At 40.6% G+C, this 57,671-nt stretch carries 54 protein-coding genes (1 of these 54 running past the window's edge); 27 read left to right on the top strand and 27 right to left on the bottom strand.

The window, feature by feature from the left end:
- On the bottom strand, nt 1–168 hold the 5' portion of the coding sequence (locus tag VK159_RS22990; RefSeq protein WP_324232524.1) for a helix-turn-helix transcriptional regulator. 57 nt of this gene lie to the left of the window's left edge; the window shows 168 of its 225 coding nt (coding positions 1–168); the start codon lies at nt 166–168; the stop codon falls past the left edge of the window.
- Between the two features lie 100 nt (nt 169–268).
- Between VK159_RS22990 and VK159_RS22985 the strand changes: the two genes are divergently transcribed.
- Nucleotides 269–793, top strand: coding sequence for an RNA polymerase sigma factor (locus VK159_RS22985; protein ID WP_324232523.1), 525 nt, complete (start codon nt 269–271; stop codon nt 791–793).
- A gap of 266 nt (nt 794–1,059) precedes the next feature.
- Here the strand turns inward: VK159_RS22985 and VK159_RS22980 are convergent, their stop codons facing one another.
- From VK159_RS22980 to VK159_RS22955, 6 genes are all read right to left on the bottom strand, one after another.
- Nucleotides 1,060–1,578 (bottom strand): hypothetical protein, encoded by a 519-nt coding sequence (locus VK159_RS22980; RefSeq protein WP_324232522.1) that lies wholly within the window; start codon nt 1,576–1,578, stop codon nt 1,060–1,062.
- Between the two features lie 416 nt (nt 1,579–1,994).
- On the bottom strand, nt 1,995–2,840 hold the full coding sequence (locus VK159_RS22975) for a class I SAM-dependent methyltransferase (RefSeq protein WP_324232521.1): 846 nt from the start codon (nt 2,838–2,840) through the stop codon (nt 1,995–1,997).
- Nucleotides 2,841–2,891: 51 nt separating this feature from the next.
- A complete protein-coding gene (locus VK159_RS22970) occupies nt 2,892–3,164 on the bottom strand; it encodes a DUF4242 domain-containing protein (protein ID WP_324232520.1) in 273 nt (90 codons plus the stop codon).
- Nucleotides 3,165–3,302: 138 nt separating this feature from the next.
- The gene (locus VK159_RS22965; protein ID WP_324232519.1) at nt 3,303–3,947 is read right to left on the bottom strand and encodes a Crp/Fnr family transcriptional regulator; all 645 of its coding nucleotides are present in this window, start codon (nt 3,945–3,947) and stop codon (nt 3,303–3,305) included.
- A 274-nt stretch (nt 3,948–4,221) separates the two neighbouring features.
- Nucleotides 4,222–6,951, bottom strand: coding sequence for a T9SS type A sorting domain-containing protein (locus VK159_RS22960; RefSeq protein ID WP_324232518.1), 2,730 nt, complete (start codon nt 6,949–6,951; stop codon nt 4,222–4,224).
- A 960-nt stretch (nt 6,952–7,911) separates the two neighbouring features.
- Nucleotides 7,912–8,889 carry a YitT family protein gene (locus VK159_RS22955; protein ID WP_324232517.1) on the bottom strand — a complete coding sequence of 326 codons (978 nt, stop codon included), beginning with the start codon at nt 8,887–8,889 and terminating at the stop codon, nt 7,912–7,914.
- A gap of 936 nt (nt 8,890–9,825) precedes the next feature.
- Between VK159_RS22955 and VK159_RS22950 the strand changes: the two genes are divergently transcribed.
- Nucleotides 9,826–11,493 (top strand): hypothetical protein, encoded by a 1,668-nt coding sequence (locus VK159_RS22950; RefSeq protein WP_324232516.1) that lies wholly within the window; start codon nt 9,826–9,828, stop codon nt 11,491–11,493.
- A 292-nt stretch (nt 11,494–11,785) separates the two neighbouring features.
- Here VK159_RS22950 and VK159_RS22945 read toward each other — a convergent pair whose 3' ends face one another.
- Nucleotides 11,786–12,334, bottom strand: a complete 549-nt coding sequence (locus tag VK159_RS22945; RefSeq protein WP_324232515.1) for a cupin domain-containing protein — start codon at nt 12,332–12,334, stop codon at nt 11,786–11,788.
- A 442-nt stretch (nt 12,335–12,776) separates the two neighbouring features.
- On the opposite strand from VK159_RS22945, the gene VK159_RS22940 reads away from it, so the two are divergent.
- Nucleotides 12,777–14,612: a C1 family peptidase gene (locus VK159_RS22940; RefSeq protein ID WP_324232514.1), complete on the top strand. Its 1,836-nt coding sequence runs from the start codon at nt 12,777–12,779 to the stop codon at nt 14,610–14,612.
- Nucleotides 14,613–14,818: 206 nt separating this feature from the next.
- On the opposite strand, the gene VK159_RS22935 is transcribed toward VK159_RS22940, so the two are convergent.
- Nucleotides 14,819–15,847, bottom strand: a complete 1,029-nt coding sequence (locus tag VK159_RS22935; RefSeq protein ID WP_324232513.1) for a glycoside hydrolase family 43 protein — start codon at nt 15,845–15,847, stop codon at nt 14,819–14,821.
- Between the two features lie 424 nt (nt 15,848–16,271).
- On the opposite strand from VK159_RS22935, the gene pnuC reads away from it, so the two are divergent.
- The 5 genes from pnuC (at nt 16,272) to VK159_RS22910 (ending at nt 20,117) form a co-directional block, all read left to right on the top strand.
- Nucleotides 16,272–16,895 carry a nicotinamide riboside transporter PnuC gene (pnuC, locus tag VK159_RS22930; protein WP_324232512.1) on the top strand — a complete coding sequence of 208 codons (624 nt, stop codon included), beginning with the start codon at nt 16,272–16,274 and terminating at the stop codon, nt 16,893–16,895.
- Entirely contained in the window at nt 16,879–17,952 is a 1,074-nt protein-coding gene (locus VK159_RS22925) for an acyl-CoA dehydrogenase (RefSeq protein ID WP_324232511.1), read from the top strand. The genes pnuC and VK159_RS22925 overlap by 17 nt, the downstream gene beginning before the upstream one ends.
- Nucleotides 17,953–18,209: 257 nt before the next feature.
- Entirely contained in the window at nt 18,210–19,046 is an 837-nt protein-coding gene (locus VK159_RS22920; RefSeq protein WP_324232510.1) for an alpha/beta hydrolase, read from the top strand.
- A gap of 1 nt (nt 19,047) precedes the next feature.
- Nucleotides 19,048–19,533, top strand: coding sequence for an RNA polymerase sigma factor (locus VK159_RS22915; RefSeq protein WP_324232509.1), 486 nt, complete (start codon nt 19,048–19,050; stop codon nt 19,531–19,533).
- Nucleotides 19,530–20,117, top strand: coding sequence for a hypothetical protein (locus VK159_RS22910; protein WP_324232508.1), 588 nt, complete (start codon nt 19,530–19,532; stop codon nt 20,115–20,117). Before VK159_RS22915 ends, VK159_RS22910 begins: the two co-directional genes overlap by 4 nt.
- Before the next feature lie 145 nt (nt 20,118–20,262).
- Here VK159_RS22910 and VK159_RS22905 read toward each other — a convergent pair whose 3' ends face one another.
- Nucleotides 20,263–22,746, bottom strand: coding sequence for a cation-translocating P-type ATPase (locus VK159_RS22905; RefSeq protein WP_324232507.1), 2,484 nt, complete (start codon nt 22,744–22,746; stop codon nt 20,263–20,265).
- Nucleotides 22,747–22,848: 102 nt separating this feature from the next.
- Here VK159_RS22905 and VK159_RS22900 point away from each other — a divergent pair, with 102 nt between their 5' ends.
- Both VK159_RS22900 and VK159_RS22895 read left to right on the top strand, forming a co-directional pair.
- Entirely contained in the window at nt 22,849–23,886 is a 1,038-nt protein-coding gene (locus tag VK159_RS22900; protein WP_324232506.1) for a Gfo/Idh/MocA family oxidoreductase, read from the top strand.
- 303 nt (nt 23,887–24,189) lie between these two features.
- Entirely contained in the window at nt 24,190–24,771 is a 582-nt protein-coding gene (locus VK159_RS22895; protein ID WP_324232505.1) for a hypothetical protein, read from the top strand.
- Nucleotides 24,772–25,023: 252 nt separating this feature from the next.
- On the opposite strand, the gene VK159_RS22890 is transcribed toward VK159_RS22895, so the two are convergent.
- Nucleotides 25,024–25,470: a peptidylprolyl isomerase gene (locus VK159_RS22890; protein ID WP_324232504.1), complete on the bottom strand. Its 447-nt coding sequence runs from the start codon at nt 25,468–25,470 to the stop codon at nt 25,024–25,026.
- A 209-nt stretch (nt 25,471–25,679) separates the two neighbouring features.
- Here VK159_RS22890 and VK159_RS22885 point away from each other — a divergent pair, with 209 nt between their 5' ends.
- Both VK159_RS22885 and VK159_RS22880 read left to right on the top strand, forming a co-directional pair.
- On the top strand, nt 25,680–26,663 hold the full coding sequence (locus VK159_RS22885; RefSeq protein WP_324232503.1) for a hypothetical protein: 984 nt from the start codon (nt 25,680–25,682) through the stop codon (nt 26,661–26,663).
- Between the two features lie 101 nt (nt 26,664–26,764).
- Nucleotides 26,765–27,445 (top strand): GNAT family N-acetyltransferase, encoded by a 681-nt coding sequence (locus tag VK159_RS22880; RefSeq protein WP_324232502.1) that lies wholly within the window; start codon nt 26,765–26,767, stop codon nt 27,443–27,445.
- A gap of 94 nt (nt 27,446–27,539) precedes the next feature.
- Here the strand turns inward: VK159_RS22880 and VK159_RS22875 are convergent, their stop codons facing one another.
- The 4 genes from VK159_RS22875 to VK159_RS22860 form a co-directional block, all read right to left on the bottom strand.
- Nucleotides 27,540–28,418 carry a lytic transglycosylase domain-containing protein gene (locus VK159_RS22875; protein WP_324232501.1) on the bottom strand — a complete coding sequence of 293 codons (879 nt, stop codon included), beginning with the start codon at nt 28,416–28,418 and terminating at the stop codon, nt 27,540–27,542.
- A gap of 449 nt (nt 28,419–28,867) precedes the next feature.
- Nucleotides 28,868–29,404, bottom strand: a complete 537-nt coding sequence (locus tag VK159_RS22870) for a hypothetical protein (RefSeq protein ID WP_324232500.1) — start codon at nt 29,402–29,404, stop codon at nt 28,868–28,870.
- 76 nt (nt 29,405–29,480) lie between these two features.
- Nucleotides 29,481–30,338: a L,D-transpeptidase gene (locus VK159_RS22865; protein ID WP_324232499.1), complete on the bottom strand. Its 858-nt coding sequence runs from the start codon at nt 30,336–30,338 to the stop codon at nt 29,481–29,483.
- A gap of 83 nt (nt 30,339–30,421) precedes the next feature.
- Nucleotides 30,422–30,742: a carboxypeptidase-like regulatory domain-containing protein gene (locus tag VK159_RS22860; RefSeq protein WP_324232498.1), complete on the bottom strand. Its 321-nt coding sequence runs from the start codon at nt 30,740–30,742 to the stop codon at nt 30,422–30,424.
- Between the two features lie 328 nt (nt 30,743–31,070).
- Between VK159_RS22860 and VK159_RS22855 the strand changes: the two genes are divergently transcribed.
- Together VK159_RS22855 and VK159_RS22850 are read left to right on the top strand one after the other, a co-directional pair.
- Nucleotides 31,071–31,877: a M48 family metallopeptidase gene (locus VK159_RS22855; RefSeq protein WP_324232497.1), complete on the top strand. Its 807-nt coding sequence runs from the start codon at nt 31,071–31,073 to the stop codon at nt 31,875–31,877.
- Nucleotides 31,878–31,980: 103 nt separating this feature from the next.
- The gene (locus tag VK159_RS22850; RefSeq protein WP_324232496.1) at nt 31,981–32,166 is read left to right on the top strand and encodes a hypothetical protein; all 186 of its coding nucleotides are present in this window, start codon (nt 31,981–31,983) and stop codon (nt 32,164–32,166) included.
- A gap of 76 nt (nt 32,167–32,242) precedes the next feature.
- On the opposite strand, the gene VK159_RS22845 is transcribed toward VK159_RS22850, so the two are convergent.
- Both VK159_RS22845 and VK159_RS22840 read right to left on the bottom strand, forming a co-directional pair.
- Complete coding sequence (locus VK159_RS22845; protein ID WP_324232495.1) at nt 32,243–33,568, bottom strand: DUF418 domain-containing protein; 1,326 nt, start codon at nt 33,566–33,568, stop codon at nt 32,243–32,245.
- Between the two features lie 41 nt (nt 33,569–33,609).
- Nucleotides 33,610–35,061 (bottom strand): DUF418 domain-containing protein, encoded by a 1,452-nt coding sequence (locus VK159_RS22840; protein WP_324232494.1) that lies wholly within the window; start codon nt 35,059–35,061, stop codon nt 33,610–33,612.
- Between the two features lie 156 nt (nt 35,062–35,217).
- On the opposite strand from VK159_RS22840, the gene VK159_RS22835 reads away from it, so the two are divergent.
- Complete coding sequence (locus VK159_RS22835; RefSeq protein WP_324232493.1) at nt 35,218–35,712, top strand: DinB family protein; 495 nt, start codon at nt 35,218–35,220, stop codon at nt 35,710–35,712.
- 49 nt (nt 35,713–35,761) lie between these two features.
- Here the strand turns inward: VK159_RS22835 and yiaA are convergent, their stop codons facing one another.
- A complete protein-coding gene (gene yiaA, locus VK159_RS22830; protein ID WP_324232492.1) occupies nt 35,762–36,187 on the bottom strand; it encodes an inner membrane protein YiaA in 426 nt (141 codons plus the stop codon).
- Between the two features lie 82 nt (nt 36,188–36,269).
- Entirely contained in the window at nt 36,270–36,833 is a 564-nt protein-coding gene (locus VK159_RS22825; protein WP_324232491.1) for a Crp/Fnr family transcriptional regulator, read from the bottom strand.
- Nucleotides 36,834–36,928: 95 nt separating this feature from the next.
- Between VK159_RS22825 and VK159_RS22820 the strand changes: the two genes are divergently transcribed.
- Both VK159_RS22820 and VK159_RS22815 read left to right on the top strand, forming a co-directional pair.
- Nucleotides 36,929–37,282, top strand: coding sequence for a hypothetical protein (locus VK159_RS22820; protein WP_324232490.1), 354 nt, complete (start codon nt 36,929–36,931; stop codon nt 37,280–37,282).
- 178 nt (nt 37,283–37,460) lie between these two features.
- Nucleotides 37,461–38,837 (top strand): DUF418 domain-containing protein, encoded by a 1,377-nt coding sequence (locus tag VK159_RS22815; RefSeq protein ID WP_324232489.1) that lies wholly within the window; start codon nt 37,461–37,463, stop codon nt 38,835–38,837.
- A gap of 9 nt (nt 38,838–38,846) precedes the next feature.
- Here VK159_RS22815 and VK159_RS22810 read toward each other — a convergent pair whose 3' ends face one another.
- Both VK159_RS22810 and VK159_RS22805 read right to left on the bottom strand, forming a co-directional pair.
- Nucleotides 38,847–39,575 carry an EcsC family protein gene (locus VK159_RS22810; RefSeq protein WP_324232488.1) on the bottom strand — a complete coding sequence of 243 codons (729 nt, stop codon included), beginning with the start codon at nt 39,573–39,575 and terminating at the stop codon, nt 38,847–38,849.
- 62 nt (nt 39,576–39,637) lie between these two features.
- Nucleotides 39,638–40,171, bottom strand: coding sequence for a DsrE family protein (locus VK159_RS22805; protein ID WP_324232487.1), 534 nt, complete (start codon nt 40,169–40,171; stop codon nt 39,638–39,640).
- Nucleotides 40,172–40,341: 170 nt separating this feature from the next.
- Between VK159_RS22805 and VK159_RS22800 the strand changes: the two genes are divergently transcribed.
- Nucleotides 40,342–40,992, top strand: a complete 651-nt coding sequence (locus tag VK159_RS22800) for a Crp/Fnr family transcriptional regulator (RefSeq protein ID WP_324232486.1) — start codon at nt 40,342–40,344, stop codon at nt 40,990–40,992.
- Nucleotides 40,993–41,082: 90 nt separating this feature from the next.
- Here VK159_RS22800 and VK159_RS22795 read toward each other — a convergent pair whose 3' ends face one another.
- Nucleotides 41,083–42,327: a PQQ-dependent sugar dehydrogenase gene (locus tag VK159_RS22795; RefSeq protein ID WP_324232485.1), complete on the bottom strand. Its 1,245-nt coding sequence runs from the start codon at nt 42,325–42,327 to the stop codon at nt 41,083–41,085.
- Between the two features lie 127 nt (nt 42,328–42,454).
- On the opposite strand from VK159_RS22795, the gene VK159_RS22790 reads away from it, so the two are divergent.
- The 3 genes from VK159_RS22790 (at nt 42,455) to VK159_RS22780 (ending at nt 45,149) form a co-directional block, all read left to right on the top strand.
- Nucleotides 42,455–43,171, top strand: coding sequence for an SDR family oxidoreductase (locus tag VK159_RS22790; RefSeq protein WP_324232484.1), 717 nt, complete (start codon nt 42,455–42,457; stop codon nt 43,169–43,171).
- Between the two features lie 47 nt (nt 43,172–43,218).
- On the top strand, nt 43,219–44,493 hold the full coding sequence (locus tag VK159_RS22785) for an aminotransferase class V-fold PLP-dependent enzyme (RefSeq protein ID WP_324232483.1): 1,275 nt from the start codon (nt 43,219–43,221) through the stop codon (nt 44,491–44,493).
- Nucleotides 44,494–44,642: 149 nt separating this feature from the next.
- Complete coding sequence (locus VK159_RS22780; RefSeq protein ID WP_324232482.1) at nt 44,643–45,149, top strand: fasciclin domain-containing protein; 507 nt, start codon at nt 44,643–44,645, stop codon at nt 45,147–45,149.
- Nucleotides 45,150–45,225: 76 nt separating this feature from the next.
- On the opposite strand, the gene VK159_RS22775 is transcribed toward VK159_RS22780, so the two are convergent.
- The 3 genes from VK159_RS22775 to VK159_RS22765 all read right to left on the bottom strand — a co-directional run bounded on the left by VK159_RS22775 (nt 45,226) and on the right by VK159_RS22765 (nt 47,704).
- The gene (locus VK159_RS22775) at nt 45,226–45,837 is read right to left on the bottom strand and encodes a hypothetical protein (protein ID WP_324232481.1); all 612 of its coding nucleotides are present in this window, start codon (nt 45,835–45,837) and stop codon (nt 45,226–45,228) included.
- A gap of 268 nt (nt 45,838–46,105) precedes the next feature.
- Nucleotides 46,106–46,492, bottom strand: coding sequence for a DUF4242 domain-containing protein (locus VK159_RS22770; RefSeq protein WP_324232480.1), 387 nt, complete (start codon nt 46,490–46,492; stop codon nt 46,106–46,108).
- 111 nt (nt 46,493–46,603) lie between these two features.
- Nucleotides 46,604–47,704 carry a nickel-binding protein gene (locus VK159_RS22765; RefSeq protein WP_324232479.1) on the bottom strand — a complete coding sequence of 367 codons (1,101 nt, stop codon included), beginning with the start codon at nt 47,702–47,704 and terminating at the stop codon, nt 46,604–46,606.
- 125 nt (nt 47,705–47,829) lie between these two features.
- Between VK159_RS22765 and VK159_RS22760 the strand changes: the two genes are divergently transcribed.
- The gene (locus VK159_RS22760) at nt 47,830–48,612 is read left to right on the top strand and encodes an NIPSNAP family protein (RefSeq protein WP_324232478.1); all 783 of its coding nucleotides are present in this window, start codon (nt 47,830–47,832) and stop codon (nt 48,610–48,612) included.
- A gap of 43 nt (nt 48,613–48,655) precedes the next feature.
- Here VK159_RS22760 and VK159_RS22755 read toward each other — a convergent pair whose 3' ends face one another.
- A complete protein-coding gene (locus tag VK159_RS22755) occupies nt 48,656–49,114 on the bottom strand; it encodes a hypothetical protein (protein ID WP_324232477.1) in 459 nt (152 codons plus the stop codon).
- A gap of 242 nt (nt 49,115–49,356) precedes the next feature.
- Here VK159_RS22755 and VK159_RS22750 point away from each other — a divergent pair, with 242 nt between their 5' ends.
- A complete protein-coding gene (locus VK159_RS22750; protein ID WP_324232476.1) occupies nt 49,357–50,253 on the top strand; it encodes a hypothetical protein in 897 nt (298 codons plus the stop codon).
- Nucleotides 50,254–50,269: 16 nt separating this feature from the next.
- Here the strand turns inward: VK159_RS22750 and VK159_RS22745 are convergent, their stop codons facing one another.
- A complete protein-coding gene (locus VK159_RS22745; RefSeq protein WP_324232475.1) occupies nt 50,270–51,574 on the bottom strand; it encodes a hypothetical protein in 1,305 nt (434 codons plus the stop codon).
- A gap of 317 nt (nt 51,575–51,891) precedes the next feature.
- Here VK159_RS22745 and VK159_RS22740 point away from each other — a divergent pair, with 317 nt between their 5' ends.
- The 4 genes from VK159_RS22740 to VK159_RS22725 all read left to right on the top strand — a co-directional run bounded on the left by VK159_RS22740 (nt 51,892) and on the right by VK159_RS22725 (nt 57,570).
- The gene (locus VK159_RS22740; RefSeq protein ID WP_324232474.1) at nt 51,892–52,596 is read left to right on the top strand and encodes a hypothetical protein; all 705 of its coding nucleotides are present in this window, start codon (nt 51,892–51,894) and stop codon (nt 52,594–52,596) included.
- A gap of 241 nt (nt 52,597–52,837) precedes the next feature.
- Nucleotides 52,838–53,440, top strand: coding sequence for a hypothetical protein (locus VK159_RS22735; RefSeq protein ID WP_324232473.1), 603 nt, complete (start codon nt 52,838–52,840; stop codon nt 53,438–53,440).
- Between the two features lie 28 nt (nt 53,441–53,468).
- On the top strand, nt 53,469–54,098 hold the full coding sequence (locus tag VK159_RS22730; RefSeq protein WP_324232472.1) for a hypothetical protein: 630 nt from the start codon (nt 53,469–53,471) through the stop codon (nt 54,096–54,098).
- A 292-nt stretch (nt 54,099–54,390) separates the two neighbouring features.
- Nucleotides 54,391–57,570 carry a hypothetical protein gene (locus VK159_RS22725; RefSeq protein ID WP_324232471.1) on the top strand — a complete coding sequence of 1,060 codons (3,180 nt, stop codon included), beginning with the start codon at nt 54,391–54,393 and terminating at the stop codon, nt 57,568–57,570.
- The last annotated feature ends 101 nt before the right edge of the window (nt 57,571–57,671 follow it).

Genomic DNA, 57,671 nt, shown 5'->3' with positions numbered 1-57,671 from the left:
CATTGTAAGTGTAGGATTACTTTCTCCTTTTTCAATCCGATGAATCTGGCTAAAATCAACATCGGCAATATCTGCAAGCTTACGTAAACTTAATTTCTTCTCCTTCCGGATGCTTGCCAAATGCTTCCCGAACTTTTTTAAAAGCTTCTCATCCCTCGTACTGTTCATTGAGGAAAATTCAATGAATCAGAGAAAAATAATGTAGGATTGTATGCATACAAAGTAAAATACTTTTCTTACCTTAGTAATGATATTCATCAGCTTTCTAATGAAATATTACTATCTCCATAAAGAATTCTCACTCTCGCAAACAAATCTCACCATGGTTTTTAAAGAAAACCATAAGTCACTTTGTTTTTTTGCCAATCGGTATGTAAAAGATTCAAATGCAGCATTGGATATTATAGAAGAGAGTTTTCTAAAACTTTGGGCCAAAAGAGAACAATTTGGTTCAGAAGCCGGCCTACGGAGCTATCTCTACAAAACTGTTTACAACGGCTGTCTGCGCTGGTTAGAGAATGAGAAACGAAAAGCCCATAACCTTGAAACATACCGCATCATAACAGATTCACCAGAGCAAACCTGTTTCGAGAATATGGTAAGGGCAGAAACACTTCGCCAATTGCATACAGCAATAGAGCAATTGCCCGGTCAGTGCCGCACCATCGTTCAAAAGCTATATGTCGATGGTAAATCCGTCTCAGAAATCGCCACCGAAATGAATCTGGCTACCAGTACGGTCAAAAATCAAAAGGCGAGGGGTATCAAACTACTCAAATTAAAGTTAACCTGAGTTTGGCCCAAACGGCATTATTTTCAAGCCACAAAACCTCGTTCTGAAAGGCTGGATACTCCCACTTAACTCCCTAGATAAAGCGTACATAAAGCGTATCAGGCGTAAAAAACCGACAGCCCATCAAAGGGTTGCCAACCTTCAAAAGGTTGGCAACCCTTACCCACGCCCAACAGTTCCCTCGTACCCTCGGGATGACAACTCTGTTGAGCAGTGATACAAACGTCAGTAGCTTTTTAAAGGGTACTTCCAAAAAACGTTGAAGTTTATTGTCCTCTCTCGGGCTCCGGTACAATGTTTTCCTGTTCAATGGAAAACAGTACACTGGTAATTTTCCATTCGTTGTTGATGCGTACCATGCCCCAGGTTTCTTTACCCCAGATGCCTTTTTTGCCGCCCGCCCAATAACTGAAATCGAATGCTACGGCAGCAACATGTCCATCGGTGTTGATTTGTACGTTGTAAAATTTTTCTTCTTTAGGAGAGCCTTGAATAATACTTCTGAACCAGCTTTTATAATCCGATAATTTATGATCTGCTATTCCGGGATTGGTGCTGATTCTTTTTTGTTGTGTGGCAGTTTGGTAAACACCCACCCACGCAACAGGTCCATCGTAGAATAAGTTATAAAACGATGTACTGTCTTTAGTGGTCATGCAATGCATAAACGTTTGTAACACCTTGTTAATTGCAATTTGATGTTCTGTGCTGCTGTTAGTTGTTTGTGCATGCAGAAACTTGCCGGAAAAGAAAAGCAATGCAAAGGCGAGCATCATTTTTTTCATGTGTATATTTTAAGAGTAATACTTCATTAGCTACAGCTGCATGGCTGTTGCAAATGAAAATAGGGCACACAGTGTATAAACGAATGTTAAAAGCCAATCAACTTTCGTACAACAGGATGAGTGGGGGCTGTACGGAAAATTCCTGCCTCATGCTGGCGCAAGAAGTTTGGCGCAGGCCATCACAAAATGGAACAGGTGATCTTACAGCCTCATCTGGTCCAGGCATAGTAACGCTGGCGCAAGATCCGATAGCTATCGGATGAAGCGCAGGTTTTGTGTATTGGCTTCTTCTCGCAAAGCGGGACAAGTAACGCCTGAATCGCATACTGCATAAACCTGTTGATCAATGCTGCAGCCAATAAAATGCAAAAGCTCCGCAGGAACCTGCGGAGCTTTTGCAAGATGCTCAGTCATCTTTATTTCGTTCCACTGATAATATATGCACTCGAATTGATCGATACATTTCCTTCCGGGTATGTTTGATTGATCAACTGTATGATTTCTGATTTTATTTTTTCTTTCGTCTCAGCATCCGCTTGTGCCAAGGCACTAACAACAGGCCCTACCACTTCCGATGCAAAACTCCAATAGGTATCGGCAGTTTGGCAATTCAATTTACCGGGCAATTCAATTTGTGTAATGTTGGTAAGCCCTGCTTCTTCAAACAGTCCGGCAATCAATCCATCCTTTGCACATCGAAACATACCGGGCGAACCGGGTACAGGCACAGGCAGTTCCACATTGTTTTTTACCGTACTCATGGCGGCTGTAAACCAACCGTTTTTTTCAGGACCACTCCAAACCGATGCGGCAATTTTTCCTCCCGGTTTTAACACACGCAGCATTTCTTTGGCAGCCAACAGCATATCAGGGAAAAACATAAAACCCATACGGCAACTGATGGCATCAAAACTGTTATCATCAAACGGTAATTCACATACATCGCAAACGCTGAATTCTACATTCCTGAGCCCGGCCCTTTGCGCATTTTCATGTGCAATCACAAGCATTTCGTCCGACAGATCGGTAATAATCACTTTCCCGTTCCTGATTTTTGAAGCAATGGTTAAACCCGGTTCTCCGGTACCGGCAGCTACATCCAGCACATGATAGCCGTCTTGCAAATCCAATGCGTTGATAATTGCATCGCCAAAAGGTTGTAAAAAATCCATGGTCATATCATCCCATTTTTTCCAACCGGGAGATGATTTGTTCCAGGATGCTTTTTGTTGCTCACGGATTTCCTGTAGTTGAAGTTCCATTTTGTTGAATTTAGTTGGTTGATTGAAAATTGAAGAGATTGTGTCCCTTGATTACCCTGCAGTAACAGGATCGATAATGGCCGATACTTCGGTAATAACATTGGCCGGAAACCCGCTTAAAGAAGCATGTTCACGTATCAGCTCTTCGCTGGGAGCGATGTACACGCAATAAATTTTATCGCCGGCTACATAGCTGTGTTTCCATTGTATCTGCGAACCCAACTTGCTTAATACGCCACACGACACGCCGGAAATTTCTTTCAGTTGTTCTGCTGTTAATTTTCCTGCTCCGGGAACTTCTCTTTCAATTAAATACTTTTTCATGTTTGTAACAATTAGTTTTTGCCTACTCTAAACCGTTTTCGGCCATACCGTATCGCAACAATATTGTTTTGATGAAACAAACATACAGGCGCTGCAGGCAAGAAACGGTAACATTGTTACTTTTCTCTGTAACAATTGTTACAATTCCTTCAGCAGCTTAATCTGGTTGCGGAACAGGAGCAATTGTTTTTCATTTTCCATTCGCTTCAGCAGGCGGGAGATAACAACACGATTTGTACCAAGCTCATCGGCAATTTGCTGGTGCGAAAGATTGATGAGTGAAGAACCGGAGAGATTGGTTTTTGCTTTCAGAAGTTTAACCAGTCGCTCATCCATTTTTTTAAACGTAACATCGTTGATACTGTGAATAATTTCGATGTACTCATTTACAATGGTGCCCATCACAAATTTTTTCCAGGATGGATATTTCAGCATCCATTCTTCCATAACCGGAACCGGTACACAAAGCATACGCAGATCTTCTTCAGCTGTTCCTTTTACCTGGCTGGGTTGCGACATCATTCCGCAGGATAACGTCATGGCACAACCCTGGCCGGGTTTCACATAGTATAAAACCATTTCCTGTCCTTCATCGTTTTCACGACTTACTTTCAGAATGCCGCTCAGCATCAACGGAACAACCGTGATGTTCTGGTTCATTTTTATTAAACCCTGCCCGGCTGTTGCTTCATAGATCATTGATTTTTCTTCTATCTCCTGCAGTAATGAAGATTCGAAAGTGGAAGCGTACACTTTTCTTAATTCGGATGGTTCCTGTTGCATAAGCACAGTGGCTGTTTGGTTGGTTTTAAATGTGGCTATTCATGCATGATGAATAGTATACCTGGGTGCTTGCCGGCCAATGCACGGAACCAATACTTTTCAATTGGCAAGTGATTAAAGATAGATAGTTTTTTCATTGTGGCTTAGTAGGCCTGCTCAATCAACAAGCGGTGGCAACCATTGTTTTTATGCTTTCGCAAACGAGATTAATGCAGGTGGCTGCAAATAAAACGGCTCCGGTTTACCGGAGCCGTTTTATTGAAACCGTGGAGGATTATCCCGGAAGTTTGATCAGTTTCAGTTGTTGAACCCGCTTGCCTTGTATGAGCTTAACAATATAAGTGCCGGCTTGGTACTTGTCGCCCAAACTAATGACTTGGCCTGCAGGTGAAGTCCTTGTTTCAATCACTCTGCCCAGCATATCCGTTACCGTTATATGCACAGGCTCGTTCATATTCGAATGGGTTAAAACAATTCTGAAATTCGTATTGCTTGGGTTGGGCATTACATTTACAGTGAAGAGTTGATTGGTTTCTTCAACAGCAGTTCTGTTTTCAGTTGTTTCAAGTGTATTTACTCCATTGCAATTGGCCGTTGTAGAAAACGGGGTGGCATCTGAATATTTTGTCCACGATTTGCCACATTTCGCCCGTATATGCCAGATGTAATTTTGATTGGCCTTTAATCCTGTAACAGCAGCGGAACGAACGGATCCATTGGTAACCTGAACTTTCGTCCATTTACCTCCCGGTCCTGTGCTTTTGTATTCAACTTCCCATTCAGTAGGGCTTACAACAGAGATCCAGTTAAGGGTAGCACTGTTGCAGGTGATATTGCTGGTACTGATTTCCAATGCACCGATTCCCACAATTACCTGTTTGGTTGAGCTTGCAGAGCAAGGCATACTTACGTCGGTAAATGTCAACGTGTAATTGGTTGTCACCAATGGATTCACTGTAATGGAAGGCGTTGTTTGGCCGCCCGGCATCCAGGTAAAGGTTCCGAATACAGTTGGGTCCTGTGAGCAGGCCACGGATTTTACGATTAAATAATCTGTCGTCGCTGAGCAATCCTGCCCATGTGTATAAAACCGTACCTGTCCGGTATAGCTTGCTTTCCAAACGGCACTGAAGATTCCGCTGGCAAGCACCTGCGAACCCGTAGCATCGGAAATGGTATTCACGATTCCCTGAACCAGTTCTGGATGACTGCTCATGAACTTGTAATATTTACCGGCTTCTACGTTTACAATACTGTACTCACCCAAATAACCGTCTTCAACAATTACTTCCGGATTCCCGTTACAGTCAGAAACAGTAAACGTTTGTTCGGGATACGGTGGAAAGCTGCTGTTGGTGCACGGCTTGGCAAAACTTGTGCCGCTGAAGTTTAACGTAACTGATCCTCCCGTACAAACAGTGCCGGCGCTTGTGGCTTCAATAACCGATGAAATAGGTACCCATACTCTTACGGTATGCTCATCGGAAGCAACGCAGCCATTTACATCCGTAGCAGTAACAGAATAGGTTGTCGTTGCAGATGGATGTACTGTTACCGAAGAGGAAAGCGCTCCGGTACTCCAGAGTATATTGGAATAGTTGCCGTTTAACGAAAGTGTAAGATTATTTCCCTGGCACGATGTGGTAGCACCCACGATTTGTAATAATTGCGGGAAGTAATTTACCTCCACAATATTTGAATAAACATAACAGTCGCCATCAACATATCGTACTCTGAATTTGTCTGATCCGCCGCTATAGTTTAAATTAATCAATCCTTTTGGATTCACAGGTCCATCGGCACTGGCGAAATTCTGCCAGCTGCCATCTGTACTCAAATACACCCACAATGCGTTTTCAACAGTACCCGAATAGCTTAACATGAAATCACTACCGGCACATACGGGTGTTGAAGGACCGCTTGCAACAACTGGCAGTACACCTGGTAAAACATCTGTTACGGTAATGCTCACAATATTCGACAATTCTGAACAGGACCCATCAGCGTTTTTTACCAATACCACAAAATCAATCGTTGTGCCGGCGGGTAGTAAATTAGCTGTTTGAAAAGTTAACGGACCTTGATTTGCAGGAAAGAAATCTTCCCACTCAGGTGCGTACGACGAGCGGATTAACCACCTCGCATCACCGGTGCTTTCCGCTGGTAAATCGTAAGAGATCGTAAACTGTCCATCCTGGCAAACAGTAGGGCTCGATATACTTGCCACACCAACAACAGGCAAAGGCTTGAATTGAATTGATTGGGTGGATGTACAGCCATCAGTCCCGATCGTAAGACCATAATCGCCGGGCTCCGTTATCGCAATGGTTTGAGTCGTGGCACCGGTTGACCAAAGATTTCCCGCAGGTGCATTGGAACTAAGCACTAAAGAGTAGGGGGGATTGGCACAGAGACTACCTGTTATACTGAATTTGGGAGAATAAAATCCACCCGAAGCAAGTGCATCTTTAATGAGCTGGCGTAGCGGAATCTCCTTGTTGTCAACATAATCGCCGGTGCCAACAATCACCTTTACCAAACTGTTGGCAGGATCGGCCTGGTTTGGCAAAATCACTAAAGTGGTTGGTATAGCATTAATATGGTAAAGCGCTGAAAACTGCCCTGTTAAGCCTGTACCCCAGGTACCGATATTCGTAAACAGGGGCATCGTAATATTATAATCCTGTGCATATTTGCTGCCATAAGTACAGTCGGTAGGGGTACCTGGCACTTCGGTTTCAAACAGCATACTGTATAATTTTACCTTGCAATTGCCTCCCTTGCCCAACTCTTGCCAAACAGCCTCATACTCCGGATTTGAAATAGCACATGGAACGCACCAGCCGGCACAAAACTTAAGTACTACAGCATTGCCGGCAGCAAGATCCTGATAAAGATTATGACTCACCCCGTTACAATCAGATAACGTAAAGTCGGGCAGTTGAGCAAATGCCGGCCTGATCAGAAAAAAGGCCATTATGGCGATTAATGAAATTTTCCTCATTGCATGTAAGTTTTTGGTTTAAAATGTTGATTTGTTTTTTCGGTAAGGGTACAGCAGTTACCAGCAAAGTTTCACAGCGAAATGTAATTGTAAATTCAGTGAAACCGGCGATCAGGAGGCATACAAAAAGCTGACAGGTACCGGACAAATTCCTGACATCCGTATCATCAAAGGCCAATATTAAAATGAATTCAATTGAAAATCATTGCGTTGAGGCTGGGAGTGTAAAAGCAGTCTGCTGCAGAGCTCTGTATCGGTTCAAAACGAAACCGGCCACCAACAAGACAATAGAAGTCGAAAAAGGTCTGTAATGCTAAACACGTATTATTGTGAAACCCCCACTGGGGCAAGTGTTCCACCTCAGTGGATCACTTGATGCCAACTAATTCTGCCCCGATTGCATCGGGGAATTAGCAAACGAAAGTTCATTTTTTGTAGCGGGCTATTTAAACATCATACAACAACATCACTTCGAATGCCCGATACAAGCGGGCTAAACAAAAAGTACAAGTGATCTTGCAGAACAGTTGCGCCGGTTGAATAAAGCTGAGGGGTGCCTGCATCGTTGCTTTACAACTGTAAACAAGCTGAAATCAACACAAATCATTTCCATTCAAGCCGTTAAATGCAGTTCTACATCGTCTTAATTGATACGTACAGTCACTTAATCGATGTTTACAATGTCTTAATTACAGTTTACACAGTCTTAATTGCAGAGTGCAGTAACTTAATTGATAGTTGCAGTAAGTAAATCAATGTTTACAGTTTCATAATCGATACTTACAGTGTCTTAATTGCAGTGTACGCTGACTTAATTACATCGTACAGCGTCTTAATCTTCATCTGCAGTCGATTAGTTCATCGCTTCAAGTTCATAAACGCTTTCCACGCAGGGTAATCCTTATTCCTTTGCCGGTACCAATACATAAAAACTGAAATTTTATCTAACAGCGTTTCCGTTCAATGCTTCAACGGCCGTTTCTTAATCATCCCGCCTTTCGTGTCCCTGATGCTGTTCATCACGATAAAAGCATCCGGGTCAATCTTTTCTGTTTCAACATATAATTTGTTTAACTCCAGTCTTGTGATAACAGTGTAAACGATATCAATTTCTTTTGCCTCTCCTTTTTTTCCAAATCCCTGCTTGCCATTATAAACAGTAACACCTCTGCCCAGTTTGTCGATGATCATTTGCCTGATCATTTCGTTGTGCGACGAAATAATAGTAACGCCTGTGTATTCTTCAATGCCTTCTACAATAAAGTCAAGTGTTTTTGATGCCGACAGGTAAGTGATCATGGAATACATGGCAATTTCAAGCGATAAAAAATAGGCTGCTGCTGAAAAAATAATAACATTGATCACAATGATAATATCACCAATCGTTGTCCCGAGTTTGCGGCTTAAAAATATGGCAAGTACTTCGGTGCCGTCAATCACAGAACCTCCTCTGATTGCAAGCCCGATACCAGCTCCCAGGAAAAATCCTCCGAAAATGGCCACCAGTAAATTATCGTTCGTGATGTTGGGAAACGTAACTGTTGCAAGAGAAATTGACAAACCTGTTATGGCCAGGGCTGTTTTAATGGCGAACTGTTTTCCCAGTGTATTAAATGCAAGAATAACAAAGGGAATGTTTACACAGATAATTAATATATACAGCGGAATTTCCGTTAATGCCGAAATCAGAAGCGATATACCTGTTGCACCTCCATCAATAAAATGGTTGGTGAGCAAAAAACCTTTGAAACCAAAAGCAGCAGAAAATATACCCGCTGTAATCAGAATAATGTCTTTCAAATGTCGCTTTAACGTAATCAGGAATTCCCGGTGTCCTGTGGCCAGTTCATAGTCAGAGAAACCTTCTTTGTTTTCTGTGTTTTTGCGCTTGGGCCGTAAAATAGTTTGAATGATTAATTGCCTCCAGAACGAGTTCATAGTTAATGTAGTTTAAATGTTAGTAGTAAAATGAAAAACAGCAGCAAAGCCTCATCGGGGCAGGATATTTTTTTTGCGTTGCAATTCAGAATTAATGATCGTCACACAACGTAGTGATGTCGTTGTCTTAACATCCTCTTTCAATACGGTGAAAAAAATAAGATTGCTGCAGGCTCCTCATTGAAGGCTGCACCTGCAAACAGTATCCTGCCTGGAACAGGACACAACAAAATATAACTACAGGAAGTAGTGCGAAGGGAAGATCATGTCGGTATGTTGCAACCTCACAACTAAATTTTGAGAAAAGAAATTGTATTGCGAAAACCTGTGTAAAAACTGCTGTTCTCTTGCCCTTGAACATGCTGTGAATTCGTTAAGGGGGCTTTTTAGTGAACAGGTACGGGCGTTGCTGTGAACAATGGTTGAACCATCTGTCTGTGCTGTATGGCACAGCAGGTTCGACGACATGACAGAGCTATAGTGTTTACGCTCAGAACTGGTTTGTGAAGAGCTGAATTTATGAACAAAAGCATTACTGCAGTACAGACTTAATATAAAGCTGTACAGAATAAAAATGCTGAATAATGAAAATAGTCTGAACCTCTTTTTCACTGCCGCAAGATAACATTATTCGATGAGTAATCTGGTAGGGTAAGCAGGAGGTTTGCCGGTTAAATGATCAATAACTCCTGATTTAAACCGGGCAATCAATAGCAGATCGAACAATCAGAAAAACATGCCACTGCCATTTACTGCAATACATCTTGTTTCGTAATACGGAATAAGTTTTTCGCTTGTACATGCTCAAAAAAAAACATCATTTTCTCATAACTGTGTATCATTTTGTAATAACTGTGCTGCATAAAAAAGAAGTAAGACTCTTAATTTTCTCAAGTGAGAAATTCATTTATATTAGCAAAAACCACATGTAATACAATGCAAAAACTAACCTTCACAACGCTCTTGTTTTTTTTATTTACAAGTCTTACAGCACAAAATTTCTCAGTCAATCATGGAGAAGAATTTAAAATTGCTCGAAGCAAAAGTATGCCTGTTCTGCTGGGTATTGATGAAAGCGGTATTTACATGGCCAATTACCGCCAGAAAAGGAAAGGCTTTACAGCGGATTACGTTAATCTTTACTCACTCCTTAAATACGACTTCAATTTTAAGCAGCTTTATGATTACGAATACGATGAAGGGCTTGAAAAAAGTGAAGTGTCAGAAATTCTTCTGCTGAAAAAGAAAATGTTTTTGTTCAGTTATGACTTTAATAAAAAGGAAAAAAGGTTACTCATTTACGGCACCACGCTCAATAAAGAGAATGGGAAAATGAATGAACCATTGCGGGAATTGATCAACAGTTCTACAAGTGCGGGAGAGTTCCTCGAAACAATTTCCTTTACCCCTAATGCAGACTCTTCACAAATTATTGTTACAGCACTTTTCTCCGAAAGAGAAAGTCAACGAATTTTGCAATTGGTTTACGGGTTTGATTTGAAGCGGATTCAAAGTGCAAGCATCTATATTAATCAACCGGCTAAGTTTCGCAATTTATTTCAGATCGGTCAAACCTCTTCTGGGCTCACGATTGCCAATATTAAAAAGTTTGAAGAACAGGAGGTGGGTAAAAAAAGAAAGAAAAATGTCTTTACAGATTTTTCGGTTGAAGCGTTTGACGGGAAGGGTGCCAAGCCATATACTATCAGTCCTGTAAGGGAGAAAATTTTTGTTGTTAATCAAAAGGTTTACTTGGGAGAAAAAGACCTTTTTATCATTGCACTTTATGATACCGACAAAGAACGGAAAGCAATTAAAGGTATTTTGCTCGAAAGGTATGATGCAAAAAATGGAACACTTCTTTCTTCGAGCATGCAGTCACTTCCGTCAGAATTAATTGCCAATACTGAAGATAAAATTACAGGTGAGAAGAATGATGATACCGATGATGGCATTACCAAAAACCTGCGTATCCGTTCCTTTTCCATTAACCCCGTTACGCAAAGGGCTTACGTGTTTGCCGAGATTTTTTCAATTGAAAGTTACCCTTATACCTCAAGAACTGCCGCAACAGGTACTATAGCCGGTTCTTCTCAAACATACTCACGCTTAAAATTTACCAACAGCGATATCTTACTGATTGAAACTGACGCCCAATTCAGAATCAATCATATTAACAGCCTTCCGAAAAAGCAAATTCAGCGCTTTGAATTGGCTGGTCATGTATCGGTTGATGCTGCATGGGAAGAAGCCGGTACAGGCTTATCTGGAATGAGTCTTGATTTCTATTCATCATTTGGAGTGTTACCATACAAGGACAAGATGATCTTACTGTTAAATGATCATTCGGCAAACGGAGGAGTAACCAAACAAGGTGCAAATCCAAAAGAGTTAATCGATTTGAGCAACTGCAGCAGTTATGCATTGATTTACGATCCTGCCACAAGAGCATTTACCCGAAAGCTGTTGTTTATTAATTCCAATCAACCCGTTCCGCTTATGAAAAATGCGTACATGGTGGGCAACGATATTTTTTTATACGCACGTGAACCTCATTTGATAAGGAAGAGTGATTTTAAAATAATCAAAGTTTCAATAAAATAATTTTTGCTGTAGTGCTGCGCACAGGATGTTTGTAGGTGCAACACAGTTCATATTTTTTCTCATTTCGAGGCCAGGAGAAATCTGCTGAAACTGCCCAGCAGATCCTTCGTATCCATGGGATGAGCCTTAAATATAGCCATCATCCTTCGCTGCTAAAGCCACGATACTCCCTAGATACTCCCACGATACTCCCATGATAAAGCCTATTTAAAGCGCTCACGACGTATAAATCCGACAGGCAACAGCTCAGGTTACAGGGTGCCTGAGACTTGCCCGGGGGCGGCGTAACGGCTTATTTTTCTGACCGGTAACCGGCTCTGTAGCCCAGCAGGTAGCAAACCGGTGCAAGTAAGTAATACGTCAAAAGTTGGATCACCCAGGGCGGACTGGTCACACGTATTTCATTTCGATGCTTTAATCCCATTAATGGTAATTGTAAAAACGGCGGCATCCCTTTTTCACTCAGTTTGCCATCATTAGCTAATGCAAAAAACGATTCAAAAAACTCGTCAATATGAAGTGCAGGAGTAAAGTATTGAACAGAATGTGCCACTTCATCATCTTCATTCCAGAAGCAATGCGCAGCACCGGCAGCAATCGTAATACGTTCACCGGCACTGATCACTTCTTCCTTGCCGTTTACAAGGAAATGAAGTTTCCCTGAAATAACCCTTGCACCGCTTTCCTGTTTGGGATGAATATGAATGGGTTCCCGCATATCCGATTTCGGATTGAACGATTCGGTCTCTAACAATGTTCCATTGGTCTCCTTACCGGTTTCAAGGAAAATCATTGTCTGGCCCGTACGTCCGTTTACGATTTTATCACCTTGTTTAGCCATGGTCGAATTGATTAGGTCATCTAATTTACAAATTCCTGAGCCAGTCAGGTAATGGCTATAACAGTTATTGCCGCATCTGCAAATGAATAGATGATTGATGTAACGACTATGCGTCTTCATCAACAAAGCACCCGCCTGCGAAGCGTCATGTCGACGATAGGAGACATCTCTACGACGTAAGACTTTTATAATATAATCAACCTGCTAAAACAATAACACTCCAGGACCGTATTGATTCCCAACTGGCGCAAGTGTTCCACCTCCGTGGATCACTTGATGCCAATTAATCCTGCCCCGATTGCATCGGGGGTATTAGCAAACCGAAGTTCATTTTTTGTAGCAGGCTATTTAAAGATCATTCAACAACAGCACGTTAAATGCCGTGTTTTCACCATTGCATTATTCCCGTTTGATTTCTACATTGTTACCAAACACTTCATATATGCAAAACAGGAAAAACAATGTTGTGCCTGATAAAATTGATATCAGGGACAGAATGTATCAACCCGCCGTTACAACAGCTCCCAGGAAACAGTTTATCCAGGAAACAAAACTTCCCGTATTACATCAAAAAGAAACCAGTGCCTGCACGGGCTTTGCATTGGCTACTGTTGTAAATTATCTCGCACGTAAAATTGATCCCGTCAATAATCAATCATTTACAGCATCACCATTTATGCTGTATTCAATGGCCCGTCGTTACGATGAATTTCCGGGCTATATAAAAGATGAAGGTTCCAGTTTAAGAGGTGCCATTAAAGGCTGGCATAAACATGGCGCCTGCGAAAACCGTTTCTGGAAAACACTGCAAATGCCCAAGCCTGATATTAAAGGCGAAGAAGGCGACTGGTGGCTCAATTCAGTAAACTATCCGTTGGGTGCTTATTACAGGGTGGAACCGAAAAGTATTGAAGACATGCATTGTGCCATTAATGATCTTGGTATTTTGTATGCAAGCGCTGTTTGTCATGCAGGTTGGGATGCACCGAAGAAATCAACACATCACAAGTATTTAGAAATTCCCAACACAAAAGTAAAAGAGAGTGACGGAGGTCATGCCTTTGTGATCATTGGCTATAATCAAACAGGTTTTATTATTCAGAATTCATGGGGTAAAGAGTGGGGCACAGGTGGACTTGCAGTATTAACCTATGAAGACTGGCAGGTTAATGCAATGGATTGCTGGGTAGCGCAGATGGGTGTTACCACCGATCTTCATTTGGCCATTGCCAATTCTGCCACACTCAGGTTAGATAAAAAGAATAAAGTATCAATTGCTGCTGATCCTATTCTTAAAAAAAGAGAACTCGATCCGTTTATTATTGATATGGAAAACAATGGTCGCTTGAGCAACTCAGGCGAATACCGCACAACCGAACTGGATATTGAAGCATTGGTAACGCAGCACGCCGGCATTGCAAGAGAACGATGGGGAATAAAAAACAAACCGATGGATGTGGCAATATATGCACATGGTGGTTTGGTGGGTGAAAAGTCTGCTGCTGATAGCTATGCGGTTTGGTGTAAAAAATTATACGATGCGCAGATCTTTCCCATTATGCTGATGTGGGAAACGGATATTTTAAGCACCATCAACAATATGATCAAAGATACCTTGCTCGATCAGGAACCAAGAACTGGTGGACTGATTGACCGCATCATCAATTGGAAAGATGAACGGCTCGAACGGTTGGCAGCACCCATTGGCAGTAAAGTATGGAAGGAGATGAAAGAAAATGCAAAGGCCATCAGTTATGAAAAAAACAGCGGCGGTCAGTTATTGTACAAATATGCAACGTCAGCTAAAAGCGAATTGAAGAGTCATGTCAATATTCATCTCATTGGTCATTCGGCTGGCAGTATTGTGCACAGTCATTTGGTAGAGAAATTAGTGAGCCTCGGCTGGAGTTTCAAAACAGTTCAGTTTATGGCACCGGCCGTCACCAATGAATTGTTTGATTCCACTATTCTTAAAGCAATCCAGAATAAAAAAATAAACAACTACTACCAGTATCATTTGAGTGATGATGTTGAACTGAAAGATAATTGCTCCATCTATTCCAAATCGCTGCTCTACCTTGTTTCCAATTCGTTTGAGCCCGGCAGAAAAACGCCCATCTTAGGTATGCAGAAATATTTTGAAAAAGAAAGCAACTACCAACGTGCAACAATTAAATCGTATCACAGTCCGGGCCTGTATTCAAAAAGTACATCGCATGGTGGATTTGATAATGATGTTGCTACGATTGAAACGATTATTAAGAATATAAAAAAGTAGAGGGCAATGCATCAGATACGAGCCTGCGCAAGATTAATGATTGTGCAGGTACTGTAGCTCATCCTTCTTGTCATTTCGACGTTAGGAGAAATCTGTCAGGCATTATCTCAGCAGATTCCTCCTGCGTCGGGATGACGGAATTGTTGATCAGCAAAATGTACAGCATCGGTAAACAAGTAACACCTGCGGAGTCCGTCATCCCAACATTAACGCTTCCTCTTCAGCCTTTGTTCCTTCACACCTTCAAACGTTATCTTCACCGGCTTTATAAATCCATTCTCATCGAACGACAATTCTTCAATACAAGTCTCCCGGTTGTTAGCAGCAGTTTCTCCTAGCGGTCTGCGGTGATATACAATATACCATTGATCGTTTTCTTTGTTATGCATGATCGAATGATGACCCGCACCTGTTGCCACCGTTGTATCCTGCTGTAAAATTTTTCCCACACGTTCAAATGGTCCGAAAGGAGAATCGGCAATGGCATACGCTACTGAATAGTCGGGACCCGTCCAGCCACCTTCACTCCACATAAAATAGTATTTATTATTTCGCAGAAACAGGAACGGTCCTTCCACATAACCCTTGGGCGTTATCTCTTTAAATTTCGTGCCATCATCAAACGGAATGATGCCTGTAAAATCGTTGTTGAGTTTTCCGATATTGCAATGTCCCCAACCTCCGTAAATAATATAATACTGACCATCTTTATCCTGGAAAACAAATTGATCAATGGGTTGTGCACCGTTATAGAATTGATTGATCAGCGGCTTGCCCAAATAATCTTTATAAGGACCTTCCGGTTTATTGGCAACCGCAATACCGATACCACCAAGCGTATCATCTTTCATTCCGTTGCGTGCTTTGCTTTGAATATCATTCGCTGAAAAGAATAAATAATACTTGTTGTCTTTCTCAATAACCGCAGGTGCCCACATGGCCATATACGCCCACGTCACTGCACCGGTATCTAAAATGCGGCTATGCTTTTGCCAGCTCACTAAATTGCTGGATGAAAACGCATCAAAGAAAACCTGCTCTTTGTATTTTGCTGAATACGTTGGATAGATCCAGTAGTTGTTACCAAAAATAGCTGCTTCCGGATCGGCATACCAACCTTTGAGGATGGGATTACCTGATCGTAATTGCGCTGTTACATTCGCAGAAAAGAATATTGCACAGAAAAAAAGAAAACAAAGTTGAAGACAATTGCAGCCGGTAATTTTTATGCGCATTCCAAATACTTTTTTAGAATAAATATAGACTTTTATAATGCTTCTTTTGTAAGTGTAAATCGTCTCAGATACTCAACTGATCTTCGTTTCTCCCGCTGATTGCGGGTCAGGTCGGGATGACAGCTTTATTAAGAGGCAAAACAAACATTATCTATTAATCACTATGCAACACATAGGATGATTTGTTTCCTGTTACTTGGTTTTTCTTGAGCTTGGACTTTAGATGTTGGGTTTTGGATTTTCTTTGGCCTTGTTCCTTGTAGGTTCCTCTCCCTATCTTTGCCCAACTCATGGGGTGCCATACTAAACAGGGCTGAGATCATACCCAACAGAAACTTCGGTTTCTAAACCTGATCCGGGTAATGCCGGCGTAGGGAAAAGCAAGTTGCAGATGCATGCCCCTGAGTGAATAAAATAATCAGTTATGAATATTCACGAATGGGCACAAACATTTGTTGAGCAGTTGAAAGCAGTTCCCTTACTCGAATGGATTGGAGTGGGTTTTGGTGTTGCCGAAGTGCTGTTGGCAAGAGCCAATAAAATTGCACTCTATCCCTGCGGTATTATTGCCGTTGTTATTTCCACGTACATCTTTTTCAATGCAGGCTTGTATGCCGAAAGTGCATTGAATCTTTACTACTTTATCATGAGTGTGTATGGCTGGTGGTTCTGGGTAAAGCGGAAAGATCATGCGGCACCTGCCATCAGTCGCTGTACAAAACTAGACTGGACAATAACGATTGCCATTGTTGTTGCTGCATTTGTATTGCTGTACACCGTGCTTGTAAACTTTACTGATTCTACCGTGCCGCTTGCCGATGCATGGGTAAGTGCAACTGCTTGGGCAGGCATGTGGTTACTGGCAAAACGAAAAATAGAGAACTGGATCTTACTCAACATAAGTAATGCCTTTGCCATCCCCTTGCTGCTCTATAAACAACTTCCGTTGTATGCGGCACTTACTCTGTTCTTATTTGTAATTGCCATACTTGGTTATATCGATTGGAATAAAACCCTTAAACAAAAAACAAATGTTGCAGCTAACTAAAAAAGAGATCGCCGAAGTAAAACGCCTCTGTGCTGTATCAGAACAAAAGACTGAGTTAACAGCAGCCTTGTTAAATATCATTTACAAAAAGAAATGGTTCAAGTTATTTATACCAAAACAACAAGGCGGACTTGCACTGAGTTTACCCAATGCATTAAAACTGGAAGAACAACTTGCTTATATAGATGGCAGCCTTGGCTGGACGGTTACACTCTGCTCCGGTGCTAATTTCTTTGCCGGCTTTATGGATCAGAAAAAAACAGGTAAACTTTTTCATGCAAAGAATATATGCATGGGTGGGAGTGGAGCAGCAACAGGCATTGCAACACAAACAAAAGATGGATATACGGTAACAGGTCGATGGAAATATGCAACAGGTGCGCCTCATCTAACACACTTCACTGCGAACTGTGTCATTGAAAAAGAGGGCAAAACAGTTTTGCAGGAAGATGGTAGTCCATTGATCCGTTCGTTTTATTTTAAACGAAGCGAAGTGAAAGTACATAACGAATGGAAGGCAATGGGATTGAAAGCAACAGCCAGCCATAGTTATAGTGTAAACAAACTGCACGTAAAAACCGAACGTAGTTTCTTAATTGATGCGGCGCATGCCACACTGAAACATCCTGTGTATACCTATCCGTTTATGCCTTTTGCCGAAACAACACTTGCTGTGAATACATTGGGCATGACGCATCATTTACTGGATGAAGCAATGATAGTAATAAAACAAAAGAAGCTCAACAGTCTCCAGGTTCAATTAGCTGATGAAGCATTGCAAACAGCCCGGAAGGAAATCAGTACCATGCGGAATGCTTTTTACAACATCGTTGAGCAATCGTGGAATGAACTCATCACGCAAAAAAGTATTTCTCCAAAAACAATAAAGCAAATAAGCAAACTATGCAGGCAGTTGGTTAAGCTCTGCAGAAGCCATGCAGCAGTTGTTTATCCTTATTGCGGATTGTCTGCAACAGCACAAACATCAGAACTCAATCGAGTGTTCAGGGATATATTCACTGCCAGTCAGCATGCTCTGCTGACCTATGGGAAATAGGAGACGTCATTGTGGGGCAACAGGCAATCTGGTTTGTAATGCAGTGTGAGGATGGCTCCGCAACATATTCCTGCACAAATCCATATACCAGCAATAACACGTCGGAGGAGGCGAATCACACGATCCCATCACATACTCATGTTTCGGGATAACAACTTAATTCAGCGGCTAACAATTCCTTCAAAAAAAAACTTTCAAATTTCCTGTAACAATTCTGCACCCCCTGTATCATAAAGGAAATTTTAAACTTTTTAGCAATGAAAAAACATGCGTTCCTTCTCATTCTCAGCTTTTTTGTGATGACTCTCCACACAAATGCCCAACAGGCGTTTCGTGTAACCGTCACCGGTAAAGGTGCACCGGTGCTATTGTTTCCCGGCTTTGCCTGCACCGGCGAAGTGTTTACTGAAACAGTAGCGGTTTTATCAAAACAATACGAATGTCATGTGTTCACCTTTGCAGGTTTTGGAACGGTGCCTGCCATTGAAAAACCATGGCTCCCGAAAATAAAAGACCAGGTAATAGCTTATGTAAAAGAAAAGAAGTTGAACAAGGCCGTGATCATTGGTCATAGTTTGGGTGGCACACTCGGTTTGTGGTTAGCTGCCACTGAACAAACCCTGTTTAAGAAAGTAATTGCAGTAGATGCCTTGCCATGCACGGGTGCATTGATGATGCCCAATTATAATCCGGCAACAATGGTGTACGATAATCCATACAGCAAACAAATGCTGCAGACTGATACCGCCACCTTCCGCACACAGGCCAAACAGCAAGTTGCGTTTATGATGTTGAACAAAGAAAAACAAAGCACGGTTGTTGATTGGATGATGCAGGCCGATCGTGAAACCTATGTGTATGGTTATGTTGATTTGCTTAAATTGGATCTGCGGGAAGAGGTAGCCAACATCAAGGTTCCGGTGGTTGTATTGGCAGCTACGCACCCCAACAAGGCCATGATCGAAAAAACATACAACGAACAATATGCAAAGCTGGGCAGCAAAGTAATTCACTATGCAGATCAGTCGGCGCATTTTGTAATGTATGATCAACCCGATTGGTACTTAACGAAAATCAAAGAAAACATACAGTAACGTGCCGCAACAAGAACTGTTTACCAACATCTATCAAACGCATTACGATAAAGTGTATCGACTGTGCAAAGGTTATTTCAACGGACATGAAGGGATGGCGGCCGATGCAACACAGGAAATTTTTCTGAAAGTTTGGCAACACCTGGATGGCTTTCGGGGCGATGCAAAAATAAGTACATGGCTTTACCGTATTGCGGTGAACACCTGCTTATTGCAGTTGCGCAAACCGGCCACAACAAAAGAAATAAAGACCGAACAGTTGCCCGATGTTGTTGCCGAAGAATACAATCCTGTACAGGAAGAACGTTTGAAAAAAATGTATAGCTGTATTCAGCAATTAGATGAAACGGGTAAGATGATCATCTTAATGGTGCTGGAAGGATTGGAGTACAGTGCCATTGCAGAAGTGGTGGGCAGCACCGAAGAAACACTACGTGTGCGGATCCACCGTATTAAAAAACAACTTTCAACTTGTGTACAACTATGAGTTCCTTTACAGATTTAGAAAACGCATGGCAACAACAACCCGGTTCGGGTGAGCGTCGTCCGCAACCGGAGACCTTGATTAAGTTAGCTGAACAAAAAGCAAAACAGGTACGAACAAAACATTTGGTAACGATCGCTATTCTGTCGGTCACAGTAATCGTGATCATCTGGTATTTTGCAACTTATGCCGGAACAACCTTCAATCGATTTTCGATTGGTTTATTGCTGATGATCGTCTCCTTATTGATTCGTATTGTGATTGAATACATCAGTTTCAGAAAGCTCCACAAGATCGATATCCGTGCTGATTTTAAAACTTATACCAAACGGGTAACTGATTTTTACAGTAAACGAAGGATGATACATTTAATCGTTACACCATTATTGTTCGCAGCATATGTAACAGGATTTATTTTATTGCTGCCCATTTTTCAGGAACAGTTTTCTGAAGCGTTTTATATCTATGTACTTGTTTCAGGTATTGTAAGCATGGTTATCATTGCATGGGTGATCATTAAAGCAAACAAACGTGAACTGAAACTGTTGGAACATTTGAAGCAATCGGAAGAAAAGGAAAATAGGTAAGTAAACTTTTTACTAACGAAAAAGAACATTTCCTGCTATTTGTACTGTCAAAATGCTTGCAATAAAGACAGAACTAAATAAAGTATTATCGTGAAATGTTACGTTGATCAGGTCAGCGGTCTGCGCAGGAATTGATTCATCATTCTCAGGATCGTTTAAAGAGCTTCCAGATCTCTATCCAGCAGGTACTTGCCAATGCAACAGCTATACAAGTAAGCAAGAGAGGAGTGCTTAATGATTGCAGACGGAACAAGTCCTGCAGAAATGGAACATACAATAACGCAACAATAAATAGGGCAGTGAAGCTGATAATGAAAAATACAAGGTTGTTTTTATAACGGATGGTTTTAAATACTGAATAATAAAATGAACGGTTTACCAGGGTAAGAAAGATATTACTTGATAACAGGGTAATGAAAATAACTGTACGGATCATTTCTTCATTACTTCCTGCCTGCATGTAGTAGTAGCCAATCCCCAAACAACCGGCTGTGATCATCAGCCCCTGAAGAATACTCATGGCTAATTGTTTCAGTGAAAGAAAAGTGGAACCCATTTTTCTTGGCGGCCGGTTCATCGTACCCGGTTCCATTGGTTCGTTTTCATAAATAATGGAACAGGTGGGTCCCATGATCAACTCAAGGAATATAACGTGAACAGGAGAGAAGATATCTGTAAAGGTCCATGCAAGCAGCAAAGGCAACGTAACAATCAGTATGATGGGAATATGAATGGAAACGATATACTGGATTGCTTTTTTAAGGTTGTCGTAAATTTTCCGGCCCAACGCAACAGCACCTGTCATGTGCGTGAGATCATCATCAATCAGAATAAGCGCTGCTGCAGTTTTTGCTACTTCACTTCCACGCTTGCCCATGGCAATACCAATATGGGCGGCTTTTAATGCAGGTCCGTCATTCACACCATCACCCGTCATCGCCACTACTTCCCCGTTTTCTTTTAATGCATCAATCACTTTTAATTTTGCTTCAGGGAACATACGTGCAAAAATGTTGACCTGTTTTACACGTTCTTGCAGTTCTTCTTTACTGATGTGCAAAACTTCTTTACCGGTTATTACTTCCCGGTTATGATTCAATTGAATTTCATCTGCAATGGCTACAGCAGTTTCAGGAAAATCGCCGGTGATCATTTTTACCTGGATGCCTGCTTCATGAAAGGTGTTGATGGTTTCCCGGATATTCTCTTTTGGCGGATCATAAAAAACGATCAGTCCCAAAAACTCAAATTCAAATTCATTTTGTGAAACCGGCCATTTATGTTCATGCCAGCTTCCTTTGCCAACACCTAGTACACGGTATCCCGACTTTGCATAGACCAGCATCTGTTCTTCAATTTGTTTTAATGCTGCTATCGATAATTTTGTTTGTTTCAGAATTCCTTCAGGTGCGCCTTTGGCAGCAATGATTACTTCGCCTTTTTCATCTTTAAAAATATGTGTCATCATAGGCGGGGTGCCTCCGATCGGGTATTCATGAATTTGTTGAAACAGCATTCGTTTATCTGTTGCAGCCGTGGTTGCATACAATTGGTGAATAGCTTTTTCCATGGGATCGAACGGATTCGTTTCACTGCTCCACATGGCGTATTCCAAAACATGTTCAGGTAGTGTTGTGTTTTCTTTTACAGGAAAAGATGTGCCCGTTTTCACATCATACAAATAGGCAATGCTCATTTTATTTTGCGTAAGTGTACCTGTTTTATCGGCACAAATAACGGTGGCCGAACCGAGTGTTTCAACAAACTGTGGTTGCTTTACAATGATCTGCTGCTTTAATAAACGAAAGGCACCCAATGCCTGGAAGGTGCTGAAAGCAACAGGGATTTCTTCCGGCAAAATACTCATGGCCAGTGTAAGACCTTGCAAAAACGATTCAATAAAATTTCCGGATTGATAAAAACGAAAGCCCACCACAATAATGAATGCAAAGGCGCCTGCCCATACCATTTTCTTGACAAACGATTTGATCTGAAGCTGAAGAGGTGTTTTTTCAATGCGGATCTCTTTCATCGATAAACCAATTTTTCCAAACATGGTTTTCAATCCAACCGCTTCTACTTTTATGGTTGCACTTCCGCTTGTTACAAGTGTTCCTTTATACACGCTGTGTTTATCCTCTGCTGTTTTACTTACAGCAAATGATTCTCCTGTAAGAACAGATTCATTCAGCGAAAAATCATTTGCAGCAAGAATCACCCCGTCGGCTGCTACAATTCCTCCTTCTGCTATCAACAGGATGTCATCTACCACAATTTGTTCAGTAGCAAGTTGAACAACCTTGCCATTCCTGATGAGGTTTGCATGTGGTGCCGATAATTTTTTCAGGGCCTGCACTGCATTTTTGCTTCGGTATTCCTGGAACAGTGAAATGCCGGCTACAATAAAAATTGAAATGAGCATGATGATGCCTTCCTGGTATTGCCCCACTACAAAATAAATAATACAGGCAGCCAGTAGTAAAATAAACATGGGCTCCAGCACTACTTCTTTTAAGACATTCAGCAGTACACGGTCTTCCTGCAGTTCAAGTGTATTGCTGCCATGTTTCTGCCGGCTGAGATCGGCTTCAGCTGTTGTTAGTCCGGTTTGAACCTTGGGTGTACTCATCTACCTGAAATTTACTTGATTATTCTTGTTTCAGTGGTTTGTTTTTTAGAGAGTTGTTGTGGAACTGAGATTACAGAAATATTATTTGACCACTCTGCAGCAATGAAAGAATGCAATAACTTTCCATTTTATTTTCACACAATCATCAATCGTTTAAAAGAAGAGGGAGCATTTATGATCAACTGGGGTATTATTGGTTGCGGCGATGTAACTGAAGTGAAAAGCGGTCCGGCATTTAATAAAGTGCCCGATTCAAAGCTGACAGCAGTAATGCGCCGCAATGCAAGCAAAGCAGCAGACTATGCAAAGCGACATGGCGTACCACAATGGTATACCGATGCAGATGAACTAATACAAGATCCCAATGTGAATGCGATCTATATTGCCACGCCACCATCATCACATGAATCGTATGCATTGGCTGCTATCAATGCGGGCAAGCCGGTGTATGTAGAAAAACCCATGACGTTGAATTATGCTGCGGCACAAAACATGGCAAATGCCGCCAAAAATGCCAATGTAAAACTAACAGTTGCGCATTACCGCAGGCAATGGCCATTGTTTCAAAAAATAAAATCATTGCTGGAACATCAGGCAATTGGAGATGTAAGATTGGTGCGTTTGCAACTTGATCAACCACCACCTACTGCTGCACAACTCAGCGATGAAAAATATGTATGGCGTTTTGATCCTGCTGTTTCAGGTGGTGGACTCTTTCATGATCTTGCACCACACCAATTGGATATTCTTTACTATTTATTCGGCAGTGCTGTAACTGTTAACGGTCTTGCAATCAACCAAGGCGGTTTTTATAAAGTTCCTGATCTTGTAACGGGAACTATTCATTTTACTAATGGCATTGTGTTTACCGGCAGTTGGTGTTTCACAGCTGATGACCCAAATGATGTTTGTGAGATCGTTGGCAGCAAAGGCTCCTTGCGTTTCAGTTTTTTTACCGGTAACAGTATTACGCTGCAAAGCAACAATGAAACAACCCGTTTCGATTTTGATCGGTTGCAACATGTACAGCAACCGATGATTGAAGCAGTGGTAAATTATTTTTCAGGTCATGCGGCCAATCCCTGTTCTGGAGAAGAAGGTGCAGAGATCATGCGCTGGATAGAAGCAATGGCGGGGTAAGTTTCAATTAAATATGTGTTGCTGTTACGATTCATTTCTTTGTTGGTCAATCGCCAACATTGGCTGTGCTCATCCTTTTTTTACAAATATTAAAAGCGTCTTCAAGCTTGCAAAACCGGTTTATTTTTTCTAATTTTCTTATCCTTCCTTTTGATACTGCTATGTACTCCGTTGGAGACTTCGTTGGAATGTAATACCACGTCTGAAGAAATCACAAAATAGTGTGCCAACCATGAAATGAACCTGGCCGTGCCCCGGCTCAGTGTTATATCATGTTTATTCTTTAACTCAATCACTAATATCATGAAACAAAATTTTCTTTTACGCAACTGCCTGTTGGCAGCAGGTATGCTCACACTCGTAACCGGTTGTCAGAAACAGAGTGAAACCGAAAGCCTTGCGGATAACTCTTCAGCACAAGGCAAGGCCCCCGTTGCAAATGGATCGTTATCCTCAGGTTTAAAAATGGCGCAACTTTCCAACGATGTATGGTTGAAGGCAGTTCATGCCGCCACTGCAAGGTTTCACTCAACTACCCAGGCCATCAAAGCAGGATACGAGCCGGATGATCATTGTGTATCTGTACCGGGGCTTGGCGGTATGGGTTACCACTGGGCGAATGGTTCCTTTGTTGATCCGGTTTTTGATCCACTGAAACCTGAAGCAGTACTTTACGAAACCGGAGAAGACGGCAGCCTGCGGCTTGTTGCAGTGGAATATATTGTGATCAATATTGGCCAGGCACGGCCGATGTTTGGCGATCATCCTTTTGATATTGGCGGCACACCGGTAACCGTTCCGCATTGGAGCCTGCATGTGTGGATACACAAAGAAAATCCTTCCGGAATTTTCAGGCCCTTTAATCCAAACGTAAGTTGCCCATAAGTGATGAAGTGAAATAATAAAATTCTAATAATGCGGGGCGTGAATGCCCCGCTTACGTTTTATGTCGATGGAAACTCTCTCTGGAAAAGTCATCAACAGAGAATTGCATCATCATAAGTTGTTACCGAATCAACATGCAACCTTCGTAACGGTCATGCATCAGGTAAGAGAAATCACAAGGCATCTGCAACAAATAAAAAAGTCTCCCACGCAATGCAGAAGACTTTTTTAAAACATTGAGGCAAGGAAGATTTAGGTGAGAACAACTTTCAGCATTACATCACCGGCACGTATTTCATCCACAATCTCTACTCCTTCGGTAATACGTCCAAAGCAGGTGTGCACACCGTCGAGATGTTTTACTCCGTTACGGTTATGACAAATGAAAAACTGGCTGCCACCTGTATTTCTGCCACGGTGTGCCATCGACATAACACCACGGTCGTGAATTTGCTTACTACCTGTTAATTCGCAGGGAATCGAATAGCCGGGGCCGCCGGCTCCGGTGCCATCGGGGCATCCACCCTGGATCATAAAGTTCGGGATCACCCGGTGGAATTTTAATCCGTTGTAAAATCCTTCACTTACTAATTTTTCAAAATTGGCAGCAGCAATGGGTGCATCGTCATTGTATAATTCAAATTTCATGATGCCCTTGGCTGTATGTATTTCGCCGGTTGTTAATTTTATTTCGCTCATTGTATTTTTTTAAGACTGCGAAAGTAGCATTTAGCAGTCAATAGTACTGCAGGTGCCGGTCGTTTTTCTGTATCGACTCTTCTTTCAAATCTTAACAATGTTTTGGAGCGTACAACTTTCAAATGCAAAATTCGTTTTCTATTTTGTAGTTGCATTTATAGTTGATGAGGAAACAATCTCTTCATCGGCATTGATCTAAAACGTACCGTATGCCTAAAACTTTACTCAAACATGTATGGGTGCTTTTCTTTATAACAGCCTGTGCATCCGTTTCACAAGAACATCTCAGCAGTAACCGTAAGCAAGTACAGGTTGTAAAACCTGCAACAGCAGCATCATTGTTCATTGATACAATGCTTACCGGTGTACAACCGTTGCCGTTAACAGATTTACAGCAAACCGAGGAGGGAGAGATCGTATTGGCTGAAGGTTATTATGAAGCCAATTATAAAAGTTATTGTCTGCAGCCCGGCACTCCCGATCCTTCCGACAGAGATGCCTATTTACAAATGCCGTTGCAAACACATCGTAAGGATATTGTGGAAACTGTGTTACGCAATTCCTTGCAACAACAGCAGCTTAATCAGAAAAATATTCAACTGCTGTTATGGTCGGTGGTTAGCGGGTCTGATTACAATAAGCTTTCATGGCCCGTGCAGTTAACAGCACAACAACTATTAACAAAGAAGCAGATATTTCAGTTAAAGGGTGGTGTAATGGGTGTGGTGAAACAGGTTGCACAGGCATTGCCCGATGCACGAATTACCGGTGCACAGGTGAGTATGAAACGGATGTTCGAAACAGGTGCCAGTTCTTACGAATCATTTGAACGGTTGGCTGTGCTTCGTGAAAAATCAACTGTGCATCGTGCAGATTATAAAAAAGAACAATGGTACAAACAGGAGGGAGGTTATTACCTGCGTTATTTTCCTAACGGTTACCAGCAGGTGAAAATACAGGTATATGTTCCGGAAGGTACACTTGACTCTGCAGGAATGCAGAATGGGCATTATCTGTTGTTCGATCCGGTGAACAGAATGGCTGCTCCTGCAAATTCAAATGCACAGCGTTTGGGAATTGGTGCACCGGTTGCAGAGATCATCCGCAAGATCATCCGCATACAAAAAGATGTGCCTAAAACAAAACAACCCGCACCAAAAGAACAACCGAAAACAAGTAAAGAGCAGCAGTAAGAAAATGATCAAAAGTTGTTGCTGTCCCAGCCACCAGCAGCAACAATACATCCCCACATTGTGGGAGTACAGGAGAGTTTCAAAACAGGTATTTTTGCAGTGTGAAACATCTCTTGGAAAATCCTGTTTACAATGCCCTGATTACTGGCGATAAGCATCTCAGCCTGGGTAATGAGCAGGTAAAATATTTTAGCGAAGAAGTATCGCCATTTGCAGGCTTCGCCGAAGATAATAACCACGGTTTTGCAGAACTGTATGAACTGCTTCCGCAAGGGCGAAGAATATTATATGCTATTCCTTCAACTATACAGGCACCGAAAGGCTGGCAACTCCAACACGAAATAAAAGGATTACAATTTATATACGAAGGAAGCAAAAACATCGAGGGCAACTTCTCCAACATTGTTCCATTAACAACTGAACATGTTGATGAAATGATTGAACTCATAAAACTCACAAAACCCGGTCCTTTTGGAAAAAGAACTATCGACTTCGGTTCTTACCACGGAATTTTTGATCAAAATAAATTAGTTGCCATGACGGGGCAGCGTCTGCATGTTGGAAACTATACTGAACTCAGCGCTGTGTGTACTCATCCTGACCATTTGGGCAATGGTTATGCATCTTCCTTGATGAAGCATCAACTGCAGATCATTTTAAATAATGGTCAACAACCTTTCCTGCATGTACGTGACGATAACGAAAGAGCAATTGCGGTTTACGATCGGTTGGGCTTTAAAGTTTCAAGAACAATGAACTTCTATTTTATGAAGAGGGAGTAAGTTTTCATGGTATGTCATACCCGGTACGGATCTTAAAAAAAAGAGCGATTGCGTTTCCGCAATCACTCTCAGAGAATAGAATGCTTCGATGGTTTTATTTTCTAAGCTGAAAGATCATTTCACCTTCATGCTGTGTAATCGATACCCAGTTAAAACGTTGATTGGATGGAGCAGACTCATTATCTGTTTCATTGCCTTCTTCTTCAACCTCCATCAATGAAGCAAGGTAGATGTTGCGTTCATTTTTTGTAAGTGTGGCAAAGCTGCCCTCGCCTTCATAATAGTAATGTGTAGCAATAAAACGTTTTACATGATTTCTTGTTTCCGTTGGAAGGAAACGTTGCATTTTCCAGAAATCACGGCTGCCAGATTGTTTAATGGCTTTGTAAACATTGCCGGATCCGCAGTTGTAAGCAGCTACAACTAATAACCAGTCATCAAACTGTTTGTATAATTCAATGAGGTAATCAGCGGCTGCTGCAGAACTTTTGTAGAGGTATCTGCGTTCATCTGTTTTTCCTTCCACACGCAAACCGAGATATCTTGCTGTAACGGGCATGAGTTGCCAAACACCTGCAGCACCGGCACCGGAAGTAGCGCTGTTTTTTAATTTTGATTCTACTACTGCGAGATACATTAATTCAGCAGGGATACCACGTTTCACCAATATTTTCTGTATGGTTTTAAATGTACTGCTGTTTCTTTCTTTAATAGTATACAGCATCTCAGCGTGATCTTCAAGATACTGATCAACAAAACCACGAACAGGAGACTGCAGCTGAATAGCCGGAATAATGATATTCTTTGTTGAAGTTGCCTTGGCAATTAATGAATCGTGCAATACGGCATTCGTTACATACAAATGCGATAAAAGAGATTCGGGTTGCTGTTGTGGTGATTTTGCATACATTGTATTACACACAGGTAATAAGATGATTGATAAACCAGCCTGTTTCCATAGAGTCGTTTTCATTGTACTGTTTTTAGTAAAGAAATGCGCATGGGAAATGGATTTCTAAAAACAGTTTTTCTATAAAGTATTGGAGGGAACCGCAGTTACAAAACAGTGATCGGGTTACGGTTTATTTAAAGTACGGTTGTAACTGCATGCATCATTGTAAGCGATGCGAAAACAAAAGTAGAACGCATTTTCGGCGAATCATAATAAACAGGGTGCGTAAAACTACGCTGACAGCTTAATGCACTGACATACACCGTGCTAAGTTTTCCACAGCAATATTGTCAGGGAGATTTACGATTACAGCTAAAAATGGAGGAAGTGTTTTAGGCGCATTGGCCTAATGCACTGTGTTTGTGCTTTTTGCGCCGCAAGAATGACTATGCTGTTTTGTGAATAACGAATTATTGGATAACAGAAACTCCGGTGAGTATAACGCCATTGAGTAAACGAAATGAATAATATTACCAGGGTATCTGTTCGAAATGTAATACAGCAACAGCAGTTTTATACTTGTTATTAAAAATTTCTAAACTCTTATTCACAACAACAAACTCTTTGCTACTTACTTTGTCCTTCATAACATCTTCGAGCAATTTCGAAGTTTCACTTGATTCATTTTCTGATTTTGTAACAGCAATCATTTGAATAGACATTTGATGCGAACTGTCTTGCGGATAGAATACGGCGTCTGTAATTTGTTTGGTACCATCAAACATATAGGTTGGCGAATATACTTTACCTGGTGTGGCAGCATCTCCCGGTACACTTACAAGAGTAGATAATAACCTGATGGTATCGCCTGTTGTTTCATTTAGCACAATAAATTGGGAATAATAAATGCCATCTAATTCTGAAGGTTTACCACCGGAATAGGCAAGAAGCTTAACAGCTGTGCCAGGCTCTATTTCTGCCTGTTCAAATTTGTATTGATCATAGGGAATGTATTCAATGATCTGTCTTTTGTTAGAGCAGGAAACAAATAATATTATGAGAGCCAAGCCAGATACAAAGGATTTATAGATTGAATTCACTGCGATTTATTTCATACTAAGATAAGTATGAAACCGATGCAATTTAATCCTTGTCTGTATTGAATTTATTTCTTTGCTGTTGTTGTTTCAGGATATCGTTCAGGAATGGAGCTGTTACCTGTTGTATGGTTTCTTCACTTATATCAAGCGCATGAGGATCATTCAGTAATTGCCACCAGGGTTTTGTTCCATCAAAAGGATAACTGCCAAATACAATCACCGGCGTTCCCTTTGCAAGAAGTTCTTCTTTTTTATTAAGAACCCACTGATCGGCCCATTCATACAACAACTTTGCATCGCTTTCTAACAAGCGCAAACAGGAGTGTGATGCAGGATAACCGGGTAACTCATATTGATGAAAACCTACACCCAGTTTATTTTCAATATTAAAATTCCAAAGCAGATCCCACTCATCATTAAATGTGCTTGTTGTTTTTTCTGCTTTCCAATTTGTATAATATAATCCAGTTGGAGTAGGGTCTGCTTTACGTCCCATATTTGTTGGGCCGGCATACAGCAGTTCACCGTATTCATACGCTCCAAACGTTTGTGATGGATAAGAGAAGAGAATAATTTTCTCAATACTACTTAAAGAAGATACACTTGTTGGGAAAGGAAGATATAATTCAAGATCTGCACTGAGATCATCAGGCACAAGAATCGAATCCATTTTTTTAAGAAAAGTGCTGTCTGTGCGGTTAACAGCCATCACAATTTTCTTTTGCGCAGCTGAAGCATTTTTCCGTAACCATTCACTTGGTTTTTCAACATGATAGCTCAGGCTTACAGGCTTTACCCATGCCCTTTTTTTCTTTGGCGGAATTTTTTTGTCAGTGGGTTGCTCGCATTGTGCAAATACAAAAGCTGCAAGGAGAAAGAATACAATATGGGTGTAACGCATGTTTATTGCCGTTATAAATTGATGGAGTATACCTCCTGCTTGGCAAAGGCTGTGCCACAAAAAATAACAGCAGCTTCTATATTTTACTTCAGTAACAGCTGAATTTCGCCCATATTGACAGATTCGCCCTCTTTTACAGGGATGTTTGTGAGGAGTTTATGCTGATAAGGCGGAATAGCTTCTATAATCAGTTGATAAGAGCCGGGCCTGAGATTTGTGAGCACAAAATTCCCTCCGATAATATTGCTTTTGATGGTGTCCTTATCAAGTATCGCAAATGCTCTGAAAGCGTTCTCTATTGGCGATACAGTTCCTTTAATGGAACCTCCATTTTGAAAAACAAATGCTGATAATAGCAATACGGAGAACAGCATGGCTGCAAAGTCGAAATATGTTGCTTTCATATATAGGAGTTTAAGGTTATAATAAAAGGCAGTATCGTTTAAACAAGCATCGTGCCATCAGAACAGATGTTGATAAATGATGTTATCACTTTCAGCTCCAAATTCTGTTATGGCCGAAACTATATTTCCTTTTATTAAATCTGCTTTATTCCCGGAAGCACAGTAAACGTGTGAATGATGCAACGAATCGTCTGAATTATATAACATATATCTCAATACACTAAGTAAACTTTGTAAACCTGATATTCTGTTGAATTATAGTGAAAGAAATTATTCTTCCCCGTTCACCGGGTTCAAAGGGATCTGGCATAAATTAAAAATTATAGAAATGAAAAAGCTTTTTACTTCTTTCCTGTTGGCAACCCTTTTTATGGGCTGTACCCAAAACATGGTTACCGGACGCAAACAATTAAGCCTTGTGTCTGAAACTGAGCTACAGGTAATGGCGCAGCAGCAATACAATTCGTTTTTGAGTGAAAATAAAGTAGTGAATGCAAGCGTGAACAAAGATGCCGAAATGGTACGTCGTGTCGGAACCCGCATTGCTTCTGCTATTCAAAAGTTTTACGATGGGAAAGGGCTCACTTCGGTATTAGAAGGGTACAAGTGGGAATTTAATTTGATCGATAGCAAAGAAGCAAACGCATGGTGTATGCCGGGCGGGAAAGTAGTTGTTTATACCGGGTTGTTACCAATCACTCAAAATGAGGCAGCATTGGCTGTGGTGATAGGTCATGAAATTGCACATGCTGTTGCTCAACATGGCAGCGAACGTATGAGCCAGGGATTGTTACAACAGCTGGGTGGGGTAGCCTTACAGGTAGCTTTATCAAACAAACCGGCCGAAACACAGAATATGTTTATGACTGCTTATGGTATTGGAAGTAATGTAGGTTATCTTCTGCCATTTTCACGTAAAGAGGAAAATGAAGCAGATCAATACGGTCTTTATTTTTCTGCAATGGCAGGTTACAATCCGCAGGAAGCAATTCCTTTATGGCAACGGATGGCAGCAGCAGGTGGAGCAAAGCCTCCTGAGTTTTTGAGCAGCCACCCATCTGATGAAACAAGGATCGCCAATCTTCAACGCCATATGCCTGAAGCATTGAAATATTATAAACCCTTGAAGCGATAATTATTGCTGAAAACCGGGAAACTCGAATTTCGTCGCCCCTTAACCAGGTATCATCCGGTTAAGGGGCGTTCTTTTTATTCCTGCTTTCTGTTACTTTTAAAAGATGGAACAAGCTTATATCATTGCCCGCCTGAAAGAAATGACGATGCCTGAATTACTGGATGCGCTTGCCGAAGCGCATGCCGGAAAGGTTATTGATATTTATGAATACCTGCAACCCGATTTGATTGACAAAACAACAGACAGCATCTGGGAATTTATTGAAGCTGTAAAGCAACTGAAAAAATAATCATTTCATTTTTCAGACGCTTTATGGATAGCTGTATTTCATCAAACAGCTACATAATACAACATGTTATCGATCATCATTTCTTCATTGGTTGCAGTTGCCAGTAGGTTAATGAACGCCATAACCATTCAAACGGACCAAACCGGAAATACTTTAACCAGATAGAGGAAAATATAAGCTGGAAGATCCATACGGCAAATACAACATAGTAGAGTTCATAAAACTGCAATTTGTTATACCATCCAAATCCATAACCATAAAAGAACCATGTGCAAATGATCGATTGCATCAGGTAGTTGGTAAATGCAAGCTGACCCACATTTGCCAATGCCCGCATGAGCCAGGGCACTATATTACTTCTGAAAATAACCATCAGCAAACTTGCGTGCCCTATCGATAATAAAATTCTCCTTACATCGTACAGCAGTGTATGATTTACATAATAGCGATCGGCATACAGCCCGATGTTTCTTGCTTCCTCCAGCATTCCTGCTTTAAACGCAAACCAACCAATAGGTATTCCAATGCCATAACCAACAAGCAACCACATACCATAGGTTGATGTAGAAAGTTTATTGCTGAAGAAGCCCCAGCCAAACAATGCCATACCAATAAACATCATGGTGAGGCCATCCCAGAACCATTGATGATACATACCCCATGTTTCACTGTCGGCATTTTTGGGAATCCAGTATTGATAAATGGCAACATAACCTGATCTCATTGTCCGCAGGTTTCGATTGATGAATGCGGTATCGGGCTTTCTTCTTTTTTCCATTTCAAGCCATTCTTCTTTTGCCGCCTGTTGCTCATCACTCAGTTGTTTACCTGATTTGCCTGCTGCTATTGCTTCGTTGTACGCTTTCCGTTTCTCTGTTGTTTCATTCCAGTTTAATTGCTGCTTCAGCATCGTAACACCCATGCAAATAAAGCCAAGTACTAGTAACCATTTTGGATTTGTATTGCGGAATGCATAGAGCATCATACCACACAAACCATAGTAAAAAAGAATGTCGCCAAACCACAGTAACACAAATGCATTAAATACACCGAACAGTATCAACCATAATAACCTGCGGTAATAATATTCTGTAACCGTTGGCCCTGTGGCCGTATCTTTTTTATTGAGCGTAAATAAGATCATGCCTGCACCAAAGAGCATGGAAAAAAGTCCACGCATGGTGCCATCAAAAAAAGTAGCAATCGCTGCAAATACATAGTAATCTTTTGTGTTTTCAGGACCAGTCATGATCCTGTGCCATGCATCCCAGTTAATGCCAAAGCCGGGGATGTTCATAAGCAGAATGCCAAGTAAAGCAAAGCCACGGATCATATCCACTGTTTTAATACGCTCCGCCTGTTGAACCGGTTTCAAGTGATTATCGGTTGAATATGTTTGCATGAAGTAGAGTTTGAGTTGTTACAAAAATGGTTGGAGTTGTACTACTGGTTTTCCTTTTTATTAGAAAATCGTTTCCAATAAACCAGGCATCGCCATAGCCATTCCACCGGCCCGTATTGATAAAACCTTAACCAGAAAACAGAGAACACCATTTGAACGATCCATATTTCTACAACGAAAAAGTAAAGTTGTGCCTGGGTTAATCTGCCAAAGTATCCAAACCCATATCCGTAAAAGAAAAGTGTGCAGATAATTGTTTGCATAAAATAATTAGTGAAGGCAAGCCGGCCTGTTGCAGCAAATGCCTGCCACAACCACTGTAAAATTTTCATTCGCAGTAACAGCATGATCAAACTGGCATAACCTAATGCAAGCGATAATCTTTCTATTGGAAAGAATTGCATGGGCGAAATGGGTTTCCTGCTGAGGTATTTTATATAATCTACATGTTTACTGTGTTGCAGATCGAGCCGCAGCCAACCTAAAAAGATTCCAAGAGCAATTCCCGCAATTGCAAGCAATACATAAGTGCCTGTTGAAAACCTGTTGCTGAAAAAACCAAAGCCGAGTAAAGCCATTCCCAACAACATCATTGAACCAATATCCCATATACCGACCCTGTAAAGCCATGCTGCTTCTTTCCCTTGTGCACGTTGGTAAAGATGTTGCCATACTTTTTTATAGCTGCCCCACATGGCAGTTTTTTCAGCTTTCTCAGGACCTTTGGTTGAATCGTATTTCAAACCTTTTACCAATCCTTCCCATCTTGATTTATCGCCTTCCTGTATTCTGTTCAGTTTTGTTTTTTCTTTGAACAGTGAATCACTTTTTGCCAGATCTGCTTTCGACATGCCGGACAGGCTGTCTTTGATATGTTGTGCAGCACTGTCTTTTTTATTCTTTTGTTCAATCAGTTCAACAGCTTTGAATTTTTTATAGGCCTTATGATCATCTGCATAAAACCAGTACATTTTTCCACAGTAAACAAGTGTCACAATAATTGCAGCAATCAATAAACCTTTTTTACTCATTCTGAAGAAGGGGAATAATAAAATGCCCATCACGCCATATTGAAAAAGAATATCACCCGGCCATAAAAACAAAAAGGCATTAATTACACCAAATGCCATTAACCACATCTGCCTGCGTATATATAATTCCTGTGTAGAAGGTAAACCCGGTTGATTTGGTTTTTGCATGTAAAGAACAATGCCTGCACCGAATACCAATGAAAACAAAGCACGCATTTTACCTTCGAACAGCAGCAGGGCAGAAGCAAACAAATTAAAATCGAAGCCTTTGCCCAGCAGGCGTAACCTGTTTTGCTCATTGGTACTGAAGCCGCCGAACTCCCAGATGCTGATGAGTAAAATGCCCAGCAAGGCAATGCCTCTTATTACATCAAGCGAAAACAGCCTCTCTGAAATGGAATTGGTGTTACCCGGAGAAGGAACAGAACTGTTCTGTTCCATGTCAACAAAATTGTTCGACATAAGCAGATTTTGGTTGGTTGAAATGATGGAATAGATAAACTTAGAAATTAGATTCGGAAAATGCAAGCAGTTTCCCGGATTCCCGGACTGCTGTGTCTAAACAGCTTGCCGGTATTGCTGCAAAGCATCGTAGATTTGCTGTTCAAATAATGAAGAATGGAAAATACAACAACACAATTGAACCTGCTGGTAAAGATGGCGATCAGCGCATGGGAATCGCAAAACAAACAACTCAATAAATTGCTGGATGCATTAACTGATGAGCAATTGCAACGTGAAATTGCGCCGGGCCGTAATACAGGTGTTTACCTGCTGGGGCATTTGATTGCAGTGAGCGATGCATTACTGCCGCTGCTGGGCTTTAGTGATCGTTTATATCCTGAACTGGACGAAGTGTTTATTAAGAATCCGGATAAATCAGGGCTTGCAATGCCAACAATTGCTGAGTTAAAAGAAAAACTGGCAACTGTAAATGCAAAACTGGCAACAGTTTTTGATACAACCGATGTTGATGAATGGCTCGAGCGGCATACTGCTGTATCAGCAGAAGATTTTGCTAACGAACCGCACCGCAATAAATTAAATGTGTTGATGAACCGCACAGGTCATATGGCCAATCATCTTGGTCAGATGTTATTATTGAAAAAATAATGTTGATGCAAATTTATCAGCCCATGCAAAAAGCATGGGCTGTTTTGTTTTATTGATGTTCTTCTTTCTGCAAAACTTCACTTGCTTTGCTGTCTCTTGTATTCTTTTGTACAGCAATAGCGGCAAATAAGCTTAGCGTAAATGCCATTGCATAAAAACCTTTTTCACTTCTTTCAAGTTCGGCATTCCATAAACCTACCGTGAGCAATATCATGGAAGTAATGGTGCAGAACCACGACAATCCGTAGTAGATATTGGTAACAGGAATACCTTCAATTTGATCACGCACTGCTTTTTGTACGGAGATGGCAGAAAATAAACCAAACAATAAAACGGTGAAGTAATATCCTTTTTCATTCAGCTCCATATCGGCATTCCATAAGCCGATGATAAAAGCAGTGATGCCGATGAGAAGTGCTGCCCATGATGCAGCAATAAAAGCGGGGGAAGGGGCCAGTGTTTGTTTTTGTTCCATGATGGTTTCGTTGTTTGAAGCAAAACTATCAGTGCGCTGTCAGAAGCTTTTTGACAATTGTCAAAATTCAATTTTGTAAATGTTAAATACGGCTGCGGATACGGCTCAATGTTTCCTGGCTGATGCCGAGGTAAGAAGCGATATGACCCAATGAAACCCGGTCAGGAATATGCGGTGCATCTTTCAGTAACTGCTCATAACGTTCGGTTGCTGTTTTAAACTGGGCATTTACGTAACGTTCTTCTAAACGGATATAGTAGTTCTCATAAGCAACACGCACCAGCCGTTCAATATCATGAAAGCGGTTAAGCAGTTCCGTGAGCTTATCTTTTGAAATACTCCACAGAATACTTCCTTCGAGTAACTGGAGATTTTCAACTGATGGTTCCTGTGTAATAAAGCTGTGAAAAGAAGTAACAAAATCGTTGTCGAAACCAAACCAGTGAGTGATCTCTTTTCCATCGATATTGTAATATCCACGTAGTGCACCTTTCTCCAGGAAATATAAATGCCTGCAAATTTTTCCTTCAGTAAGCAGATGTTGATTTTTTGAACATACAACCTGTTCAAAGCAATCATACAAAGCCTGTTCGGCTTCTTCACTTAAAGGAGCATAGAGTTTGATGTGTTGTAGGAGTTGCTGCACCGGTTAAAAATAAGAAGAAGAAATAAGAGAACATTGGTCGTTCCTGTTGCAAATCATCACACCTTAAAGCAGTATCTTTAGTTAAACATTACAACATGAAATTTCTTTCCCTCCAGCCATTTGTTCCTTCGGGAAGTAAGTTCAATGAATCAAAAGCTTTTTTTACGGAGCTTGGGTTTAACCTTACCTGGGATATGGGAGACTATGCCGGTTTTGAAAACAACGGCTTCCGGTTTATTTTACAGAAATACGACGATAAAGCATTTGCTGAAAATTTTATGCTGAGTGTTGGTGTGGAAAATGCAGATGCATTCCGTGCTTATGTACTCGAAAAAGAATTGCCGCAGAAATACGGTATCCGTATCAGTGAAGTAATTAATCAGCCTTATGGACGGGAAGTGAACATCGTTGATCTTGCCGGAGTATGCTGGCATTTTGTACAGCAGTAAACAAACATCGCCTCATTTAATCGCAACTTATAAACATTCACTAAGTGTTATTCTTTATTTCACACAGTAACTTGTTGCTGCAGCATTGTTATGTAGGTATAAGAAATATATTTATGGTATAGCCTCATAAAAAACGTACCTGCACCCGCTGCCTCCACAATCAACCAATCAACTGTTAATGAAGCCGCAATCATCTTCATTCGAACCCACACCGCTTGGTCGGGAGAGCCGTATCGTTTCCATTGATCTGTTTCGTGGTATTGCTGTGCTTGGGATATTGCTCATCAATATTGTAGGCTTTGGTCTTGCAACCGGTGGTAATTTCGGCACCAAAATATTTTCCGATACCGGCAGTGCAAACTTCTTCAGCTATGCAATCGTGTATATTTTATTTGAAGGAAAGATGCGGGCCTTGTTTTGCATGTTGTTTGGTGCAGGCATCTTATTATTCAGTATCAATAAAGAGAACATCGATCCCAAACGGGTAACGGTTTTATTTTACCTGCGTATGAGCTGGCTTATCCTGTTTGGACTCATCAATGCGCATCTCTTGTTATGGGTGGGTGATATTCTTTTCTTTTATGGTTTGTTTGGAATGATCGTATTTCTGTTCCGTAAAATGAAACCACGTTATATGATGATGGCCGTTCCTGTTGTTGCCATTATCTGGTTTGTGGTAGGTACTTTATTGTACCGTGATGCACGAGAAAAACGTATTGCCTTTACAGTGGCGGAGCAGGCGCAGAAAGCAGGGAAGCAATTAACGGATGTGCAGCAAAAGGCAATGGCAGAGTGGAGGACGTTAGAAAAAACAATGCTTCCCAATGAAACGGATGCACAGGCAATTACTGAAAGAATGAGAGGGAGTTACCAGGTTGTAGCATCAGAGATAAGACCAAAAGCATTGAAAGCAGAAACAAGTTATTTGTTGGTTGAGTTAGGCGATAATATTTCGTTGATGTTATTGGGTATGGCATTATTGAAGCTGGGTTTCTTCACCGGTAAATGGACAAGCCGGAAATATCGCATAACGGTGTTGATTGGTTATGCAGTTGCTCTGCCAATAACAGTGTATGAACTTTGGTATGCTGCACACTATACTTCTTCATCGTCGGCTATTTTTCTGCATATGGAGCAGACAGCTATTCCCTGGAAGAATCTTTTATACCCGATACAACGCATTTTCATGGTCATGGCTCATTGTGCTGCACTGATGTTGCTGGTTAAATCAGGCTATCTAACGGCCATCTGTAACCGTTTAAAAGCAGTTGGACAAATGGCACTCACCAATTACATTGTGCAAACCATTCTTTGCAGTTTATTTTTCTTTGGATACGGCTTAGGGTATTACGACCGGCTGGAATTCTATCAATTGTATTATGTAGTGGCTGCAATCTGGATACTGCAATTGATCTACAGTCCGCTCTGGCTCAAACATTTTAAATTCGGACCGTTGGAAGGGTTATGGCGTTCGCTTACATATAAACAGATCAAACTGAATTTCCCCCGGTGGTTAATCGGGAAACTTTCATTGGTAAGAATCATGAATAAATAATACGATTGATCATGGCAATAACCGCATGCGGTAAGCATTCATGGCAGTAGCGCCCAGTTTTTTGAGTAAGCGGTAGTTAACGATCAATCCAACGGGAGCGCCAATCAATGGTATGAGTTGTGCCATCTTTGCCAGATCAATATAGTCTCTGTATTCCTGTTGAAAGTTGCGCCAGTCGAATTGGTTGATATCGTCCGGCAGTAATTGTTTCTTCGTTTCCCAGTCAGTCATTTTTAAATACACCGTTTTACGATGTGCATGACTTGAAAAAGCAAGTTCAAAAATATGCAGCAGGTACACACGTTCTTTATAATCATTTACATCAAAGCCATACAGGCTGGCGATCTCAAACAGCAACTTTAATTTGATGCCAATCAACACGGGAAAATCAGCCAACCCCAATAGTATTCCTCCTGCACCTGCAATGCCGCCTTCAACCGCAGCCGTTTTTTTATAGTTCTCTATTTTCTTTTCAATGGCAATTTCCCGTTCCTGCAGGCTTGCATTTACCAAAGGTTCAGAAGTTGTGTGTTTAGCACCAAACAGTACACCACGTATCAATTGTTTGATCGTTGCTGTAATAGCTACATGAATTTTCTCAGGTATCCAGGTGTTGATCTTTGTTTGCATCCGCTTCGATAAACTGTTCAGCAAAGAAGGTTTACTCAACATTTGTCGCTGCCATGCTTTCAGTTGCTGTTGCGCAGTACTGTTATATATGTTGTCATTGGTTAACATCAGTTACTAAAGGTAGTGGCTATGCGTTGTAATTGCTGAACGATTTTAAGTTACTACGTTCATCAGAACTTGATCATAGTATAACCTTTCAGTTGATACGTGCTGATGGCGGTTAAACCGGAACTTGCAATTTTTGTGCCCGGCATCAACTCTTCTTCTTTTGTATTTCGTTTGATCATCGTTTGGCCACATACATAGAATTCCACACCCGCATCGGTTAGTTCCTTTATGAGTTGCCTGTTGGGATTATCAACTTTAAAATATTTCCTGAACAACTCATCACCAAACACAGCATGAGTAGCTCCTTTACGAAGTACCACAACAAGTTTGATATTCTTTTGCGGCACGCCTTCAGCTGCATGCAGGTTAATAAGCGTGGCAATAGCCTCAAGGTAAATATTCAGGGAGTCAGCCTTTGGCGTGTTTTCTGTAAGCTCAACAATGATCTTATACTCGGTGGCAGGATCCGGTTTATGATCGGCCGTTGGTATTTCAAAAACTGTTCCGTAAGATTTAATAACGGGATTTACTTTGTTTTGCGCAGCGCCTGCTATTGTTGCCAGCAGGGAAGTGAGAAAAAGCAGATAAGGTTTCATTTTTTTCTTTTGAAAGTACATCGATTGGTAAAGAACAGCTGGCAAAAACATACAGGTGGTTTCTTTTCTCTGTTTACGGAGATATAACAGTATATTAGTAAAAGAATGATAGCTGATTTAATGATCTGTTTATAGCAGAGTGATTTATTTATAACCGTTAAACACCCGTTATGATCAATACAGATATTTTATTGGCATGGGGAGCCGCCTATAAAAAATTAGAGCCCGGTGAAATTCTCTTTAAAGAAGGCACTGCCTGTAACTTTTATTATCAATTAGTAAGTGGCCAGGTTCGCTGGATCAATGTTGATGAAAAGGGAAAGGAATTTCTGCAATCGATCATACTGCCCGGACAGTGTGTTGGTGAACTTGGTTTATTTGATAACGGGTTATTTGCGGCCACAGCTATTGCAGATAAAGAATGCCTCCTGTTACGTTTGCATAAACAGGATTTTCAGCAGTTGCTGAAATCTCAGCAGGATATTCATTTTACGTTTACAGAGTTACTGGTAAAGCGCTTACGGTTTAAGTTCCATCTCTTAAAGTCGCTCGATAATCATGAGCCTGAAAAGATCATTCTTTCATTTCTTTCTTATTTGCAGCAAACAGGAGAACATATTTGCGGTGCATGTAACAAGATCAGGTTAACCCGGAAACAAATTGCAGAAATGACATCGTTGCGTGTAGAAACAGTGATACGTGTGATGCGTCGTTTAGAAACAAAACAGGTGTTACGCATTGATAAAGGAAAAGTATACATCGGCCATGGGAATGAATGCTCTAAAGAACTGTGCATTCCGCAACCGGGTAAAGTGGAGTGAGGATCATCTTTTCACGATCAATGATCGTTATTGATACAAAAAAATCCCCGCTGTAAATGCCGGGGATTTTTTATATCAATTGTTTTAGGTTTATTGCTTGCTGATCCTGTAAAGACTTCCAGCATCAGTTACTGCATACAGCATACCGTTGAAATAAGCTACATCACGAAAGCGTTCACCTTTATCTGCCAGTAAGCGTTCTTCACCAACAACTTTGTTATCTTTTATAACAAGACGTACAATATGTGAACTGCTTAGTCCTCCGATAAAAAGATTGTTTTCCCATTCAGGAATAGCATTACCCCTGTAAAATGTCATACCACCGGGAGAAAGAACCGGATCCCAATAATAAACAGGTTGTTCCATACCTTCTTTTTGCTGAATGGCATCACCAATTTTATCGCCACCGTATTCAATACCGTAGGTGATAACAGGCCAGCCATAGTTCTTTCCGGGTTTAATGATGTTTAATTCATCACCACCACGTGGGCCAAACTCTGCTTCCCATAATTCGCCTGTTACAGGATGCAGATCCAGGCTTTGTACATTACGGTTACCATATGCATATATTTCAGGCATTACACCACTTTGATTAATAAATGGATTACCGGGTGCCGGTTTGCCATCTGTTGTGATCTTGAAAACTTTTCCAAGACCTGAAGAAAGTTTTTGCGCCTGCACTCTTCCGTCCAGGTTCGAACGTTCACCTGAACTCACAAACATGTGTCCATCTTTATCAAACACAATACGTGAACCGTAGTGATATGTGCTGCCGGCCAGTGCAGGAGTGGCACGGAATATCACAGAAACATTTTCAACCATACCTGCAGCTTCATTCAGTTTTCCTTTAGCAACGGAAGTGAGGTTGCCCACATCATATTTTTCTGAAAACGACCAATAGATCATGCCATTACTGCTGAATGACGGATCAAGCGCCACATCAAGCAAACCACCTTGTCCGCCCGCATCAACAGCAGGAAGACCTTCAATTTTTTTCACCAATACACCGTTCGCATCAAAAATCTGCAGGAAGCCACCACGTTTGTCTGTTACGAGCAAGCGGCCATCAGGCATTGGCGTAACAGCCCATGGGCGGCCGATGCGTTCTGCAAGTTTTTCAACTTTGTAAGCTGTTGTTGTTTTCACTCCGCCAATTCTTGTTTGTCCTGCAAAAGCAGGTTTATAGTTTGTATTGGCTGCTTTTGTTTCTACCGGCGGCAACTTCGTTGTATCGGTATTTGTTTGATTTGAGCTGGATGCTTTCTTATCTGTACAAGCGGCTGAATAACCGGAAAGAAGCAACACAGTGGTATAAATAAAAAATTTCCCCTGCATGTGTAATAAATTTAGATTGATTGTAAAAGTAAAGAAACTCAGAGTAAGACCGATGATTCAATTTGTAACGACTCCTTTTGTGGAGTTTTTATTTCGTAATTTCAAAGCAAAACTAAACTAATCAAAAATGAATATGATAGACGGGAAAGTAGCCTATATAACTGGCGGTACGAAAGGAATTGGTTATGGCATCGCCAAAGCGCTGTTGGAAAAAGGGATGAAAGTGGCCATTACAGGTCGTTCGTTAACTGCAGCAGTAAAGGCAGCGGAGTCATTAAGTACAGATCCATCAAAGATATTAGCCTTGGAATCAGATGTAAGTTCAATGGCATCGGAGAAAAAAGCAGTGGATGCAACGATCGCTCACTTCGGCCGGCTGGATGTGGTTGTTGCCAATGCAGGTGTTGGACATTTTGCATCCATCGAGGAACTATCGGAAGAGCTATGGAAAGAAACGATCGATACAAACTTAACGGGTGTATTTAATACAGTGAAAGCAGGCATTGATCCGTTGAAACAAACAAAGGGATACATCATCACCATTGCAAGTCTTGCAGGCACCAATTTTTTTGAAAATGCTTCAGCGTATAATGCAAGTAAATTTGGTTTGGTTGGATTTACGCAGGCAGTGATGCTTGATTTGCGTAAGCATGGTATTAAAGTAACCACCATTATGCCCGGTTCTGTTGCAACCTATTTTAATAATCATACACCGAACGATGCAGATGCATGGAAAATACAACCCGAAGATATTGGTGAATTGGTAGTAGATATTCTGCAAATGAACCCACGTACGTTGCCAAGTAAAATTGAAGTGAGGCCAAGTATGCCGCCCGCTAAGTAGAAAAGTAAAGGATGTTGATTAGTATTCGTTTATAAAACGATCAGTTTATGGAGCAAAACAGGAAAGAATTTTTAAAGAAGCTGGGCAGCGGATTGATCGTTGCAGGTATGCCTTCCATTGCATTGGCAAACGACCGCACTTCAATTGATACAAATGATTTTATAGCTGAAGGTGAAGCAACAGATGAAAAATTCTGGAAGAAGATCGCAAAGAAATATTATGAAGTAGCAGATGACCATATCAACCTTGAAAACGGTTATTATGGAATTCAACCAAAACCGGTGTTGCAGGCATTTCAGAAAAATGTTGCAACAGCCAACAAACAGGCAGCAAGATTTGCCCGCAAAGAGTATCCTGCAATTGCTGCTGCAGCAAAAAAAGAAGTTGCTGCTTTTTTAGGTGTTGCCGATGAAGAGATCATCATCACACGTAATGCAACAGAAGCATTGAATATTGCCATACAGGGTTACCCGTTTAAACAAGGCGATGAAGTGATCCTGAATCAACTGGATTATTTCAGTATGATCGAAACCTTTCGTATGCTGGAGAAAAGAGGAGCCATCAGTGTAAAGGAATTTGAAATGCCTTTGTTGCCTAAAAGCGAAGAAGAGATTGTAGAGCTTTACCGTAAACAAATTACAAGTAAAACAAGAGTGATCTTACTCACCCATGTTTCAAACATCAATGGCTTGATTGTGCCTGTTGCAAAAATTGCAGCAATGGCTAAAGAGAGGGGAGTGGATGTGATGACCGATTCAGCACATGCATTAGGACAAATAAAATTCAGCTTAAAAGAGTTGAACTCCGATTTTGTTGGAATGAATCTGCACAAATGGATCGGTAACCCTGTTGGTGCAGGAATTCTTTATGTAAAGAAGGAACGCATCAACGAAATGAAAGCATTGTTTGGTGATACGGGTGCGGCAGAAACAAGCATCAACAAACTGGCACATTTCGGCACCACACCGTTTGCAGTAATCATGACCATCCCGACAAGTCTTGCCTTTCAACAGCAATTAGGTATTGAACGTATTTCAGCAAGACTGCATTATCTCAAAAGCATTTGGGTAAATGAACTGCAGCAATATCCCAATGTTGAAGTGGTTGTACCTGCCGGGTTTTCCTGTGCCATTGCTTCGTTCCGCATTAAACATAAAACAGCAGCAGAAGTGGCTGATGATTTATTCAAGCAGCACAAGATATTTACAGTGGCCCGCACTTTAGGTAAAGATGGTTGCGTGCGTGTAACACCTTCGGTGTATAATTCAGCGGATGATGTAAGACGGTTTGTTGCTGCAGTGAAATCAATTGCAGCTTCCTAGAGTTTGCTGTTCAGATAACTTTTGTTTACAGCTTTGTGTATTTATCGGGGGCTTCTTTAGACATCTTTGTTAAATCATAATTTTTTCATGATCGTACTAAACCTTTTTCATTTGATCGTGTAATAATCGCCATAAAAACACACATCATTATGAAAAAGTTTCTCATGTTGTCAGTAATGGCAATTGCATTCACGTCAGTTGTATCTGCACAAAAAACAGTAGTTGATATTGCTGTTGGTTCTGAAAATCATACTACGTTGGTAGCAGCTGTGAAAGCAGCAGACCTGGTAGCTACTTTACAAAGTGCAGGTCCGTTCACAGTATTTGCTCCTGTAAACGCAGCGTTTGATAAATTACCTGCCGGTACAGTTGCAACATTATTAAAGCCTGAAAACAAAGCAACGTTAACAAAAGTACTCACCTACCATGTAGTTGCAGGAAACATTGACGCTGCTGCAGTCGTAAAAGGCATAACAGATGGTAACGGCAAAGCTGTGTTAACTACAGTAAGCGGTGGTAAATTAACAGCCTCTCTTGTAAACGGAAAAGTGATTTTGACAGATGAGAATGGTGGCACAGCAACTGTTGTTGCTACTGATCTTAAAGCAGGGAATGGTATTGTGCATGTGATTGATGGAGTAGTTCTTCCGAAGTAATGACATGGCTGATGTATAAAACAGGTCGGGTTTACCCGACCTGTTTTTGTTACTGCTGTTTTATTTTAGTTGCAGCTTAATGCAGATGCACCAAAGAGTTGGTTGGATTGAATACACCTTCAGGATTATGATACCATACCCATGCATGTAACAGCCACAGGTTAAAATCAGTATCATATTTCCATACATCATTATCCCCGGTAAAACCCGCAGGTGCATTGTTTGGTGAAAGAGGAATAGGTACTGCATATTCAACTGCTACCAGTTGCATGCTGCCGTTTTCCATTTTGTTATACACCAGTATTTCCGGTTTTCTGAAATCAAATGTTGCATCAAGGTTATCCATTTTCAGAAAATGATAACCCATGTTTTGCCGCACGACATCAATGTCAACATAGCCATCCTTTACAGCATTTTTAATATCACGGTAACGGGCAGTGGCAGCACGTGCCTGTTGCAATTCCCATAACGTGGTTGCCTTTAAACCGCTGTAATTGGTAAGCATGTCGCCCGGAATCAGCATGCTTGTTTTATTCATCAACATTTCTGCCTGTAAAGGATCTGATTTAATGCCTGCTTCTTTACTGCAACTGCCTAAGGAAACAAGCAGTACTAACAACGTAAAAAGAAGGAACGGGTTAGCAACGGCCTTTTGATAATGTGTAACGGTGTGAAAGATCTGTTTCATGTTAAACTCCTTTGTTTTTTGGTTATAGAAAATAGGTGATGGTTTGATGTGAAGGACAGGATGTGGCTTGGTTTTTTCAAGGCATAGCTTCGCCATGCTTCATTGTACGCAAACAAAAAAATAGTAGCGATTTGTTTGTGTAAACAAAACAGAAGAAGGGTCGATCTTAAATTGTGTCGGGAAAAACAGTAGACGGTGTTTCCCAAATGTTGTTCCTGTAGTTTATCGTTCTACAGGAACAAACATGGAACGATGTTTCAGAATATTCTTATTCTTTGGCTGTAGCAGGACTGATGGTTGTTCCGATCTCTGTAATGTTGGTAACAGGGAAACCACCTTTCTTTCCATGCTCACGTAAGAGTTCTTCGTTTTCGGCCTGGTACACACAGTAAATTTTATTACCTGTTACATAACTGTGCAGCCATTTAATTTTTGGTCCCATGTCATTCAGCACACTGCAGGATTTTTGAGAAATACTTTTCAGATCGGGAGGAGTGAGTTGACCTGCACCGGGAATATCCCTTTCAATCAAATAGGTTTTCATCACCGGCTCTTTTTTATTGGCGGCAGGAGTAGTTGTTTGTGCAATGGTAGTAAGTCCGCAAAATAATAACAGCGTAATAAACAGATAGCGGCGTTGAGTGATTGATTTCATAACAAACAGTTTAATTGGTTTAGAATGAAACAAAGATAATTTCATGCAAACCCGTTTGCCTATCACAATTCACCCAATAAATGGTAAAATTCTGTCAACGGAAGCAAATCATTAATTGATGAGGTCCAAATAAGCCATCGGAAGAATACCGTATTTCTTTTTAAAGCATTTTGTAAAATACGATGGACTGTTGAAGCCTGAGTTAAACGTGATCTCTGTAATGTTTTGATTTTTTTTCTTCATCAGCTCACGTGCTTTTTCAAGACGGTATTCTTTCAGTAAATTATTGGGAGAAAGATCACACAGGGCCATTGTTTTCCTGTAAAGTTGCGATTGACTCATGGCAACTGAGCTGCCATATTCATCCATATTAAAATCCTGTTCGCTGTAGTTTTTATCGAGTGCAGTAAACAATAAATCAAGGAGGTTTTGATCGTTGGCCGATAAAGTGTACAGGTTGTTTTCATTACTTGCCAAAAGATCTTTCGACACCAGTTCTTTTACAGTAGATGTAATACTTACCTGTGCAGGTTTACCAATAAAACACAAACGTTCTGCCAATTGAATGGTTTCGCCGAATAATTGTTCATTGGTTGAAACCGCTTCTCCTGCATGGATGCTCATGCGCAGGCCCGCCTGTTGCAGATCAGTATCATTTATCTTTTGCTGAATAGCGCAGGAGCAGGCAATTGCTTTTGCAGCTGATGTAAACGACACCACAAAATCGGAGCCCGCATGTTCTGCTTCCACACCATTATGTTGGGCGATCTCGTTTCGTATTAATGTATTCAGTTGCCTGATGAGTTCTGTTGCTTTTTCCAAACCCAGTTGATGTTGCAGCAACACAGGATCATTCATTTTCGTTGCAAGAATAATACGGAAGGAAGGTTCGTTGATCAGCTTCAATCCTGTATCCGTCAGCTCTGCTTCTTCGGGATCGCTGATGCGGCCGAGAAACGATTCCACCAGGTTGGGCTGCACTTCAATGATCTTATGCGGTGTTAAGCCATGGGCTTTGTTATGCAGCTCCGTTACTTTTTCTTTCGACGGTGCATCAATCAAACAAAATACATGTCCACGTAATTCATCCACCCAATAGGTCATGCATTTACAGCTGTGATCTTTTTCCAGGTACACATCCAGCTTATGTGCTTCCGCTACATCTTTTGCCGTAACACCGGGAACAATATGGAGATCCATGTAAATGGGCATGTGCAATTTATTTGTGTTGAAAGTAGATAAAAATCGTGCGAAATACAAACACCGCATCTCTTATTGATTGCAATCCCACGTTTTGTTTAACTTCAGGGCTCAAGCATTCTTATATGAAAAAAAAGATGAATAGATTAGTAGTCATTGCAGTTCTTACATTATTATTTGCAGTAACAACAGAAAAACTTGCAGCCGCACCCGCCCGTGAGTTTTACCGGTTAACGGTTTACCATTACACAACTGTTGAGCAGGAGCAGGCACTCGATACGTATCTGCAACAGGCTTTGCTGCCCGCTTTGCACCGGATGAACATAAAATCAGTGGGAGTGTTTAAAGCCATTGCAAACGATACAGCAGCAGCAAAAAAAATGTATGTATTGATTCCTGTTAAATCACTGAATGCAGCTGCTGAGATGATGGCTAAATTATCATCCGACAAAGAATACCAGGCAAAAGGTGCTGCTTATCTTACGGCAGCTTATAATGCAGCTCCATATAAACGAATGGAAACAATATTGCTGCAGGCTTTTTCTTTAGCACCTGTAATGCAGCTGCCACAACTGAAATCGCCAAAGAAAGAACGTGTGTATGAATTACGCAGTTACGAAAGTGCAACAGAAAAGATTTTTCAGAACAAAGTGCATATGTTCAATGAAGGCGATGAGATCGGTTTATTTAAACGCTTAAACTTCAACGCCATTTTTTATGCAGAAGTTGTTGCCGGCAGCAAAATGCCCAACCTGATGTATATGACCAGTTTTGAAAACATGACCGACAGAGATGCACATTGGAAAAGCTTTGGCAGCGATCCTGAATGGAAAAAATTATCGGCAATGCCGGAGTATAAAAACAATGTATCGCATATTGATATCATGTTTCTCCGGCCAACTGAATATTCAGATTATTAAAAACAAAAGTCCGGCAGATCATCTGCCGGACTTTTGTTTTCGTTTATCCTTTACCGTTCTTCTTATCCTTTTTTTCTTTCTTTACTTTTTCCTCTTTTTCCTTTTTCTCTTTCTGCTTGTCTTTTACTCTATCTTCTTTCTCCTTCGACTTGTCTTTCATTTTTTGTCTTTCATTTTCCTCGATGCGGTCATAGTCTTTCACTTTATCCTGTCCAACAATATTGTGAATATCCTGCACTCGTCTTTTATTCAGCGCCTGGATCTGATCCTGCTTTTGTTGTTGCGTAAGTGCATCGTTTTGCATGATGGCTTTATGCTCATCCCTGTAACGGTTATTGATACTCTTAATTTGTTGTCCCTGGTTACGGTTGAGGTTTAAGTCTTTTACCTGCCGTTGTTCCTGTTTGATCCGTTTCTTTTCTTTCCGTACATCCGTTTCCTGTGCAACAGCAAATGAGCCGATGAACAAAAACGAAAGAATAAACATGAGTACCTGTTTCATAAAATCAATTTAAATGTGAATAATCAGGTCTGTGTGCCTCTGTGGCAATACAGATCATTCTATGGCTATAGCAACCTATGTCAATAACTGTGCCTGCTATTGCATAACGGGCATGGTTATCCATTTTCTCAAATTACAGCCCGGAAACGATAAAATCTGTATTCAATAATCAACCCTGCAAATGATGCGTGTCATTGGAAAGCGGCAACCGGCTGTTGTACCTTCTGCCAAAACAGGTAAAAATGTGTACATGCCTGAACAATGTGATGAAGTGGATGAACATTTGTTTATTGCCGGTACTGGTAAGTTCCTGCACCACTTTTTATTTTGAACAACCACTGCCGGCCGACCGGCCAAACAGTAACGAATTCCCGACGCACTTACTGGGCAACTGGGAATCGTTGCCCGATACCGGTGTATATATGATCAATGTTCCTGATTCCGGAACTGCATCATCAGGAATAAACTCAATGCCGTTTCAATGGAACAGAAAAGAAAAAGAACGTTCGCCGTTCAATTCTTCTGATGACAGTCTTTCACTGATAATTGAAGAAAATCTTTTTGCAATCATTGTCAATCGTACTGAAAAAATTGCAAAAGGTGCATGGCCAAAACTAAATGCAGAAAGGGAGTTTGTTTATCCGCCGGGAGAAATTTATGAATTTGAGCAGCTGATCGTTTACGATAGTCTGCGTCAACCGGTTGATACAGTTGATCAATACATTTTTCGAAATGCAAAAATGTATGATATTGATGCTGAAGGTACCATGTCAACAGGAAGAAGCTATTGGCAGGAGAAGGATACCTTTATCATGAAATCGATTGATACCCTGTTTTTTGATCTTGGAAAAAACGCAATACTCCGTCAATTGAATGATCGCTTCTATGCTGTAAACATACGTGGCAGTATAACAGGCGAACGAAACAACTGGTGGCAAGTATATATCATCGAAAAAAAAGCTGATAATATATTTTCAACCTGGGAATGCAGCCGTAAAACAAAAGAATTGCCTTCTCTTCTTTATTTATACCAGGATCATACTTTTTATTTCAATGCAACATGGACAGTCACCGACATCCTTCAACTTATGAGCCAGGGTTATTTTGTTGAAACAGATGAGTATCATTTAAAACAATAAAACAGTTAGCTCCACCTTATTCTTTCACCTGCGGTCCGCTGAACTGGCAATTAGTAAACGTTGCCCTGCCGATAAACTTCATGGGATCAGTTTTTCCATAATAACGGAAAATACAATTGGAAAAAGCTACCTTTTCATTATTGCTGTTCAGCAATGTTTGTCGGCCAATTTTATTCGGGTATACAAAATGAAACGTGCTGTTGCTGATGTTCAACGGTAGTTGTGTACTGATGTTGCCGATACTTCCTAAGCTCTCAGCAAAAATATTACTGATGTTGGTGCTGTACCAACCGGCTTGTGCAATATCAAACAGGCGAATACATCGTCCGGCAATATTGCCGCCATCAATGGTATAACTGCCTGCCTGTGCTTTTCCGTATTTACCTGCAACGTATAATGTATGGATACTGCCCCAGCTGTAAATACCACGGATCACATTTCCTTTTTCCTGTGCCTGCCCCGTTGCAAAACCAACTTTGCCATTACCGCAACGGATATTTTCAAACAACAGGATATCGGCATTCACTGTTTTCCCATTGGGACTGATGGAATAATTGATGGTGAAGTTGCCAACATTCATGTCGTGTACTTTAATACCTGTTGAACCGCTGTTATTGCGGCTGCCATCATAATCAATTACCAGTCCTGCATATTGCGGCGTACATTTTCCATTGGCATCATTGTACTGATCGAAAGGAATATTGTAATAAACAGAATCAACAGCAGCAGGTGCTTTAAACATGCCGAGTATCGTGAGGTTATTGATCTCGCTTCCTTTGTTGAGTTGTAAGCCCAATGCAAAACCATCTGTGGCAGTGTATTGCAATGTTGTACCGGTGCCGCTATCCCAGAACGATGATTCACCATAGATATGAATGGTGCAACCGCTGTATTGCTCTTTATAGATACTTGCAACCGTTAATGATTTACTGAAAGGATACACACCACGTGGAATAAAAAACTTTCGCAGCGTACCACTGTTTGCTAAAACTGTATTGATCCCTTTCTGCAACACACCCGCATTATCTTTTACAGATCCTGCACCAAACCATTTTGCACTGAACACATTGGTATAGGTTCCTTCAGGTGAAACGGTGAGTGTGGTATCAAAGATCCATTGTGTAAGTGCTGCATCAATAATGCCGCCTTTGATGGTGCCTGTGCCATTGATCTTTCCTTTACTGCCGAATTTAAGAAGAACGCCTTTGGGAATTGTCCAGGTGTTGTTGATGGTAGTGTCTTTATTGATAACAATATCCTGTGCGTTTGTGGTTGCCGAAAGAACAATGAAAAAATGAACAAACAATGCAAAGCGTTTCATATACGGTGGTTGTTTCATGAAGGATGATGTATTGGCTGTAAAAGTAAGGAACGGATCGTTAAAGTTTGTTTTGAACCACAGAGACACGAAGGCACGGAGGAGGAAGATATAAATCAGCAATTACTTTGAAAGTAAACTTTTGTAATACCCCGTAAAATCCCGTTAAAACACGGTTGCCTGCTATGGCCCTGACTCTTTACTTTGCCCTACCATGCCCGTGGTTTCTGCGTTGTTTCTACGTCAGTTGACGCAGAAACAACGCAGTTGTTGCGAAGCAATAACCAACAACAGAACCACCAACTCCTGAACAAACGCCTATGGCCAAACAGATCGCTGCATTTCTGAAAGGACGTATGAACAATGTGCTGTTTTACCAGCTGGGCGACAGTTATGTTGCCCGGAGACTGCCTGCACAGGTGCATCAAACGGAAGCCATGCAAAGCCGCAGCCGCAATTTTGGTGTGGCCGCTGCAGCAGGCCGCATTCTCCGCAGTTACTGGCAGGAGCTGCTGCCCAACCCGAAAGATAAACACATGCAGAGCCGTTTTTCAGGTGTCATTGCCAAATGGCTGGGGCAGGCAGTGGTACAGGAACTGCCGCCGCAGGAAAACCTGCCCTTTATTAACGGGTTTTGTTTTAGCACCGAAACAACACTAACCGAACGTTTGCGCATACCCCTTGCCGTTACTGCAAACAGCAACGGGCTTGTATTGGATATGCCTGCCTTTGTACCCACGCAAAATATTGCCGCACCTGCTGCAACAGTAAGTGTGGAACTCCTGTTTGCCGCTGCAGCCTGCGGTCTTGCCCAACGGGAATACCGGGGCGGGGTATTGGCACAATTGCAACTGCCTTATACCCATGTGTTGCAACCTGCACAGCAGATGTTGTTAGTACTCCCGTTAACAGCAGGCAGCCTGGTGGTAACGGCGGCGGCTATGCGCTATACACTGGCTGATGGAGTGCCGGAGAACAGGGCTGCGTTTTTACCGGCTGGGGTGGTTGATGCAAGATGGATGTGAGAGAATAAGTGAAGATTGTGAAAACAAGAAAAAAGAAACGACGCATTTGTAACCAGATGCAGACGCTTATGAAACGTTTGTACACGGTTATATGATTTAAGGGATTGTAATAACAACAATACAAAAAGGCGTACACTAAATAATTGATTCACAAGCTTTGTTTATTGGGAGATGTTGCGTATAATAGCGCAAATACAAGCGTTGTGTGTCATGCTTTTTGAACATTCCGTAAACTTTAAACATGACTAATTGGACAGAGTATAAAATTGATAAGCACTCTATTAAGGCGACAGAGAAACTTTCAAAAGTTATTATAAAAGAACTTGCTCATGAACTTGACAAGTTTTTTCAGTTTGACACCAAAATAAGACCGCAAAGAACAAGATTTGTAAAGGACAAGTTAGCCTTACTAGGACATAATAAGTTTAAGTACAAAGTATATGCAAATGGACTTTCACCAAATTTGACACAGCTTAACGGCGGGACATTTAAAAATTCAGAGTGGCTCTATGACTTACATTGGTACGTTGAAGGGAAAAATAATTACACTACAACAAGAATGCCATTGGTTATGGAATGTGAATGGCAACAAAAACGCAGAGGTGACAGGAACGTAGATTTCAGCGGCATAAAGTATGACTTTCAAAAGCTGTTAGTTGCAAATGCAGAATTTAGATTAATGATATTTAAAGTTATTCGACCGACAGATTTCAACCATTTGACGGAATATTTTGAAGACAACATCAATAACTACGAACACTTGCCCAGTGGTTCAAAGTTTTTATTTATCGCATTTTATGACAAAGGCAAGACCTTTTATTACCAAGAGATTTTCAAACAATAATACGAAAACAAAACACTAAAAGATAAGTATGATGACAAAACTTGAAACAGAATATGATTTGGTTTTTATTGTTGACTGTTTATCACAACAGGACAGAGACGACTTCAAGATTTCTGAAGACTTAATGAATTTCCTTGCCTCAAAAGGTATTAAACAACTTCAAGGAAAATGCAAGAATAAAGCTATGGTTCTTGACACATTTACCTACATGAAGAAGCTTGCCGACACAGGACTAAAGTTCTGCTTGCAAATTGTATCTCATGGAACAGAAGAAGGGCTTTGGATTGAGGAAACAGATGAGGATATTTATTGGGAAGAACTTAGAAACTTACTATACGAATTGAATAGTAAACTTGAAAATACTCTAATCGTAAATATGACAAGTTGTAGAGGATTAAACGGAGTGAAAATTATTGACGAAAATAAAGGCGACTATCCATTTTTCGGCTTGATTGGTTGTAATCGTGACCTTTATATTGACGAAGCTAAGACTACAAACGACTTATTTTATAGCAAGCTATTAGAAGGCAAAGACATTTCAACCATAATCCCTGAAATACAACAAGAGTTTAAAAGTTTAGGGAAGACTGATGATGTTATCTATGGAATTTCGTCGCAAGGATATAAAGCAATTGTCAAAAAATTAAGTAAGCGATAAAATAGCAACAGCCTTAGGGTGACACAGTAGCACGAACACACAACATTGGTATTGCTGCAAGTGTGGCTGGACGTTGAAATCTTCGGCTGTAATTCGCTATCAGCAGCGGTTTCGGCGGACGTAATTCTATTGGGCTTTTAGTTGTTATCTTGTACTTTTAAATCTTTATTGGGCAGCGGTTCCGGGCTGGACGTTCAATGAATTCCACACCTGCAGCAATACCTGTCCGTAAGCTGTCACCCTATAAGACCTAAACTTTATTCAAGGCGAACATAACAACAGACCAAAATCAATGAATATAGAATGGAATACATTACGAGCGTTTAATGGCGATATTAAAAATGGCTTTGAAGAACTTGTTTGTCAATTAGCAAGAGCAGAACAAATTCCAAACAAATCTAAATTTATAAGAGTTGCTGCACCTGACGGTGGAGTTGAGGCGTATTGTGTTCTTTCTGACAATTCAGAATACGGTTGGCAAGCAAAGTTTTTTACTACAATGGGCGATTCTCAATGGACACAACTTGATGAATCGTTTAAAACAGCTTTTGCAAAACATCCGAATTTAATAAAGTATTACATCTGCGTTCCATTAGATAGACCAGACCCAAGAATAACCATCACAAAAGGAAAGAGAGAAGGGCAACAAGTGAACCATTTTATGGATAAATGGAATATAAAAGTAGCCGAATGGGAAGCGTTTGCAAAGTCAAACAACAGAACAATTGAATTTGATTTTTGGGGAAATTCAGAAATTTTTGTGCGTTTAAGCAAAAAAGAAAACGAAGGCAAACTTTACTATTGGTTTGGCAAGGAAGAATTTTCCGATGAATGGTTTAAACAAAAACTTGATGAGAATATCAAAAATCTTGACAAGCGCTATACACCCGAACTGAATTTTGAATTGCCAATTGCAAAGATATTTGACGGAATTAGCAGAGATAAATATTTCAACGAGCAGTTCAACTCTTATCTTGATGATTTACTTAAACATTATAGAAAAGCAGTTACTCATTTAAAAGAAGCAAAAGTTAAAGACCATATTGATAGAATTGTCTCAACAATTACAACATTCAGACAACAATGTGAGCAAATTGATTATGTTGAAATAAGCACTATTAATAATGTTGGTTTGAGTTCGCTATTAGAAGATGTTAGAAAAATCATTGACGATTTAATCCATAAACTATATGTAATAGATTCTACACTCAAGAAAGAAAAAAAAGAAAAAAAAGAAAAAAGTAAATACGAGAGTGATACAAATAAATTTGATTGGGATATAGAGTATTTCAGAAAGCTCAATAGTTCAATTTATCAGTTCATTGAATTTCTGAATAGCACAACAGTTCTTCTTTCAAACAATCCATTTCTGCTTTTAACAGGCGAAGCAGGAAAAGGGAAATCTCATTTACTTGCCGATGTGGCAATAAAAAGAGAAGAACGAAATCAATTTTCAATTTTATTGCTTGGTCAACATTTTACAGAGGAAGAACCTTGGAGTCAAATCAAAAAACAACTTCAATTAAATTGCGAAAGAGATACGTTTCTTGCCTCCCTAAGTGCAAAATCCGAAACAACACAAAGCAGAATTTTAATTCTGATAGATGCAATAAATGAAGGGAAAGGAAAAGAATTGTGGAAAAATTACATTTCAGGCTTCATTTCCGCAGTAAAGAAATATCCGAACATAGGTGTAGTTCTTAGCCTTAGAACTTCTTATGAAAAAGTAATAATTCCTGAATCATTAATCGAAAAAAAAGAAGTCGTAAAAGTTATTCATCACGGTTTTTCACATCACGAATACGAAGCATCAAAACATTTTTTTGAGTATTTCGGAATTAAACAACCAAGTATTCCTTTACTTCACCCTGAATTTTCAAATCCATTATTCCTGAAATTATTTTGCGAAGGATTAAGCAAGAAAGGATTACACGAAATACCCAATGGTTATGAAGGTATTTCTACTATTCTTAATTTCTATCTTCAAGCTATTAATAGTAAAGTTTCGGAAAAACACAGATTGCCTGAAAACTTAAATCTAACTCAAAAAGTTGTAAAGAAAATTGCAAGCCAAATTGCTGACACGGAAAATACATATATAAAATTTGACGATGCGTATGCTGTCGTTACTCAATTTGCCAAAGACAACTCAATTACAGAACCAGCTCAGTTTTTTGAAGATTTAATTCGGGAAGGACTTCTCACTCAAAACGTATATTGGGAAAGAAGTGGAAATTCTTTTGACGGTGTGTATATTTCCTATGAAAGATTTAGCGACCATTTAGTTTGCGCCTACTTGTTGGAAAATCATTTTGACAAGAAGAATCCGACTAATTCTTTTGCTTTAGGAAATAAACTATATTCACTACTTGAAGACCAATTTAAATCTTATTACAATAAAGGAATTATTGAAGCCCTTTCAGTTCAATTACCTGAATTGGCAGGAATAGAATTATTTGAAGCTGCACCACACGCAAAAGAATTTGATGTTGTCGCACAGGCATTTGTTGAAAGTATCGTTTGGAGAAAGAAAGAAACAATCAATGAGAAACTAAAAGTTTACATAAACGAAGTTGTAATTCAAAAGCACGACTTGCACGATTATTTCATTAGCACAATTCTTTTAATCACATCACAGCCGAAACACTATTTCAATAGCGATTTCCTGCACAATCATTTAATGAGATTCAATATGGCTGACAGAGATTCGTGGTGGACCCCATTTATTCATCATCAATACCCAAGTTATCCTGATGAAATCACTTCTATCCAACGAATGATTGATTGGGCGTGGACAGATGATAAACGAGAAAACATTTCTGATGAATCAATTCGTTTAATGTGCCAAACATTGTTTTGGTTTACAACAAGCACTAACAGAGCGTTAAGAGATTCTACAACAAAAGCAATTATTTGTCTTTTAGAAGAACGAATAAACGTTTTGATGCAACTCATTGAAACATTTCAAAAAGTCAATGACCCTTATGTTTTACAGCGATTATATGCCGTTGCGTTTGGTTGCGCTGTAAGAACAAGCAAAATTGAATCATTAAAAGATTTAGGAGTTTCTATTTATGAATCTGTTTTCAATACAAAAAATGTAGTTCCTGATATTTTACTTAGAGATTACGCAAGAGGAATTATTGAGTACTCTGTTTTCAAAGGACACAAGTTTGATTTTGATTTAAACAAAACGAAGCCGCCTTTTAAAAGCGATTTACCAACTTTATTTCCAAGCAATGAAGAAATTGAAAAATACGAATACGATTATAAGGCAAAAGATTTCAAAGACTACTATTGGAGCTTGAATTCTATTATTAGTTCTATGAAAACAAATGTTGGGGGGCAGATGTATGGAGATTTTGGTAGATATACATTTGAAAGTGCTTTTGACAATTGGAGAGTAAATGCACAGTTACTAAGTAATCTGGCTGGAAAATCCACTCAAATTGACCCCCTGCTACCGGCTTAAACTGACCCCCACTGGCCATAGTAATGTGACCCCTTTCGGCCATTGCAAACTGACCCCCTGAAGTTAATAAAAAGATTAGTTGTTTTTGTAGCATAAAAACA

The organism is Lacibacter sp. (genome assembly GCF_035299325.1).
In the GTDB taxonomy this organism is placed as follows: domain Bacteria; phylum Bacteroidota; class Bacteroidia; order Chitinophagales; family Chitinophagaceae; genus Lacibacter.
This window is presented reverse-complemented; position numbering and strand designations above follow the sequence as displayed.

Bases quoted from the DNA above. Each gene is read 5' to 3' on its own strand.
- VK159_RS22985 (WP_324232523.1), top strand. From the start codon at position 269: ATGAAATATTACTATCTCCATAAAGAATTCTCACTCTCGCAAACAAAT.
- VK159_RS22980 (WP_324232522.1), bottom strand. From the start codon at position 1,578: ATGAAAAAAATGATGCTCGCCTTTGCATTGCTTTTCTTTTCCGGCAAG.
- VK159_RS22975 (WP_324232521.1), bottom strand. From the start codon at position 2,840: ATGGAACTTCAACTACAGGAAATCCGTGAGCAACAAAAAGCATCCTGG.
- VK159_RS22970 (WP_324232520.1), bottom strand. From the start codon at position 3,164: ATGAAAAAGTATTTAATTGAAAGAGAAGTTCCCGGAGCAGGAAAATTA.
- VK159_RS22965 (WP_324232519.1), bottom strand. From the start codon at position 3,947: ATGCAACAGGAACCATCCGAATTAAGAAAAGTGTACGCTTCCACTTTC.
- VK159_RS22960 (WP_324232518.1), bottom strand. From the start codon at position 6,951: ATGAGGAAAATTTCATTAATCGCCATAATGGCCTTTTTTCTGATCAGG.
- VK159_RS22955 (WP_324232517.1), bottom strand. From the start codon at position 8,889: ATGAACTCGTTCTGGAGGCAATTAATCATTCAAACTATTTTACGGCCC.
- VK159_RS22950 (WP_324232516.1), top strand. From the start codon at position 9,826: ATGCAAAAACTAACCTTCACAACGCTCTTGTTTTTTTTATTTACAAGT.
- VK159_RS22945 (WP_324232515.1), bottom strand. From the start codon at position 12,334: ATGGCTAAACAAGGTGATAAAATCGTAAACGGACGTACGGGCCAGACA.
- VK159_RS22940 (WP_324232514.1), top strand. From the start codon at position 12,777: ATGCAAAACAGGAAAAACAATGTTGTGCCTGATAAAATTGATATCAGG.
- VK159_RS22935 (WP_324232513.1), bottom strand. From the start codon at position 15,847: ATGCGCATAAAAATTACCGGCTGCAATTGTCTTCAACTTTGTTTTCTT.
- pnuC (WP_324232512.1), top strand. From the start codon at position 16,272: ATGAATATTCACGAATGGGCACAAACATTTGTTGAGCAGTTGAAAGCA.
- VK159_RS22925 (WP_324232511.1), top strand. From the start codon at position 16,879: ATGTTGCAGCTAACTAAAAAAGAGATCGCCGAAGTAAAACGCCTCTGT.
- VK159_RS22920 (WP_324232510.1), top strand. From the start codon at position 18,210: ATGAAAAAACATGCGTTCCTTCTCATTCTCAGCTTTTTTGTGATGACT.
- VK159_RS22910 (WP_324232508.1), top strand. From the start codon at position 19,530: ATGAGTTCCTTTACAGATTTAGAAAACGCATGGCAACAACAACCCGGT.
- VK159_RS22905 (WP_324232507.1), bottom strand. From the start codon at position 22,746: ATGAGTACACCCAAGGTTCAAACCGGACTAACAACAGCTGAAGCCGAT.
- VK159_RS22900 (WP_324232506.1), top strand. From the start codon at position 22,849: ATGAAAGAATGCAATAACTTTCCATTTTATTTTCACACAATCATCAAT.
- VK159_RS22895 (WP_324232505.1), top strand. From the start codon at position 24,190: ATGAAACAAAATTTTCTTTTACGCAACTGCCTGTTGGCAGCAGGTATG.
- VK159_RS22890 (WP_324232504.1), bottom strand. From the start codon at position 25,470: ATGAGCGAAATAAAATTAACAACCGGCGAAATACATACAGCCAAGGGC.
- VK159_RS22885 (WP_324232503.1), top strand. From the start codon at position 25,680: ATGCCTAAAACTTTACTCAAACATGTATGGGTGCTTTTCTTTATAACA.
- VK159_RS22875 (WP_324232501.1), bottom strand. From the start codon at position 28,418: ATGAAAACGACTCTATGGAAACAGGCTGGTTTATCAATCATCTTATTA.
- VK159_RS22865 (WP_324232499.1), bottom strand. From the start codon at position 30,338: ATGCGTTACACCCATATTGTATTCTTTCTCCTTGCAGCTTTTGTATTT.
- VK159_RS22860 (WP_324232498.1), bottom strand. From the start codon at position 30,742: ATGAAAGCAACATATTTCGACTTTGCAGCCATGCTGTTCTCCGTATTG.
- VK159_RS22855 (WP_324232497.1), top strand. From the start codon at position 31,071: ATGAAAAAGCTTTTTACTTCTTTCCTGTTGGCAACCCTTTTTATGGGC.
- VK159_RS22850 (WP_324232496.1), top strand. From the start codon at position 31,981: ATGGAACAAGCTTATATCATTGCCCGCCTGAAAGAAATGACGATGCCT.
- VK159_RS22845 (WP_324232495.1), bottom strand. From the start codon at position 33,568: ATGCAAACATATTCAACCGATAATCACTTGAAACCGGTTCAACAGGCG.
- VK159_RS22840 (WP_324232494.1), bottom strand. From the start codon at position 35,061: ATGTCGAACAATTTTGTTGACATGGAACAGAACAGTTCTGTTCCTTCT.
- VK159_RS22835 (WP_324232493.1), top strand. From the start codon at position 35,218: ATGGAAAATACAACAACACAATTGAACCTGCTGGTAAAGATGGCGATC.
- yiaA (WP_324232492.1), bottom strand. From the start codon at position 36,187: ATGGAACAAAAACAAACACTGGCCCCTTCCCCCGCTTTTATTGCTGCA.
- VK159_RS22820 (WP_324232490.1), top strand. From the start codon at position 36,929: ATGAAATTTCTTTCCCTCCAGCCATTTGTTCCTTCGGGAAGTAAGTTC.
- VK159_RS22815 (WP_324232489.1), top strand. From the start codon at position 37,461: ATGAAGCCGCAATCATCTTCATTCGAACCCACACCGCTTGGTCGGGAG.
- VK159_RS22810 (WP_324232488.1), bottom strand. From the start codon at position 39,575: ATGTTAACCAATGACAACATATATAACAGTACTGCGCAACAGCAACTG.
- VK159_RS22805 (WP_324232487.1), bottom strand. From the start codon at position 40,171: ATGAAACCTTATCTGCTTTTTCTCACTTCCCTGCTGGCAACAATAGCA.
- VK159_RS22800 (WP_324232486.1), top strand. From the start codon at position 40,342: ATGATCAATACAGATATTTTATTGGCATGGGGAGCCGCCTATAAAAAA.
- VK159_RS22795 (WP_324232485.1), bottom strand. From the start codon at position 42,327: ATGCAGGGGAAATTTTTTATTTATACCACTGTGTTGCTTCTTTCCGGT.
- VK159_RS22790 (WP_324232484.1), top strand. From the start codon at position 42,455: ATGAATATGATAGACGGGAAAGTAGCCTATATAACTGGCGGTACGAAA.
- VK159_RS22785 (WP_324232483.1), top strand. From the start codon at position 43,219: ATGGAGCAAAACAGGAAAGAATTTTTAAAGAAGCTGGGCAGCGGATTG.
- VK159_RS22780 (WP_324232482.1), top strand. From the start codon at position 44,643: ATGAAAAAGTTTCTCATGTTGTCAGTAATGGCAATTGCATTCACGTCA.
- VK159_RS22775 (WP_324232481.1), bottom strand. From the start codon at position 45,837: ATGAAACAGATCTTTCACACCGTTACACATTATCAAAAGGCCGTTGCT.
- VK159_RS22770 (WP_324232480.1), bottom strand. From the start codon at position 46,492: ATGAAATCAATCACTCAACGCCGCTATCTGTTTATTACGCTGTTATTA.
- VK159_RS22765 (WP_324232479.1), bottom strand. From the start codon at position 47,704: ATGCCCATTTACATGGATCTCCATATTGTTCCCGGTGTTACGGCAAAA.
- VK159_RS22760 (WP_324232478.1), top strand. From the start codon at position 47,830: ATGAATAGATTAGTAGTCATTGCAGTTCTTACATTATTATTTGCAGTA.
- VK159_RS22755 (WP_324232477.1), bottom strand. From the start codon at position 49,114: ATGAAACAGGTACTCATGTTTATTCTTTCGTTTTTGTTCATCGGCTCA.
- VK159_RS22750 (WP_324232476.1), top strand. From the start codon at position 49,357: ATGTGTACATGCCTGAACAATGTGATGAAGTGGATGAACATTTGTTTA.
- VK159_RS22745 (WP_324232475.1), bottom strand. From the start codon at position 51,574: ATGAAACGCTTTGCATTGTTTGTTCATTTTTTCATTGTTCTTTCGGCA.
- VK159_RS22740 (WP_324232474.1), top strand. From the start codon at position 51,892: ATGGCCAAACAGATCGCTGCATTTCTGAAAGGACGTATGAACAATGTG.
- VK159_RS22735 (WP_324232473.1), top strand. From the start codon at position 52,838: ATGACTAATTGGACAGAGTATAAAATTGATAAGCACTCTATTAAGGCG.
- VK159_RS22730 (WP_324232472.1), top strand. From the start codon at position 53,469: ATGATGACAAAACTTGAAACAGAATATGATTTGGTTTTTATTGTTGAC.
- VK159_RS22725 (WP_324232471.1), top strand. From the start codon at position 54,391: ATGAATATAGAATGGAATACATTACGAGCGTTTAATGGCGATATTAAA.